Annotated in this window: 56 protein-coding genes and 2 tRNA genes (1 of these 58 running past the window's edge); 42 read left to right on the top strand and 16 right to left on the bottom strand. The window is 69.6% G+C overall.

Going from position 1 to position 56,029, the window contains the following annotated elements; all coding sequences use genetic code 11:
• Positions 1–469, bottom strand: partial view of a DUF1003 domain-containing protein gene (locus tag ACZ6WN_RS07285; protein ID WP_465863702.1) — the 5' portion only. 77 nt of this gene lie to the left of the window's left edge; the window shows 469 of its 546 coding nt (coding positions 1–469); it begins with the start codon at positions 467–469; its stop codon lies beyond the left edge, outside the window.
• The gene (locus ACZ6WN_RS07280; RefSeq protein ID WP_465863700.1) at positions 462–1,790 is read right to left on the bottom strand and encodes a magnesium transporter MgtE N-terminal domain-containing protein; all 1,329 of its coding nucleotides are present in this window, start codon (positions 1,788–1,790) and stop codon (positions 462–464) included. The genes ACZ6WN_RS07285 and ACZ6WN_RS07280 overlap by 8 nt, the downstream gene beginning before the upstream one ends.
• Before the next feature lie 191 nt (positions 1,791–1,981).
• Between ACZ6WN_RS07280 and ACZ6WN_RS07275 the strand changes: the two genes are divergently transcribed.
• Together ACZ6WN_RS07275 and ACZ6WN_RS07270 are read left to right on the top strand one after the other, a co-directional pair.
• Complete coding sequence (locus ACZ6WN_RS07275; protein ID WP_465863698.1) at positions 1,982–3,379, top strand: endonuclease/exonuclease/phosphatase family protein; 1,398 nt, start codon at positions 1,982–1,984, stop codon at positions 3,377–3,379.
• Between the two features lie 122 nt (positions 3,380–3,501).
• On the top strand, positions 3,502–4,695 hold the full coding sequence (locus tag ACZ6WN_RS07270) for an acyl-CoA dehydrogenase family protein (RefSeq protein WP_160027343.1): 1,194 nt from the start codon (positions 3,502–3,504) through the stop codon (positions 4,693–4,695).
• Positions 4,696–4,784: 89 nt separating this feature from the next.
• On the opposite strand, the gene ACZ6WN_RS07265 is transcribed toward ACZ6WN_RS07270, so the two are convergent.
• Positions 4,785–5,162, bottom strand: a complete 378-nt coding sequence (locus ACZ6WN_RS07265) for a MerR family transcriptional regulator (protein ID WP_465863697.1) — start codon at positions 5,160–5,162, stop codon at positions 4,785–4,787.
• 102 nt (positions 5,163–5,264) lie between these two features.
• Here ACZ6WN_RS07265 and ACZ6WN_RS07260 point away from each other — a divergent pair, with 102 nt between their 5' ends.
• The 10 genes from ACZ6WN_RS07260 (at position 5,265) to ACZ6WN_RS07215 (ending at position 13,631) form a co-directional block, all read left to right on the top strand.
• The gene (locus ACZ6WN_RS07260) at positions 5,265–6,359 is read left to right on the top strand and encodes an alkene reductase (RefSeq protein WP_465863696.1); all 1,095 of its coding nucleotides are present in this window, start codon (positions 5,265–5,267) and stop codon (positions 6,357–6,359) included.
• Between the two features lie 180 nt (positions 6,360–6,539).
• Positions 6,540–6,710 (top strand): DUF5302 domain-containing protein, encoded by a 171-nt coding sequence (locus ACZ6WN_RS07255; protein WP_160027349.1) that lies wholly within the window; start codon positions 6,540–6,542, stop codon positions 6,708–6,710.
• 56 nt (positions 6,711–6,766) lie between these two features.
• Positions 6,767–7,918: a hypothetical protein gene (locus ACZ6WN_RS07250; protein ID WP_465863695.1), complete on the top strand. Its 1,152-nt coding sequence runs from the start codon at positions 6,767–6,769 to the stop codon at positions 7,916–7,918.
• 113 nt (positions 7,919–8,031) lie between these two features.
• On the top strand, positions 8,032–8,877 hold the full coding sequence (locus ACZ6WN_RS07245) for a glycosyltransferase family 2 protein (protein ID WP_465863694.1): 846 nt from the start codon (positions 8,032–8,034) through the stop codon (positions 8,875–8,877).
• Positions 8,878–8,934: 57 nt separating this feature from the next.
• Complete coding sequence (locus ACZ6WN_RS07240) at positions 8,935–9,969, top strand: MaoC family dehydratase (protein ID WP_465863692.1); 1,035 nt, start codon at positions 8,935–8,937, stop codon at positions 9,967–9,969.
• Positions 9,970–9,980: 11 nt separating this feature from the next.
• Positions 9,981–10,772 carry an SDR family oxidoreductase gene (locus ACZ6WN_RS07235; protein WP_465863690.1) on the top strand — a complete coding sequence of 264 codons (792 nt, stop codon included), beginning with the start codon at positions 9,981–9,983 and terminating at the stop codon, positions 10,770–10,772.
• 36 nt (positions 10,773–10,808) lie between these two features.
• Entirely contained in the window at positions 10,809–11,363 is a 555-nt protein-coding gene (locus ACZ6WN_RS07230) for a histidine phosphatase family protein (RefSeq protein WP_465863688.1), read from the top strand.
• 107 nt (positions 11,364–11,470) lie between these two features.
• Positions 11,471–12,124 (top strand): DUF6758 family protein, encoded by a 654-nt coding sequence (locus tag ACZ6WN_RS07225; RefSeq protein ID WP_465863687.1) that lies wholly within the window; start codon positions 11,471–11,473, stop codon positions 12,122–12,124.
• 29 nt (positions 12,125–12,153) lie between these two features.
• The gene (locus ACZ6WN_RS07220) at positions 12,154–13,035 is read left to right on the top strand and encodes a PHP domain-containing protein (protein ID WP_465863685.1); all 882 of its coding nucleotides are present in this window, start codon (positions 12,154–12,156) and stop codon (positions 13,033–13,035) included.
• On the top strand, positions 13,032–13,631 hold the full coding sequence (locus ACZ6WN_RS07215) for a MarC family protein (protein WP_465863683.1): 600 nt from the start codon (positions 13,032–13,034) through the stop codon (positions 13,629–13,631). Before ACZ6WN_RS07220 ends, ACZ6WN_RS07215 begins: the two co-directional genes overlap by 4 nt.
• 10 nt (positions 13,632–13,641) lie before the next feature.
• Here ACZ6WN_RS07215 and ACZ6WN_RS07210 read toward each other — a convergent pair whose 3' ends face one another.
• Positions 13,642–14,406: an SDR family NAD(P)-dependent oxidoreductase gene (locus ACZ6WN_RS07210; RefSeq protein WP_465863681.1), complete on the bottom strand. Its 765-nt coding sequence runs from the start codon at positions 14,404–14,406 to the stop codon at positions 13,642–13,644.
• A gap of 195 nt (positions 14,407–14,601) precedes the next feature.
• On the opposite strand from ACZ6WN_RS07210, the gene ACZ6WN_RS07205 reads away from it, so the two are divergent.
• Positions 14,602–15,249, top strand: a complete 648-nt coding sequence (locus ACZ6WN_RS07205; RefSeq protein WP_465863679.1) for a L,D-transpeptidase — start codon at positions 14,602–14,604, stop codon at positions 15,247–15,249.
• Between the two features lie 6 nt (positions 15,250–15,255).
• Here the strand turns inward: ACZ6WN_RS07205 and ACZ6WN_RS07200 are convergent, their stop codons facing one another.
• Positions 15,256–16,734 (bottom strand): DEAD/DEAH box helicase, encoded by a 1,479-nt coding sequence (locus ACZ6WN_RS07200; protein ID WP_465863677.1) that lies wholly within the window; start codon positions 16,732–16,734, stop codon positions 15,256–15,258.
• A 173-nt stretch (positions 16,735–16,907) separates the two neighbouring features.
• On the opposite strand from ACZ6WN_RS07200, the gene ACZ6WN_RS07195 reads away from it, so the two are divergent.
• Both ACZ6WN_RS07195 and ACZ6WN_RS07190 read left to right on the top strand, forming a co-directional pair.
• Positions 16,908–17,609 (top strand): ferritin-like fold-containing protein, encoded by a 702-nt coding sequence (locus ACZ6WN_RS07195; RefSeq protein WP_357334705.1) that lies wholly within the window; start codon positions 16,908–16,910, stop codon positions 17,607–17,609.
• 6 nt (positions 17,610–17,615) lie between these two features.
• Positions 17,616–18,677: a C39 family peptidase gene (locus ACZ6WN_RS07190; protein WP_465863675.1), complete on the top strand. Its 1,062-nt coding sequence runs from the start codon at positions 17,616–17,618 to the stop codon at positions 18,675–18,677.
• 52 nt (positions 18,678–18,729) lie between these two features.
• Here the strand turns inward: ACZ6WN_RS07190 and ACZ6WN_RS07185 are convergent, their stop codons facing one another.
• The 3 genes from ACZ6WN_RS07185 to ACZ6WN_RS07175 all read right to left on the bottom strand — a co-directional run bounded on the left by ACZ6WN_RS07185 (position 18,730) and on the right by ACZ6WN_RS07175 (position 20,146).
• A complete protein-coding gene (locus ACZ6WN_RS07185) occupies positions 18,730–19,041 on the bottom strand; it encodes a hypothetical protein (RefSeq protein WP_465863673.1) in 312 nt (103 codons plus the stop codon).
• Between the two features lie 152 nt (positions 19,042–19,193).
• A complete protein-coding gene (locus ACZ6WN_RS07180; protein ID WP_091052608.1) occupies positions 19,194–19,415 on the bottom strand; it encodes a DUF3107 domain-containing protein in 222 nt (73 codons plus the stop codon).
• Between the two features lie 98 nt (positions 19,416–19,513).
• On the bottom strand, positions 19,514–20,146 hold the full coding sequence (locus tag ACZ6WN_RS07175; protein WP_091052606.1) for a TetR/AcrR family transcriptional regulator: 633 nt from the start codon (positions 20,144–20,146) through the stop codon (positions 19,514–19,516).
• Positions 20,147–20,273: 127 nt separating this feature from the next.
• Between ACZ6WN_RS07175 and moeZ the strand changes: the two genes are divergently transcribed.
• The 11 genes from moeZ (at position 20,274) to ACZ6WN_RS07120 (ending at position 32,615) form a co-directional block, all read left to right on the top strand.
• The gene (moeZ, locus tag ACZ6WN_RS07170) at positions 20,274–21,488 is read left to right on the top strand and encodes an adenylyltransferase/sulfurtransferase MoeZ (RefSeq protein ID WP_406027538.1); all 1,215 of its coding nucleotides are present in this window, start codon (positions 20,274–20,276) and stop codon (positions 21,486–21,488) included.
• Positions 21,489–21,649: 161 nt separating this feature from the next.
• Entirely contained in the window at positions 21,650–21,940 is a 291-nt protein-coding gene (locus ACZ6WN_RS07165; RefSeq protein ID WP_357334713.1) for a hypothetical protein, read from the top strand.
• Positions 21,937–22,569, top strand: coding sequence for a class F sortase (locus ACZ6WN_RS07160; RefSeq protein ID WP_465863670.1), 633 nt, complete (start codon positions 21,937–21,939; stop codon positions 22,567–22,569). Before ACZ6WN_RS07165 ends, ACZ6WN_RS07160 begins: the two co-directional genes overlap by 4 nt.
• 93 nt (positions 22,570–22,662) lie before the next feature.
• Positions 22,663–23,532, top strand: coding sequence for a serine protease family protein (locus tag ACZ6WN_RS07155; protein ID WP_465863668.1), 870 nt, complete (start codon positions 22,663–22,665; stop codon positions 23,530–23,532).
• Positions 23,533–23,553: 21 nt separating this feature from the next.
• Complete coding sequence (locus tag ACZ6WN_RS07150) at positions 23,554–23,874, top strand: MGMT family protein (RefSeq protein WP_465863666.1); 321 nt, start codon at positions 23,554–23,556, stop codon at positions 23,872–23,874.
• Entirely contained in the window at positions 23,874–24,539 is a 666-nt protein-coding gene (locus ACZ6WN_RS07145) for a lysophospholipid acyltransferase family protein (RefSeq protein WP_465864959.1), read from the top strand. Before ACZ6WN_RS07150 ends, ACZ6WN_RS07145 begins: the two co-directional genes overlap by 1 nt.
• Positions 24,540–24,610: 71 nt before the next feature.
• A complete protein-coding gene (locus ACZ6WN_RS07140; RefSeq protein ID WP_465863664.1) occupies positions 24,611–25,318 on the top strand; it encodes a hypothetical protein in 708 nt (235 codons plus the stop codon).
• Positions 25,299–25,748, top strand: coding sequence for a cupin domain-containing protein (locus ACZ6WN_RS07135; RefSeq protein WP_465863662.1), 450 nt, complete (start codon positions 25,299–25,301; stop codon positions 25,746–25,748). Before ACZ6WN_RS07140 ends, ACZ6WN_RS07135 begins: the two co-directional genes overlap by 20 nt.
• Before the next feature lie 4 nt (positions 25,749–25,752).
• Positions 25,753–26,043: a DUF1905 domain-containing protein gene (locus tag ACZ6WN_RS07130; RefSeq protein WP_465863660.1), complete on the top strand. Its 291-nt coding sequence runs from the start codon at positions 25,753–25,755 to the stop codon at positions 26,041–26,043.
• 45 nt (positions 26,044–26,088) lie between these two features.
• Entirely contained in the window at positions 26,089–29,379 is a 3,291-nt protein-coding gene (locus ACZ6WN_RS07125; protein ID WP_465863658.1) for an ATP-dependent helicase, read from the top strand.
• 20 nt (positions 29,380–29,399) lie between these two features.
• A complete protein-coding gene (locus tag ACZ6WN_RS07120) occupies positions 29,400–32,615 on the top strand; it encodes a UvrD-helicase domain-containing protein (RefSeq protein ID WP_465863656.1) in 3,216 nt (1,071 codons plus the stop codon).
• A gap of 730 nt (positions 32,616–33,345) precedes the next feature.
• On the opposite strand, the gene ACZ6WN_RS07115 is transcribed toward ACZ6WN_RS07120, so the two are convergent.
• Positions 33,346–35,139 (bottom strand): hypothetical protein, encoded by a 1,794-nt coding sequence (locus tag ACZ6WN_RS07115; protein ID WP_465863654.1) that lies wholly within the window; start codon positions 35,137–35,139, stop codon positions 33,346–33,348.
• A 37-nt stretch (positions 35,140–35,176) separates the two neighbouring features.
• On the opposite strand from ACZ6WN_RS07115, the gene nudC reads away from it, so the two are divergent.
• Positions 35,177–36,088, top strand: coding sequence for an NAD(+) diphosphatase (nudC, locus tag ACZ6WN_RS07110; RefSeq protein ID WP_465863652.1), 912 nt, complete (start codon positions 35,177–35,179; stop codon positions 36,086–36,088).
• Between the two features lie 6 nt (positions 36,089–36,094).
• Here the strand turns inward: nudC and ACZ6WN_RS07105 are convergent, their stop codons facing one another.
• On the bottom strand, positions 36,095–36,340 hold the full coding sequence (locus ACZ6WN_RS07105; RefSeq protein ID WP_336739777.1) for a mycoredoxin: 246 nt from the start codon (positions 36,338–36,340) through the stop codon (positions 36,095–36,097).
• Positions 36,341–36,429: 89 nt separating this feature from the next.
• Here ACZ6WN_RS07105 and ACZ6WN_RS07100 point away from each other — a divergent pair, with 89 nt between their 5' ends.
• The 4 genes from ACZ6WN_RS07100 (at position 36,430) to ACZ6WN_RS07085 (ending at position 39,538) form a co-directional block, all read left to right on the top strand.
• Positions 36,430–38,481 (top strand): ATP-dependent DNA helicase UvrD2, encoded by a 2,052-nt coding sequence (locus tag ACZ6WN_RS07100; RefSeq protein WP_465863650.1) that lies wholly within the window; start codon positions 36,430–36,432, stop codon positions 38,479–38,481.
• A gap of 139 nt (positions 38,482–38,620) precedes the next feature.
• Entirely contained in the window at positions 38,621–38,821 is a 201-nt protein-coding gene (locus ACZ6WN_RS07095) for a hypothetical protein (RefSeq protein WP_465863648.1), read from the top strand.
• Positions 38,822–38,925: 104 nt separating this feature from the next.
• Positions 38,926–39,225, top strand: a complete 300-nt coding sequence (locus ACZ6WN_RS07090) for a WhiB family transcriptional regulator (RefSeq protein ID WP_355021597.1) — start codon at positions 38,926–38,928, stop codon at positions 39,223–39,225.
• Between the two features lie 148 nt (positions 39,226–39,373).
• A complete protein-coding gene (locus ACZ6WN_RS07085; protein ID WP_231380176.1) occupies positions 39,374–39,538 on the top strand; it encodes a hypothetical protein in 165 nt (54 codons plus the stop codon).
• 111 nt (positions 39,539–39,649) lie between these two features.
• Here ACZ6WN_RS07085 and ACZ6WN_RS07080 read toward each other — a convergent pair whose 3' ends face one another.
• On the bottom strand, positions 39,650–41,209 hold the full coding sequence (locus tag ACZ6WN_RS07080; protein ID WP_465863645.1) for a GMC oxidoreductase: 1,560 nt from the start codon (positions 41,207–41,209) through the stop codon (positions 39,650–39,652).
• A gap of 202 nt (positions 41,210–41,411) precedes the next feature.
• Here ACZ6WN_RS07080 and ACZ6WN_RS07075 point away from each other — a divergent pair, with 202 nt between their 5' ends.
• Positions 41,412–42,512, top strand: a complete 1,101-nt coding sequence (locus ACZ6WN_RS07075; RefSeq protein WP_465863643.1) for an NAD(P)H-dependent amine dehydrogenase family protein — start codon at positions 41,412–41,414, stop codon at positions 42,510–42,512.
• Entirely contained in the window at positions 42,509–42,991 is a 483-nt protein-coding gene (locus ACZ6WN_RS07070; RefSeq protein WP_465863641.1) for a carboxymuconolactone decarboxylase family protein, read from the top strand. The genes ACZ6WN_RS07075 and ACZ6WN_RS07070 overlap by 4 nt, the downstream gene beginning before the upstream one ends.
• A gap of 246 nt (positions 42,992–43,237) precedes the next feature.
• On the opposite strand, the gene argS is transcribed toward ACZ6WN_RS07070, so the two are convergent.
• From argS to ACZ6WN_RS07055, 3 genes are all read right to left on the bottom strand, one after another.
• Positions 43,238–44,911 (bottom strand): arginine--tRNA ligase, encoded by a 1,674-nt coding sequence (argS, locus tag ACZ6WN_RS07065; protein ID WP_465864958.1) that lies wholly within the window; start codon positions 44,909–44,911, stop codon positions 43,238–43,240.
• A gap of 158 nt (positions 44,912–45,069) precedes the next feature.
• Positions 45,070–45,843: a hypothetical protein gene (locus ACZ6WN_RS07060; RefSeq protein WP_465863639.1), complete on the bottom strand. Its 774-nt coding sequence runs from the start codon at positions 45,841–45,843 to the stop codon at positions 45,070–45,072.
• A gap of 247 nt (positions 45,844–46,090) precedes the next feature.
• A complete protein-coding gene (locus ACZ6WN_RS07055; RefSeq protein ID WP_091051197.1) occupies positions 46,091–46,249 on the bottom strand; it encodes a DUF5679 domain-containing protein in 159 nt (52 codons plus the stop codon).
• 556 nt (positions 46,250–46,805) lie between these two features.
• Here ACZ6WN_RS07055 and ACZ6WN_RS07050 point away from each other — a divergent pair.
• Both ACZ6WN_RS07050 and ACZ6WN_RS07045 read left to right on the top strand, forming a co-directional pair.
• On the top strand, positions 46,806–47,831 hold the full coding sequence (locus ACZ6WN_RS07050; protein ID WP_465863637.1) for a PHP domain-containing protein: 1,026 nt from the start codon (positions 46,806–46,808) through the stop codon (positions 47,829–47,831).
• An 11-nt stretch (positions 47,832–47,842) separates the two neighbouring features.
• Entirely contained in the window at positions 47,843–48,385 is a 543-nt protein-coding gene (locus tag ACZ6WN_RS07045; RefSeq protein WP_357334741.1) for a M48 metallopeptidase family protein, read from the top strand.
• Positions 48,386–48,434: 49 nt separating this feature from the next.
• Here the strand turns inward: ACZ6WN_RS07045 and ACZ6WN_RS07040 are convergent, their stop codons facing one another.
• Both ACZ6WN_RS07040 and ACZ6WN_RS07035 read right to left on the bottom strand, forming a co-directional pair.
• Positions 48,435–48,986: an NUDIX hydrolase gene (locus ACZ6WN_RS07040; protein ID WP_465863636.1), complete on the bottom strand. Its 552-nt coding sequence runs from the start codon at positions 48,984–48,986 to the stop codon at positions 48,435–48,437.
• Entirely contained in the window at positions 48,983–50,332 is a 1,350-nt protein-coding gene (locus ACZ6WN_RS07035; RefSeq protein ID WP_465863635.1) for a zinc-dependent metalloprotease, read from the bottom strand. Before ACZ6WN_RS07035 ends, ACZ6WN_RS07040 begins: the two co-directional genes overlap by 4 nt.
• A 56-nt stretch (positions 50,333–50,388) precedes the next feature.
• Between ACZ6WN_RS07035 and ACZ6WN_RS07030 the strand changes: the two genes are divergently transcribed.
• The 7 genes from ACZ6WN_RS07030 (at position 50,389) to ACZ6WN_RS07000 (ending at position 56,015) form a co-directional block, all read left to right on the top strand.
• A complete protein-coding gene (locus tag ACZ6WN_RS07030) occupies positions 50,389–50,826 on the top strand; it encodes a molybdenum cofactor biosynthesis protein MoaE (RefSeq protein WP_465863633.1) in 438 nt (145 codons plus the stop codon).
• A 35-nt stretch (positions 50,827–50,861) separates the two neighbouring features.
• A complete protein-coding gene (locus ACZ6WN_RS07025; RefSeq protein ID WP_465863631.1) occupies positions 50,862–51,098 on the top strand; it encodes a hypothetical protein in 237 nt (78 codons plus the stop codon).
• Between the two features lie 33 nt (positions 51,099–51,131).
• A complete protein-coding gene (locus ACZ6WN_RS07020; RefSeq protein ID WP_465863629.1) occupies positions 51,132–52,178 on the top strand; it encodes a YlbL family protein in 1,047 nt (348 codons plus the stop codon).
• Positions 52,175–52,771 carry a PPA1309 family protein gene (locus ACZ6WN_RS07015; RefSeq protein WP_465863627.1) on the top strand — a complete coding sequence of 199 codons (597 nt, stop codon included), beginning with the start codon at positions 52,175–52,177 and terminating at the stop codon, positions 52,769–52,771. Before ACZ6WN_RS07020 ends, ACZ6WN_RS07015 begins: the two co-directional genes overlap by 4 nt.
• Positions 52,768–55,668, top strand: a complete 2,901-nt coding sequence (locus ACZ6WN_RS07010) for a UPF0182 family membrane protein (protein WP_465863626.1) — start codon at positions 52,768–52,770, stop codon at positions 55,666–55,668. Before ACZ6WN_RS07015 ends, ACZ6WN_RS07010 begins: the two co-directional genes overlap by 4 nt.
• Before the next feature lie 54 nt (positions 55,669–55,722).
• Positions 55,723–55,796: transfer RNA gene (locus ACZ6WN_RS07005), tRNA-Met, on the top strand.
• Positions 55,797–55,941: 145 nt separating this feature from the next.
• Positions 55,942–56,015 (top strand) — tRNA-Met (locus tag ACZ6WN_RS07000).
• Positions 56,016–56,029: the final 14 nt, after the last annotated feature.

Raw genomic sequence — 56,029 nt, 5'->3', positions numbered from 1 at the left:
GCTCCTCCAGGAGCAGCCGAAGCTCGGAGCGGAGGTAGTCGCGGGTGGCGACCTCGCCGAGGGCCATCCGCAGCGACGCGGTCTCGCGGGCGAGGAACTCCATGTCGGCCTTCGACTGGGCGGCGATGCGGCGGTCCTGCTCGGCGAGCGCGCGGTCGCGGTCCTCCTGGCGGTTCTGCGCGAGCAGGATGAGCGGGGCGGCGTAGGAGGCCTGCAGGCTCAGCGCCAGGGTCAGAAAGATGAACGGGAACTCGTCGAAGCGCCACTCGTGAGGGGTGAGCGTGTTCCAGGCGACCCAGATCAGCACGACCATCGTCATCCAGCCGATGAACCGGGCCGTGCCCATGTAGCGGGCGAAGGCTTCGGCGAAGGAGCCGAAGTCAGCCCGGAAGGCGGGGCGCTTGACCAGCGGCCGGCGCAGCTCGCGCGGGGTGTCGAGGCGGCCGCGGGCGGCGCGTGCGTCAGCCACGGCGCACCATGTCGGGGGTGATCACCTTGTTCGGGCGGGTGTCAGGACGGGTGTCGGGACGTGGCTCGCTGGCCGACTCCTGGCGGGCGAGGTTCTCGCGCCAGTTCTCCGGGAGCAGATGGTCGAGCAGGTCGTCGACGGTGACCGCGCCGGCGAGGTGGCCGTTCTCGTCGACGACGGGAGCGGCGACCAGGTTGTACGTCGCCAGGTGGGCCGCGACCTGCTCGGTGCTGTCCTCGGGACGCAGCGGCTCCAGCGACTCGTCGAGCGCACCCGCGACCAGCGTCGACGGTGGCTCGCGCAGCAGCCGCTGGATGTGGGCGATGCCGAGGAACTTGCCGGTCGGGGTCTCCAGCGGCGGGCGGCAGACGTAGACGACGGACGCCTCGGCCGGGGTGAGGTCGGGGTTGCGTACGAGCGCGAGCGCGTCGGCGATGGTCGCGTCGGGGCCGACGATGACCGGCTCGGGGGTCATCATCGAGCCGGCGGTGTCCTCCTCGTAGGACATCAGCCGGAGGACGTCCTTGGCGTCCTCGGGCTGCATCAGCTCGAGCAGCAGGGTGGCGGTCTCCTCGGGCAGCTCGGCGATGAGGTCGGCGGCGTCGTCGGGCGACATCTCCTCGAGCACGTCGGCGGCACGCTCGGAGTCCAGGGCCCGCACGATGGCGACCTGGTCGTCCTCGGGCAGCTCCTCGAGCACCTCGGCGAGGCGCTCGTCGTCGAGGGCGGCGACGACCTGTCGCCGACGCTCGGGCGGGAGCTCGTGGATCATCGTCGCGGCGTCGGCCGGGCGCATGTCGTGGATCGCCTGGACCAGGTGGGTCGCGGCCTGGGTGGGGGAGCGGCGGGCGAGCCCCTCGGCGTCGTTCCACTCCACCACGTGTGTCTGGCCGCGTCGGCGCAGTCCCTTCGCGACCTCCTGCACGGCGACCCGCGAGAGCAGCCAGTCGCGGTTGCGGGCCTGCTCCATGCCGATGTCGTAGACGGTCCCGACGACGCCGGTGGGGCGGATCGTGACCTGCCGGTCGAACATCTGGCCGATCACCAGCGTCTCGGTCGAACGCTGCTGGAAGCGACGCATGTTGAGCAGGCCGGTCGTGTAGATCTGACCGGAGTCGATGCTGGTCACCCGGGTCATCGGCACGAAGATGCGCCGGCGCCCGAAGACCTCGACGACCAGGCCGAGCACGCGCGGCTGCCGGGCGTCGGATCTGACCGTGACCACGAGATCTCGCACCTTGCCGACCTGCTCACCGAGCGGGTCGAAGATCGGAAGGCCGACCAGGCGTGCCGCGTAGACGCGGTTGGGCGAGGTGCTCACGGGCCCACGTTATGACATGTGTCCAGACAGATCGCGTCGGCGCTCGCTCGGTGGCGCGGAACGTCGATTCGATGATCTATCCGAACCCGCGGCCGGAGCGGAGCCGACGATCGGGCTGGGGCTTGTGTTACAAAAGTTGTCTATGTGGCCAGCGTGATCGGTCGCCACTGCTGTGAGGGGGACCAGAACAGATGCGTACACGACCTCATGTCGCGTCTCGCGGGGGCCGGGTGGCCAAGGCGCTGCTCTCCGCGGGGCTTGTCGTCGGGCTCTTCGGTGGCGCGCTCGTCGCCGTTCGCGGCTCGACCGCTCCGGCGCCGACAGACCTGGAGACCGTCGCCTACTCGCCACCGCGCTACCGGATGGTCCAGGCCAACATCAGGGCCAGCATGGGCACGGCGAGGTTCAAGAAGGACGTACGCGAGGTCGTCGGCACCGCGCCCGACTTCATCACCTACAACGAGGTGAACGGCCGCCGCACCGCAGATCTCGAGCCGGGGCGCTACCGCGTGTGGCGCAAGGGCGGCAACTCCTACCGGTCCGCGACGGCGGTGGCCTGGGACAACGACAGGTGGGCCGCGACCTCGAAGGGCATCCACCAGATCAGCAACAAGCGCGGCAAGGCGGCCGACCAGCGGTTGCACTGGGGGATCAGGTACGCCAACTGGGTCACCCTCGAGAACCGGGCGACCGGCCGGAAGGTCTCGGTGGTCGCGGTGCACTTCGCGCCGAAGTCCAAGTACTACGGCGACCTGGTCCGTCCCTCCGCCCGCGCGCTCAACGTGCTCGTCAAGGCGCTGGCCCGGCGGGGGCCGGTGATGGTCGGCGGCGACCTGAACGTGGAGTACGAGGGCTCGCGCTACCCGGGTGAGATCTTCGCTGCGCAGCACCTGGTCCCGAGCTACGACGTCACCCAGCAGGCACCGGTCACGCACGGCCGGGACTCGACCATCGACTACGTGCTGACCCGTGGGGTAGCGCGGTTCGCCACCGGCAACCAGCGCGCCTTCGGGCTCGAGTCCGACCATCACGCGGTCCGTGTCGACTTCTCGCCACTGCCGGTGACCTCGACCGACGGGTCCGCCCGGGTCCGGTTCGGGCCGGGCGTCGTGATCACCGACCCGGGGCTGAGCGCCGCCGACGAGCAGAGCGTGCTGCGTACGGTCCTGAAGTCGATCAACAGCACCCAACGGGGTCAGGTCGTCCACCTGGCCACCCGTGCGCTGACCAACGGGAAGGTGCTCCGGGCGCTGAAGCGGGCCAGATCGCGCGGCGCGCATGTCCAGGTCGTCACCGCGGAGCGGACCACGACCGACGAGATGCGGTCGCTGCAGCGGGTCCTCGGCAAGGACGTCGAGAAGAAGAGCTGGGCGGTGCCGCGCCCGGACGGCTATGACAGCGCCGGGCTTAGGGCGACGGTCCTGCTGATCAGCAGGACGGGGGCCACCCCGACGTTCGCCTTCGGCTCCAGCACGCAGATGTCCACCTCGGCCGGTTCCGGGAAGCGGTCGGGCTACGTGAGCGTCACCAAGGCGTCGTACGACAAGCTCCTCAAGCCGTTCTTCTCGGCAGTCGGACGCCGGGTCTGAGGGACGTAGGATCGCGATGTGGTGGGAGTCACCCTGTCACTGATGGTTACTGATTGGTAACCTGCCGCAGTGACACGTCGTGGTGGTCTCGACAGGCTCGACCACCGAGTTAGGAGTACAGCATGGGTCGCCTTGCCGAGACCGAAGGTCTCACCGACATCCAGGAAGAGATCCTGAAGACCGTCCGCCAGTTCGTGGACGAGAAGGTCATTCCGGTGGCCCAGGAGCTGGAGCACGCCGATGAGTACCCGACCGAGATCGTGGAGGGTCTCAAGGAGCTGGGCATCTTCGGCCTGATGATCCCGGAGGAGTACGGCGGTCTGGGTGAGTCGCTGCTGACGTACGCGCTGTGCGTCGAGGAGATCGCGCGCGGCTGGATGTCGGTCTCGGGTGTGATCAACACCCACTTCATCGTGGCCTACATGCTGATGCAGCACGGCACCGAGGAGCAGAAGCAGAAGTACCTGCCGAAGATGGCGACCGGTGAGGTGCGCGGCGCGTTCTCGATGTCCGAGCCGGGCCTCGGCTCCGACGTGAGCGCGGTCTCGACCAAGGCGACCAAGCTCGAGGACGGGTCCTACAGCATCACCGGCCAGAAGATGTGGCTGACCAACGGTGGCTCCTCCACGCTGGTCGCGGTGCTGACCAAGACCGACGAGGGCGCCGAGAGCGTCTACAAGAACATGACCACCTTCCTGGTGGAGAAGACCCCGGGCTTCGGCGAGACCGCGCAGGGCGTGACCGTGCCCGGCAAGATCGACAAGATGGGCTACAAGGGCATCGACACGACCGAGATGATCTTCGAGGGTCACAAGATCTCGGCCGACCAGATCCTCGGTGGCACCCCGGGCAAGGGCTTCTTCCAGATGATGGACGGCGTCGAGGTCGGCCGCGTCAACGTCGCCGCCCGTGCCTGTGGTCTGGCGATCCGTGGCTTCGAGCTCGGGATCGCCTACTCCCAGCAGCGTCAGACCTTCGGCAAGAAGATCGCCGAGCACCAGGCCATCCTGTTCCGTCTCGCCGAGATGGGCACCAAGGTCGAGGTCTCCCACAACATGATGGTCCGCGCCGCGCGGCTCAAGGACACCGGCAAGCGGATGGACGTCGAGGCCGGGATGGCCAAGATGGTCGCCTCCGAGTACGCCAACGAGGTCGTGGAGGACTCCTTCCGCATCCACGGCGGCTACGGCTACTCCAAGGAGTACGAGATCGAGCGGCTCATGCGCGAGGTCAAGTTCATGCTCATCGGTGAGGGCACCAGCGACATCCAGAAGATGATCATCGGGCGTTCGCTGCTCAAGGACTACAAGTCCTGACCCCTCGGCCGGACCTTCCGCCGAATCTGTAGAGGTGGGCGACGAGACTGTGGTCTCGTCGCCCACTTCTGCTGTCTCGGGCGCCCGGGTCAGCCGGCGGAGCCGGACCTGAGGGTCGCGTTGTGGCGGCGATTCGTGGCGATCAGCTCGTCGAGCATGTCGCGGGTCCGGAGCAGGTCCTCGATGTGCGCGCTGAGCCGGTCGCGCTCGCCGACCATCATCTCGAAGGCCGACTCGGAGGTGTCGGCGCTCGGCCGGTCGACGCAGGGAAGGACCTCGCCGATCGTACGGCTCGAGAGCCCGCCCGCGTAGAGCCGCTGGAGCAGGATCACCCGGTCGACGGCTGCCTCGGGGTAGTGCCGCTGGCCGCTGCTGCTGCGCTCGGACTCGAGCAGCCCCTGCTCTTCGTAGTAGCGCAGCGAGCGGACGCTCACGCCTGCTCGCCTCGCGAGCTCGCCGATCCGCATCGAACTCCTCCTGGGTGATCTCCGGCACAAGACTTGCCTCTGACGTCAGTGTCAGGTTCTAGCGTACGTGGTGAACCACTGCCACTCCCAAGGAGCTCACCTGTGACCAGCCTCTTTGACCGCCACCACCTGGGCCCGCTGACGCTGCCGAACCGGATCGTGATGGCGCCGATGACCCGCGCCCGAGGCACCGCCGACGGCCTGGCGACGCCGTCGATGGCGACGTACTTCGCTCAGCGGGCGACCGCCGGCCTGCTCATCTCCGACGGGATCGCCCCCAACCACGTCGGCACCTCCAACCCCAACACCGCGGGACTGCGTACCGAGGTCGAGGCCGCCTCCTGGCGGCAGGTCACCGACGCCGTCCACATCAACGGTGGCCGGATCTTCGCCCAGCTGATGCACGGCGGCCGGGTCTCGCACGAGTCGATCTCCGGCCTCCGGCCGGTGGCCCCCTCGGCCGTCGCCGTGGCGGCCGACGTCTTCACGCCGACCGGGCCGCAGCCCGCGCCGGTGCCGCGTACGCTGGAGACCGCGGAGGTCTCGGAGCAGGCAGGGTCCTACGCCGAAGCCGCCCGCCGTGCGGTCGGCGCCGGGTTCGACGGGGTCGAGCTGCACGGGGCCAACGGCTACCTGATCAGCCAGTTCCTCTCGACCAACGCCAACCTGCGCACCGACCGCTACGGCGGCACGGTGGCCAACCGCATCCGGTTCGCCGTGGAGGCCGTCGAGGCGACGGTGGACGCCGTCGGCGGCGACCGTACCGGCATCCGGCTCTCGCCCGGCGCCGGGCTCTGGGACGTCACCGAAGCCGATCATGCCGACCTCTATGCGGCACTGGTCACCGAGCTCAACCGGCTCGGGCTGGCGTACGTCCACATCGAGGCCACCACCGACGAGGCGACCATGCTCGACCTGCGCAAGCGGTGGGACGGCACCATGATCGTCAACCCGAGCTCCTGGCTGACCCGCGGTGAGGCGGCGTTCGGAGCCAGGCCGACCGACCTGGCCTCCGCGGACCGCTGGCTGGGTCTGGGCGCCGACCTGGTGAGCTTCGGCCGGGCCTACCTCGCCAACCCGGACCTCGTCGAGCGGCTTCGTCGTCGGCTGCCTCTCGCCGAGGCCGACCCGGCGACCTACTACGCCGGTGGTGACGCCGGCTTCCTGGACGTCCCCGCCCGCCACCAGGTCGCCTGACTCGCCTCGGCGGAGCCCCGCACGAACAGGCACCGGATCCGTGGTCGTGGGCGGCGAAAGCAGGCCTTCGTCGCCCGCGACCACGGTCTCGTCGGTAAAACTCGAGGATTCGTCGTGGCCGTTGTCGTAGGTTGGGGGTTACCCGACCAACGATCCAGCAACGCCGATTCAGGGAGAGCGATGACGAACGACGATCTCAAAGCCAAGATGCGCGAGGCGCTGGAGAAGAAGAACAACCACGACCACGCCCGCGCCGAGAGCGCGGGGGCCAAGGAGAAGGCGCACGGGTCCGAGGTCGTCGGTGGCGCACCGAAGATGCACCGCCGAAAGGCGGGCGGCGGCGGTTCCTGACGCTACGATGCCCCCTCGGGGGTGTCGGGTCGGTCTGGTCGAGAGGTAACGAGAAGTTGGCGCGCCGCGTAGTGCTCCATGTCGGGGCGATGAAGTCGGGGACGACCTATCTGCAGGGGGCCCTGTACAAGAACAAGGCTCTCCTGGCGGAGCGTGGGTTCTTGGTCCCCGGCGCTCGCTGGCGCCACCAGATCGAGGCCGTTCTCGACGTGAAGGGCCGCCGGACGCACCCGCAGGGGGACTCGGTCGCCGGAGCCTGGGACCGCATGGTCGCCGAGGTCGACCAGTGGGACGGCACGGCGCTGATCTCCGTCGAGCTGCTCGCGCCGGTCGGCCCGGAGACGGTCGAGCGGGTGGCGACGAGCTTCCAGGGCGTGACCCCCGAGATCGTGCTCTCGCTGCGTGACATCAACCGGCAGATCCCCTCGATGTGGCAGGAGCTCATCCAGAACGGCATGGACTGGACCTGGGCGGAGTTCCTCACCGCGGTCAACAAGAGCCGTCCCGGCTCTCCCGAGCGCCGCCACTCCAAGCCCGGCAAGCGGTTCTGGGCCGAGCAGGACATGGTCGCCGTCGCCCGGCGCTGGCGCCACGCCGGACCCCTGCACCTGGTCACGGTGCCGCCTCCGGGCAGCCCGGCGACCCTGCTGCTGGAGCGTTTCGGCGCGGCGATGGGCTTCGACCCCGAGGGGATGAAGAGCCCGCCGCCGAAGAACACCTCCCTCGGCGCGGCGACCGTCGAGGTGCTGCGCGGCCTCAACACCGAGCTGGACCGGCGTGGCCTGGCCTACCCGGCGGCGATGGCGCTGCGCAAGCACGTCCTCGGCAAGCGGCTGATGCCGGCGCTGACGGTCGACGACCCGCGCATCGGGCTCCAGGCGCCGCGCTGGACGCCTTCGTTCACCCGCGACCAGGCAGCGGAGCTGCGCGGCCTGGACGCGACCATCCACGGGGATCTCGATGACCTGGCCCCTGTGGACGTACGCGGGATCGACCCGCGCAAGGTCACCGACAAGCAGGTTCGCGACGCCGCGGTGGCTTCCTATGCCGCGCTGCGTACGGACCTCGACAAGAAGCTCGCCGACCCGACCATTCCTGGTGAGGCCATCGACCCGGGGGAGGGCCGCAAGGCCCCGGCGCGCGCCGTCTCCGCCCTGGCCGACCTCGTGGAGTGGTCCGTTCGGCGAGAGGAGCTGGTCCGCACGTAGGGCCTCAACACATTCGGGGGAATTCATTGTCAAGCAGCTGGAGCCTGCGCCGTCGTCGCAGACTCGCCGATGAGGCGCACGGCACGTCGTCTGCCGCGCCGCCTCGGATCGCGGTGCTCACGATCGCCCGCGACGAGGGCGAGATGCTCGCCCGCTGGGTCGACCACTACGGCCGAGCCGCGGGTCACGAGAACCTGATCGTCTTCGACGACGGCTCGACCGACGGTTCGACCGACGACCTCGGGTGCACGGTCCAGCGGCTGCCGGGCTTCCGGAAGGGCAACTTCGAGGCCGGCCGGATGGGCCTGGCCAGCGGGGTCGCCCACGGTCTCCTGGGGATCTACGACGTGGTCATCTTCACCGACGTCGACGAGTTCCTCGTCCCGGACCCGGCGAGGTACGCCAGCCTCTCGGACTACCTGACCCGGCGCCCCGAGCGGGTGATCGCCCCGTTCGCCCTCAACGTGATCCACCACACCGCGGTCGAGGGAGCGCTGGTCAGCGGCAAGCCGATCCTCGGCCAGCGGGCGTACGCCCAGTTCGCGCCGTTGATGTGCAAGCCGTCGGTCAAGCGGGTGCCGGCCGCCTGGACCCTCGCCTCCCACGGGATCAAGGCGCCGTTCGTGCCGGATCCCGGGCTGTTCATGGTCCACATGAAGTTCGCCGACGTGGATCTGCTGCGACGGCAGGCCGACCGCCGCAACGAGCTCGCCAGGTCGGTGGGGCGCGGCAAGGGCAGCTCGTGGGGACGCTCCGGCGACGATCTCGCCGGCCTGCTGACCGCCGCGACCGCCTCGGCGAGCACCGATGTCCAGGAGTTCGACCCGGCCTCGGTCCTGCCGGCCAGGCTCGTCCGGGAGGAGGACGGAGTGCACCGTGCCGTCGGCCCGGGGCACATCGACAACCTCCGCAACCAGCCGCTGTTACGCATCCCGGAACGCCTCCACGGGATCGTCTGAACTAAGTTACCGTCTGGTAATCCACGCACCGCCAGACTCACCGACGAGAGGCCGTAGATGAGCAAGACGAACCCCGGCAACTTCTTCGAGGACTTCCAGGTCGGCCAGGTCATCGAGCACGCCACGCCGCGCACGGTGACCGAGGGCGACCGGGCTGCGTACGGGTCGCTCTACCCGACCCGCTTCGCGGTGCCCTCGAGCGCCGCCTTCGCGGCCTCCGTCGGTCTGGGCGTGCACCCGGTGGAGGAGCTGATCGGCTTCCACATCGCCTTCGGCAAGACCGTCCCGGACGTGTCGCTGAACGCGGTCGCCAACCTCGGCTACGCCGAGTGCCGCTTCCACCAGCCGGTGGTGCCGGGCGACACGCTCTCGACGAGGTCCGAGGTCATCGGCCTCAAGCAGAACTCCAACGGCAGGTCCGGCGTCGTCTACGTCCGCTCGACCGCCACCAACCAGCGCGGCGAGGTCGCCATCGACTGGGCGCGCTGGGTGATGGTCCACAAGCGCGACCAGGCGGCCGCGGCACCCGAGACCGTGATCCCGGAGCTGGCGAAGGCGGTCGACGCCAAGAACCTCGTCGTGCCCCAGGGCCTGGACTTCTCCTCCTACGACTTCACCGCCGCCGGTGAGCCGCACCGGCTGGCCGACTACGAGGTCGGCGAGAAGATCGACCACGTCGACGGGGTCACCCTCACCGAGTCCGAGCACCAGCAGGCCACCCGGCTGTGGCAGAACACCGCGAAGGTGCACTTCAACGTCGAGGCACGGCCCGACGGCCGAAACCTCGTCTACGGTGGCCACATCATCTCGCTGGCCCGGGCGCTGTCGTTCAACGGCCTCGCCAACGCCCAGCTGATCGCCGCGATCAACGCCGGCGCGCACACCTCTCCGGCCTTCGCGGGCGACACCGTCTACGCCTGGTCGGAGGTGCTCGACCGGGTCGAGACCGATGCCCCCGGGGTCGGTGCGCTCCGGCTGCGACTGGTCGCCACCAAGGGGCGCGACGAGTCGATGACCCTGCGCGGCGAGGACGGCAAGTACGCCCCCGGTGTGCTGCTCGACCTCGACTACTGGGCGCTCATCCCGGTGTAAGGACGTAGGACATGTCAGGCAAGAAAGCACTCTTCGTCTCGGGGTCCGCGCAGGGCATCGGCAAGGCGATCGTCGAGAAGTTCGCGGCGCAGGGCTGGTTCGTCGGTGTCTACGACATCGACGCCGAGCTCGCCCGGGATGTCGCGGCGATCCTCGGCAGCGACAACGCCATCGGCGGCGCGCTCGACGTCACCGATCCCGCCTCCTGGAAGGCGGCGCTGGAGGAGTTCGCCACCGCCGCCGGCGGTCGCCTCGACCTGCTGGTCAACAACGCCGGCATCCTGCGCGCCGGCCGGCTGGCCGACGTCGACCTGGCCCAGCACCACCAGACCATCGAGATCAACGTCAACGGCGTGATCAACGGCTGCCACACGGCGTACCCGTATCTGCGGGCGACCCCCGGCTCGGGCGTCATCAACGTCTGCAGCGCGAGCGCGATCTACGGGCAACCGGAGATCGCCTCCTACAGCGCGTCGAAGTACGCCGTGCGCGGGCTCACCGAGGCGCTGGAGCTGGAGTGGCGCAAGGAGGGCATCCGGGTGCAGGCGGTGTGGCCGCTGTGGGTCAAGACCGCGCTGCTCGACGGCAACGTCGCCTCGTCCCACCAGACCCTGGGCATCCGGCTCACCGTCGAGGACGTCGCCGACCAGGTCTGGGAGATGGCGCAGCCCCGCAAGGGCCGGTTCCGGCTGCCGAAGGTGCACACCACCGTCGGGTTCCCCGCCCGGGCCCTGTCGACCGCCGCCGACCTCGCACCCAACGTGTTCGTCCGCGAGGTCAACCGGTTCATCACGCGGGCCTGAGGATTCGGCCGGCCCGATGGCTGGTTGGATGGGGGCATGGCCCTCTACCTCGTCAGGCACGGCACCACCGAGTGGTCCCTCAACGGCCGGCACACCTCCCACACCGACCTTCCCCTCCTGGCCGAGGGCGAGGAGGCCGCCAAGCTGCTCGCGTCCCGGCTCCAGGACCAGAAGTACGCCGCGGTCCTGACCTCCCCGCGACAGCGGGCGGTGCGTACGGCCGAGCTCGCGGGCTTCCCCGACGCGGTCGTCACCGATGACCTGGTCGAGTGGGACTACGGCGACTACGAGGGCATCACCACCGACGAGATCCATCGCACCGACCCCGGCTGGAGCCTGTGGACCTCGGAGACGCCCGGGGGAGAGGCGGCGGCCGCCGTCCAGGAGAGGCTGGGCCGGGTCGTCTCGGCCGCCCGCGAGCGCGACGGCGACACCCTGGTCTTCTCCCACGGACACGCGCTGTGCGCCCTGGCAGCGGTGTGGCTGGGCCTCCCGGTCACCGAGGGACGCCTCTTCCGGCTGGACACCGCGACCCTCTCGATGCTGGACACCTACCACGGGCAGCCGGTCGTCAAGAGCTGGAACACCTAGGCGGCACCATCGGGCCGCTGCGCAACAAGCGGCTCGACCGAACCGCTCGACCGAACGGCTTGACCGAACTGCTTGACCAGACGGATGGCACGGGTCACCGTTGTGGGGTGGCTCTCGCGGTTGGCTGTCCACGCTGCGCGACGCCGGTGGCGAGCATCGGCGCCGGCGGCAGCAGGTCGTGTCCCGAGCACGGTGTCGTGACACCGGTGTGGCGGTCGGACGGGGCCTCCTACGAAGACCTCGTGCAGGTCCTCTCGCTGGCCGGGGACGTGCCCACCTACGTTCCCTGGCCGGTCGAGTCGGGCTGGTCGATCGCCGACCTCGCCGTGGTCGGCGACGAGACCAAGGGCGCGGCGACGCTGCTCACGGTGACGGGGGTGACCCCTGACGACGGACCGGTCGAGATGACCGTCGTCACCGAGGAGGCCGGCGTCGGGCTGGGCGCGCGGTGCGCGCGTACGGAAGGACCGGACCCCGGTATCGACGCCTGCTCCGGCCCGCCCACCACGCGGGTCCGCGTCGCCGGGCAGCTGGTGCCGCTGTGGCCGATCACGCAGTGGACCAACGGCGCCGAGGAGTGGGAACGGTCGGTGGTCGTCGGCGAGGCCGCCGGGCGCTGGCTGTGGCTGATCTTCCGACCGGCCACGGCGATGCTGATGCTCCAGGACGGCTGGCACCTGCGCCAGGTCGGCGAGCTGGGCGTACAGATGGTCGAGCTGCCCTTCGGCGGGCCCGGCGGATCTTGGTGGAGCTCGCCGTAGGATGCCTCTGCTCGAGAAGCCTCTAGGATGTGCGAGTGCGCATCGACCTCCATACTCACTCGCGGGTGAGCGACGGAACCGATTCGCCCGCTGAGCTGGTCCAGGCGGCGAAGGCCGAAGGGCTCGACGTCGTCGCGATCACCGACCACGACACCGCCGACAGTTGGGACGAGGCGGCCGCCGCGGCCACCGAGGCCGGGATCGAGCTGGTGCGTGGCATGGAGATCAGCACCAACCACGCCGGGCACGGTGTCCATCTGCTGGCCTACCTCCCCGACCGGAGCTACCCGCCGCTGGTCGAGGAGCTCGCCCGCGTGCTCGTCGGCCGAGACGGACGGCTGCCGCTGATGCTGGACCGGCTGGCGCGACTCGGCATCGAGGTGTCCCTCGAGGACGTCGCGGCCGTCTCCGGTGACGCGGCCGCCTCGGGGCGCCCCCACCTGGCCGACGCGCTGGTCGCCAAGGGGTACGTGGGCAGTCGCGACGAGGCGTTCAACCGCTACCTCGGCGCCGGCAAGCCTGCGTACGTCAACCGCTACGCGGCCCCGCTCGAGCCGATGATCCGCACCGTCGCCGCCGCCGGGGGAGTCACCGTGATCGCCCATCCCTGGGGCCGCTCCGGCCGCGAGCAGCCCGACGAGGCGACGCTGTCCGCACTGGTCGACGCGGGCCTGTCCGGGCTCGAGGTCGACCACCAGGATCACAGCCCGGAAGTGCGCGAGAAGCTGCGGGTGATCGCCCGCAATCTCGACCTCGTGGTGACCGGATCCAGCGATTACCACGGCACCGGGAAGGTGGGTCACCATCTGGGGGTGAACACCACCGCACCCGCCGAGTACGAACGGCTCCTGGAGCGCGCGGCCACCGCCGCGGCCGCCTCCGGACGAGCCACCCCCGGGGTCGTACGTTGACCGAGATCTTCGTCTCCACGTTCGTGACGCTCTTCGTGATCATGGACCCGGTCGGCACCATCCCGGTCTTCCTCTCGCTGACCGCCGGTCAGTCCCCGGGCAAGCAGCGTCGGGCGGCGGTCCTCGCGGTCGCCGTCTCCTTCCTGGTGATCACGATCTTCGCGCTGTTCGGACAGGCGATCCTGCACTATCTGCACATCTCCCTCGAGGCGCTGCAGTGCGCCGGCGGCCTGCTCCTGCTGCTGGTGGCCCTGGAGCTGCTCACCGACAACTTCGACGACCCGGTGGCCGCGGCGGGCGCCAACGTGGCGATGGTGCCGCTCGGCACCCCGCTCCTGGCCGGCCCGGGTGCCATCGTCGCGACGATGGTCTTCACCCAGGACGTCGACTCCGTCGCGGACGGCTTCGGGCTCGGCCTCGGTCTGATCGTCGTGCACATCACCCTGCTGCTCGGGATGATCTTCTCCGTCCCGATCCTCAAGGTCCTCAAGGAGTCCGGCGTCCTGCTGATCACCAGGATCGCCGGTCTGCTCCTGTCTGCGATCGCGGTCCAGATGGTCGCCGACGCGGTCACGACCTTCATCGCGAACGCCTGAGACCAGCCGGCTACTTGCGGCCGAGCGACTGGAACTTCTGGAGGACCCCGGACGGGACCACGCGCGCTGCCGTGGCGAGCGCCTTGTAGCGCTTGCTCGGGATCGAGAAGGTCTTGTCGGCGTCGTAGTCCTCGAGCGCCTCGCGGACCAGGTCGTCGACGTCGAGCCACATCCAGGAGGGGGCCGAGTCGTAGCCGGAGCCGAGGCGCTCGTGGAACTCGGTCTTGGTGAATCCCGGGAGCAGCGCCATCACCTTGATGCCCTGGCCGGCGTACTCGTTGTGGGCCCACTCGGTGAAGGAGTTGATCCAGGCCTTGGCCGCCGAGTAGGTGCCGCGCGGAAGGTAGGAGGCGACGGAGCCGACGTTGATGATGCCGCCGCGGCCGCGGGCGACCTGGGCCTTCAGCGCGGCGTGGGACAGGCGCAGCGGGGCGATGACGAGCACCTCCGCCATCGCGGTCTCCTCATCGGCGGTGTTGTCGAGGAAGCGGCGCTTGAGGCCGTGGCCGGCGTTGTTGACCAACAGGTCGACCGGGCGGTCGGCGTCGGCCAGGCGGGCCTCGACCCTGGCGAGGTCGGCGCTGTCGGTCAGATCGGCGCGGAGGACCTCGACACCGACGCCGTGCGCGTCCGTCAGGTCCTTCGCGACGCCGTCGAGGCGCTCCTCGTCACGGGCGACGAGGACGAGGTCGTGTCCGCGAGCGGCGAGCTGCTGGGCGAAGGCGAGTCCGATGCCGGCGGTTGCGCCGGTGACCAGGGAGGTGGGGTTCGACATGGGGCAATCCTGCCACCACGGGGCGTAAAGGTGGTCCAAGCGCCGGGCCGTGGGTTCACCCGCGGAATCTCGGTTTCTGTCTGTCGTGTGACAGTTGACTTGCGGTGATGCGAGTTTGGATGATGTCGACGTGGATTTCACAGGCGGGCTCGGGCGCGTGATGGATCAGTGAGCGCCGTCGGGCGGCACCGGACGGTGAGATCGCGACCCTTCCGGCGCACCAAGATGCTCTTCCTCGCATCCTTGCTGACCTCAGCCGGTCTGTACGGCGGGATCGAGGTCATCGCCGAGCCGGAGGCCAACGGCCGACCCAGCGCGGCCGACAGCGGGCTGAAGCTCGGCGCGGACGACGAGGCACGCACCCCGGTCTGGCCGCACGACGGGCAGCGCGAGGCCGCGATCGACCGGCACGTCGATGCGCGGACGGCCGCCGCGGAGAAGGTGCTTCCGGACGACTCCGGCACCGGTCGCCGGGCGGTCTTCTCGATCAGCCGCCAGCGGGTCTGGATCGTGTCCGCGGCCGATCGGACGCGGCGTACCTATCCGGTCTCGGGCAGCATCTACGACAACCTCGAGCCCGGAACCTACAAGGTCTTCTCGCGATCCGTGCACGCGAAGGGGATCGACGACTCGGGCCGGATGAAGTGGTTCGTACGCTTCACCAAGGGCCCCCGCGCCGCGATCGGGTTCCACAACATCCCGGTGGACAAGGGCAAGCGCGTGCAGACCCGCGCCCAGCTGGGCACACCCCTCTCGCACGGGTGCATCCGCCAGGCCGAGCCGGACGCGAAGGCGATGTGGCGCTTCGCGCGGCTCGGCACCAAGGTGGTCGTGATCCCCTAGGCAGGCTCAGGCGTCGGCCTTGGGCGCGGAACCGCCCGAGCCAGAAGACCGGCGGCGACGGCGGCGACGGGGCGCGCCCTCGGACTTGGCCTCGCCCTCGGCGGGCTTCGTGGCCCCGGCGGACTCGGCGGACTCGGCGGCGGCCGGAGCAGCGGACTTGTCGACGACCTGGCCACCGCGGGAACGGGTGCGCTGACGGTCGCGGTTGCGGGGCGCGCGCTCGCGCTTCTCCCCGTCCTTGTCGGAGTCCTTGTCCTTGGGCTTGGCGGGCGCCGCGGCCTTGATCCGGCCCTTGGTGCCCTTCGGGATGCCCATGTCGTGGAGGAAGTGCTTCGAGGAGGAGTAGGTCTCGGCCGGCTCGTCGAAGGGAAGGTCGAGCGCCTTGTTGATCATCTTCCACTTGTGGAGGTCGGCCCAGTCGACGAACGTGACCGCGACACCGGAGGCGCCGGCGCGGCCGGTGCGGCCGATGCGGTGGACGTAGGTCTTCTCGTCGTCGGGGGTCGTGTAGTTGACCACGTGGGAGACGCCGGTGACGTCGATGCCGCGGGCGGCGACGTCGGTGGCCACCAGGACCTCGACCTTGCCCTCACGGAACTTCTGCATCACCCGCTCGCGGGCGGCCTGCTGCATGTCACCGTGCAGGGGAGAGGCCAGGAAGCCGCGCTCGGCGAGGTCGTCGGCCACGCGCTGCGCCTGCCGCTTGGTGCGGGCGAAGACGACGACCTTGTCGTGGTCCTCGCACTGCAGCAGGCGGCCGATCATCTCCGGCTTGTCGAGGTCGTGGGCCTGGTAGACGAACTGCGCGGTCGCGGGCACCGTCTCGCGCTCGCTCGCGGACTCGGCGCGGATGTTCATCGGGTGGCGCATGTAGGAGCGCGCCAGCGCGACGATCGCACCCGGCATGGTGGCCGAGAAGAGCAGCGTCTGACGGGTCTCCGGGGTGAGGGTGACGAGCTTCTCCACGTCGGGCAGGAACCCGAGGTCGAGCATCTCGTCGGCCTCGTCGAGGACGAGGGCGTGCACGTGGGAGAGGTCGAGGACCTTCCGGTTGGCCAGGTCGATCAGGCGGCCGGGGGTGCCGACCACGATGTCGACGCCCTTCTCCAGCGCGTCGATCTGCGGGTCGTAGCCGGCGCCACCGTAGACGGTCAGCACGCGCAGGCCGCGGTCCTCGGAGATCAGCGAGATCTCCGCGGAGACCTGCATGGCCAGCTCGCGGGTCGGGGCCACGATCAGCGCCTGGGGCTTGCCCTGCGGGAGGTCGATGTAGTCGCTGTCCTTGGGGGACACGCTGCGCTGCACGACCGGGATGCCGAAGGCCAGCGTCTTGCCGGAGCCGGTCCGGGCCTGGCCGATCAGGTCGGTGCCCTGCAGGGCGACCGAGAGGGTCATCTCCTGGATGGCGAAGGGGGTGGTGATGCCTTTGCGCTCGAGGGGAGCGCAGATCTCGGGATGAACCCCGAGGTCCTTGAACGTTGTCATGATTCGTCGCTACTCGCTTGTCTCATCGAATGCGGCGAGCGACTCACGGGTGTCTCGAGCTTGCCGAGCGAGTGCCACGCCGCGCACATACGGGATCCGGGCAACCGCGATATGAAGGTGAATATCAGCGGCGCTGGGTCGGTCAGAACGCATTCTATCGGTAGGGTTCTCCCGTGGTTGCATCGTCAGAGTTCACAGGCCCCCAGGATCCGTTCGGTGATCCTGTTTACAAGGCTGCCGTCATCGACCTTCTCGGAGCGGTCGCCTATGGCGAGGTCTCGGCCGTCGAGCGGCTGACCGACGACGCCAAGATGGCGCCCTCGCTGGAGGACAAGACGGCTCTGCTCGCGATGGCGGCCGCCCAGCACGCCAAGATCCAGCCGGTCCTCGACCGGCTGGTGGAGCTCGGCACCGACCCGTACGCGGCGATGGAGCCGCTGCGTGAGGGGTTCGACGAGTTCCACATCCACACCAAGCCCGCGGACTGGTGGGAGTCGCTGGTCAAGGCGTACGTCGGTGACGGGCTCGCCAACGACTTCTACCGTGAGGTCGCCGGGTTCCTCGACGAGGACACCCACAAGCTGGTGGTCACCACCCTCGAGGACGCCGGCCGGGCCGACTTCGTGGTGGACCGGGTGCGGGCCGGCATCGAGGCCGATCACCTCATCGGTGGCCGGCTGGCGCTGTGGGGTCGTCGCCTGATGGGCGAGGCGCTCACCCAGGCCCAGCAGGTCGCGGCCACCCGCGAGGGGCTCAGCGAGCTGATCGCCGGTGGCCACCTCTCGGGTCTCGACCTCGGCACCATCGGCGAGATGCTCACCCGGCTCACCCAGCGCCACGTCGAGCGGATGGGCAAGCTCGGGCTCGAGCACTGAGGTTCGTTGAGCACTGACATCCTCTGGACCGGCTGGTCGGGGGATCAGCTCGCGCCCGAAGCCGGTGTGTGGACGTCTCCCGAGGTCAGCCCCGGGTTCAGCTTCGACGAGCTGGTCGCCTCCTGGAACGTGGTGACCCCGCCCGCGACCTGGATCGAGGTCGCGGTCCAGGTGGTTGCCGAGTCGGGGGAGCGCAGCGGCTGGCTGGTGCTGGCCCGCTGGTCCTCGGACCCGGCCTTCACCTCCACCTCCGTCGCCGGTCAGGACGACCCGGTCGCGGTCGTGGCCGACGACACCGTCCTGGGGCGGGACGGGCACAGGTTCACGGCGTTCGCGTTGCGGCTGGGTCTGCACGGTCCCGCCGGGAGCCTGCCGCGGGCGAGCCTGCTCGGGGCGATGGTCTCGGCCGGCGCCCGGGAGTCGGCGCCGGCACCCGGGGCGGTGGCTAGCGGGACGGTCGTGGGTGGCGTACCCGCCTATTCGCAGCAGCTCCACCGTGACCGCTACCCGCACTGGGACGGCGGCGGGCAGTCCTGGTGCAGCGCCGCCTCGACGGCGATGATCGCCGACTTCTGGGGCGTCGGCCCGACGCCCGCCGAGACGGCCTGGGTGGACTACGAGACCCCTGACCCGCAGGTGCCGTTCACCGTCCGAGAGGTCTATGACGAGTCCTTCGGCGGCGCCGGCAACTGGGCGTTCAACACCGCCTATGCCGGCGCTCGGGGGCTCGTCGCGTACGTCACCAGGCTCCGCTCCTTCGCCGAGGCCGCCCGGTTCGTCGAGGCCGGGATCCCACTCGTGCTGGCCGTCTCCCACCAGGACGGCGAGCTGACCGGCGCCGGGTACGTCACCAACGGCCACCTGCTCGTGCTGATCGGGTTCGACGAGGGTGGCGACCCCGTCGTCCACGACCCGGCCTCCCACCGGATCGTCAGCGACGCGGAGGTGCGGGCGACGTACGACCTCGGCGAGCTCGACCGCGCCTGGGCCCGCTCGGGGCGGGTCGTCTACGTCCTCCGGCCGCCGCACGTGGCGCCGCCCGAGTCGCCGGCTCAGCCGAATTGGTGAAGCGGCCCCACCCCCTGAGGGGCGGGACCGCTTCGAGTGACCTGGGCGAGGCTCAGGCCTTGGACCTTCCGGTGACTCCGGCCGCCACGACGACCGCGATGGCGGCGACGACGACCTGCCAGAGGTGACGCCACCAGTCGATGCCCTTGGACGTGTTCCACATGTCGTAGTTGGGGTTGCCTTCGACGTTGCCGGCCACGCCGAAGATGGCGTAGTAGAGCCAGCCGCCGACGAGCATGCCGACGATTCCGCAGACCACGACGAGCCAGAACGGAATGTTGTCCCGGCTGCCCGGGGCGAGGAACTTGCCGAGGAGCCCGATGATGACGCCACCGACGAGGACGGTGATGATGGTCCCGATCATGCCCAAATCCCTTCAGGTTGTGAGGGCGCCATAAATGCGCCTATCCCTCGATATTGCACCTGTTGAGACGGGAATGCACGGGCAACATGGCCCAAACCGGAACTTCTCCGCCGGAATCAGGGGCATCCCTGAGTAGTGCGGTCCGGAGTGGTTCAGCCGGCGAATCCGACCTTGCCGACCTTCGCCGGTCCGATCTCGATGTAGGCGAGCTTCTCGGTCGGGACGATGACCTTGCGGCCCTTGCTGTCGGTCAATGCGAGCACAGCGCCGCCGCCGAGTGCGTCGGCGATGAGCTTCTCCACCGACTCGCTGGACTCCTCGGTCTCTACGACGAGCTCACGGGCGGCCTGCTGGACGCCGATCTTGACCTCCACGGGTCCTCCTTGCGATGGGTCGATCAATGCTTCGGAATCCTCTCACACAGAAGGTGAGGAACCCCGTCGTTGCGCTACGAGCGGAAACTTCGGGTGGATCAGTCTGTCTTCGGGTAGCCGCCGATGCCGCGCCAGGCGAGGCCGGCGACCAGGCGTGCCGCGTCGGCCTGGGAGAGCTCGCCGTTGTTGTGGAGCCAGTAGCGGGCGCTGACCTGGATCTGGCCGACGAGGCCCACGGCGAGCAGGTGCGAGGCGGTCGGGGCGAAGCCGGTGTCTTCCGCGATGACCTCGGCGATCACCTCGGCGCACTCGTTGGTGACCCGGTCGACCTGCTCGCGCACGGCGGGGTCGTTGGTCAGGTCGGACTCGAAGACGAGCCGGAACGCGCCGGACTCGGAGGCCACGTAGTCGTAGAAGACCTCGACGGTGCGGGCCACGCGCTCCTTGTTCTCGTCGGTCGACGCCAGGGCCTCCCGGCAGCGATCGATGATCTCGTTCGCGGACTTCTCCAGCAGCGCCAGGTAGAGGTCGAGCTTGCCGGGGAAGTGCTGGTAGAGAACGGGCTTCGAGACCCCGGCCCTCTCGGCGATGTCGTCCATCGCGGCGGCGTGGAAGCCGTAGGCGACGAAGACCTCGAGGGCGGATTCGAGAAGCTGGGCTCGTCGCTCCGTTCGGGGCAGGCGGGCCCCTCGCGGTCGAGTGGGGTCGAGCTCGGATTGGTGCGTGGTCACCCCAGCAGCCTACCCGCTGGTACTCGGATCGCGGGACGCGTCGTTGTCTCGTCCACGGATGAGGGAACATGGAGATGTGCCTGCGGTGTTCAAGTAGGCATACGTACGTCCGAACTGAGGAGCAGTTGTGTCCCTAGCCCCGCTCGTGGAGCCCGCTGACGAGCTGACGATCGACGAGGTGCGCCGCTACAGCCGCCACCTCATCATCCCCGACGTCGGCATGGCCGGGCAGAAGCGCCTGAAGAACGCCAAGGTGCTGGTCATCGGTGCCGGCGGTCTCGGCTCGCCCGCCCTGCTCTACCTGGCCGCGGCCGGCGTGGGCACCCTCGGCATCGTCGAGTTCGACGAGGTCGACGAGTCCAACCTGCAGCGCCAGATCATCCACAAGCAGTCGACCGTGGGTCAGCCGAAGGCCGAGTCGGCCGCGGCGGCGATCAAGGAGGTCAACCCGTACGTCAACATCGTGCTGCACGACGTGCGGCTCGACAACGACAACGTGCGCGAGATCTTCACCGGCTACGACCTGATCGTCGACGGCACCGACAACTTCGCGACCCGCTACATGGTCAACGACGCGGCCTACTTCCTGGGCATCCCGTACGTCTGGGGCTCGATCTACCGCTTCGACGGCCAGGCCTCGGTGTTCGCGCCGACCCTGACCGACGACGCGCCCTGCTACCGCTGCCTCTATCCCGAGCCCCCGCCCCCGGGCATGGTCCCCTCCTGCGCCGAGGGCGGCGTGCTGGGCGTGCTCTGCGCCTCGATCGGCTCGATCCAGGTCAACGAGGCCATCAAGATGCTGACCGGCATCGGTGAGCCGCTGGTCGGCAAGCTGATGATCTATGACGCACTCGAGATGGAGTACCGCAAGCTGAAGGTCCGCAAGGACCCCAACTGCGCGCTGTGCGGCGAGAACCCGACGGTCACCGACCTGATCGACTACGACGCCTTCTGCGGTGCGATCTCCACCGAGGCGGCCGACGCCGCGGCCGGCTCGACCATCTCGGTCAACCAGCTCTCCGAGATGATCAAGGAGCGCGAGGAGGGCAGCCGCGACTTCGTCCTCGTCGACGTGCGCGAGCCGAACGAGTACGAGATCAACAAGATCCCCGGGGCCGTCCTGATCCCCAAGGGCGAGTTCCTCAACGGCAACGCGATCCCGCAGGTCGCCGAGCTCACCGGCGACGGTGCCAAGCCGCTCGTGTTCCACTGCAAGAGCGGCGTCCGCAGCGCCGAGGTGCTCGCGATCGCCAAGGGCGCGGGCTACTCCGACGCGGTCCACGTCGGTGGTGGCGTGGTGGCGTGGGTCAACCAGATCGACCCGTCGCAGCCTTCCTACTGATCAGTCACATATCAACGAAGGCGCTTACTGAACTGTTGGCCAGCGGTGGCCCCTCTGGGGCCGCCGCTGGCTTTCTTTGAGCGTGGCGAAACCGATAGTTTTGCGATCGCAGCTGCGGGGGGCGGAGTTGCACAGATGCACGAACCCCGGAGGATTCGACGTTGTCCACACGCGCTCGTCTCAGCGCGACGCTCGCCGGTGCCACCCTGGCCGGCGGACTGCTTCTCGGTACCCCTGCCCACGCGAGCGACCAGGCCCCGGAGCCGGCCTCCGGTGCGGCCGTCGGCTCCGTGATCGACCCGGAGAGACTGGAGTCGAACGTCGCGGACCCGACCCGCGGCGTACCGCCGTCCTACGTCTTCGCCGGCGTCGGCGCACTGCTGATGGGGGCGGGGGCCGCGATGGCCGTACGTCGCAAACGAGCTGAGGCTGTGGCACGCTCGGCCGAGTGAGCAGAGGTCAACCCAGCCTGAGGACGTTCCTCGGCGAGATCTTCGTCGTCGTCCTCGTGGTCGCCGTCGCCGTGCTCGGCTATGCCGCCTACGACTACTACACCAAGATCGACGACGCCCAGAAGGCCAACGCGACCCCGCCGGCGACGACCTCCTCGATCCCGGCCGAGGCCTTGGCCGAGGTGCCGAAGAAGAAGGGCAAGGTGCGTGGCGTCTCCATCCCCTCGCTCAACGTGCACGCCGACGTGGTGCCGCTGGCGATGGAGGACGGCACGCTGACGCCACCGGCCGACGCCGCGCTCATGGGCTGGTGGAAGGCCGGCGCGAAGCCGGGGTCGGACGAGGGCTCCGTGCTGATCGTCGGCCACACCCTGCACAACGGGGGCGGCGTGCTCGACCGGCTCGGCGAGGTGAACGAGGGCGACGAGATCGTCGTGCGGACCAAGAGCGAGGAGTTCAGCTACACCGTGCGGTCGGTCCGCGACCTCTCCAAGGAGCAGGTCGCCAAGCGCAGCGGCAAGCTCTTCGACACCGACGGTGAGGCGAAGCTGGTCGTGGTGACCTGTGACGACTGGGACGGCACCTCGTTCCAGGGCAACACGGTGGTCGTGGCGGTCCCGGAGGGCTGAGCGAAACCCCCGACGGTGTGAACGCGTCGTAACCTCGGGCCCCCACACCTCGTTGTTCTGTGAGTCACATCACCTACGAACAGAGGCCCCCACATGCTCCGCACCCGTAGTTCCGTACGCCGCGCCGCGGCGATCGCCGCCGGCACGCTCGCCGCCGCCCTCGCCCCGGCCCTGGTCGCGTCCCCGGCCCACGCCTGGGCGCCGGCCGACACGGCCACCATCACCCCGGGCGTGCAGATGTACACCGACGGCGCCCAGTGCACCGCCAACTTCGTCTTCGCCGACTCCGCCTCGAACGTCTACGTCGGCTACGCCGCTCACTGCGCGGGCCTCGGTGAGGCCACCGACACCAACGGCTGCGCCGCCGACTCGCTCCCGCTGGGCACCGAGGTCACCTTCAACGAGGGCGGCTCGCTGCTGAGCGAGGGCACCGTTCTGGGCAGGGGGAAGCTGGCGTACTCGTCCTGGCTGACCATGAAGAAGCAGGGCACCACCGACGAGAACACCTGCGCCTACAACGACCTCGCCCTGGTCAAGGTGAACGCCGCCGACGTCGGCAAGGTCAACCCGAGCGTGCCGATCTGGGGCGGTCCGACGGGCATCGACACCGACGGCACCGTGGCCGGCGACAAGGTCTACTCCTACGGCAACTCCTCGGTGCGCGCCGACGTCGACCTGCTCTCGCCGAAGATCGGCCTCTCGCTCGGGGACGACGTCAACGGCACCCGCTGGTCGCACCCGCTCTACAACCTCACCCCCGGGATCCCCGGTGACTCCGGCTCCGGCTTCCTCAACGCCGACGGCAAGGCGGTCGGGACGCTGTCGACCCTGGGCCTGCTCCCGCTCGCGGGCTCCAACAACATCGGTGACATGGACCTCGAGCTGACGTACGCCCAGGCGCACTCGGGCATCTCCGGCCTGCGTCTGGTCAACGGCACGGAGCCGTTCAGCCCCATCCTGTGACCGCGCGCTAGCCTGCCGGACATGAGCGATCGGGAGGCGTACGTCGAAGCCGTTCTGCGTCTTGTCGAGCAGATCCCTCGGGGGAAGGTGACGACGTACGGCGCGATCGCGGACGCCCTCTTCGACGAGTTCGGGGGAGGGCCGCGGCAGGTCGGCTCGGTGATGGCGCGCGAGGGCGCGGGGATGCCGTGGTGGCGGGTGGTGCGGGCCGATGGCTCGCTCCCCGCCTCCCACGGTGAGGAGGCGCGCCAGGCCTATCTCGAGGAGGGCACCCCGCGCCGCGTCTCGGGTGCTGTGGATCTGCGCGCAGCGATGTGGCTGCCGCCTACGATGATCCCGTGATGTATCGCGTCCTCCACGCCGTCGTGCCACCCCTCCTCCGTGCGGTCTGGCGCCCCACGGTGACCGGGGGCGAGAATGTGCCCCGCAGCGGCGGGGTGATCCTGGCCAGCAACCACCTCAGCTTCGCCGACTCGATCGTGATCCCGTCGGTCTCTCCCCGGCCGGTGCACTTCCTGGCCAAGTCCGACTACTTCACCGGCACCGGGCTCAAGGGCGCTGCCCAGAGGGCGTGGTTCGAGGGCATGGGGATGCTGCCGGTGGACCGCGACGACCCGCAGGCCGCGCTGGGCTCGCTGGAGGTGGCCCTGGAGGTCCTCGGCAAGGGCGAGGCGTTCGGGATCTACCCCGAGGGCACCCGGTCGCGCGACGGCCGGCTCTACCGCGGACGCACCGGGGTGGCCCATCTGGCGCTGACTGCCGGGGTGCCGGTGGTGCCGGTGGGCCTGCGGGGGACCGCGGAGCTCCAGCCGGTCGGGTCCAGCCTGCCGCGACTGGCGAAGGTCACCGTCGAGTTCGGGCAGCCGATCCAGGTGGCCGGGCGCTTCGACGGCGTACCTCTCGGCAAGGCCCGCCGCGCCCTCACCGACGAGGTCATGGAGGCGATCGCCAGGCTGAGCGGTCAGGACCTGGCCGGCGTCTACAACGAGCGACCCGCCGACGTCTGATTGCCTGTTGCGCCGCGGCGCGAAGGGGCGCACTCTAAAGGGTGGACCCCCTAGCAGCCGAGGTGAGGCAGATGGCCACCACGACCGTGTTGCAGGACGAGCTGCGACGCAAGCACGACGAGCTCGCTGGGCGCCTGGCCCACGCTCGGAGCATCATCGCCAGGCCGGAGCAGACCCGCCGGGGCTGCCCACCGATCGACCAGTTCAACGCCGGTACGTCCCGCCACCTGCACGCGGTGGACGAGGCGCTGCTGCCGGCGGTCTCCGCTCACTGCGAGGGCGGGGCCGGTCTGGTCCATGACTACCTCCCCACCGCGCGGCGCCTGGAGGTGCTGCTCTTCCACGTCAAGGCGCACGAGTACGGCTCCACCTGGGAGACCACCCACGGCTGGCCGACGCTGTGGAGCGAGGTCGAGGAGGCGCTCATCGACCAGGAGGAGAGGGAGGACGAGCTGGTCTCGCGCCTCGCCGAGGACGCTTCCGACGACGTGCTCCTGCTGGTCGCCGAACGGATCACGGCGGCCGAGCGACGGGCGCCGTCGCGTCCGCACCCCCACCTGCCGCACACCGGCCTGCCCGGCAAGGTCGTACGCCGCGTGGCCCGTCCCGTCGACGCGATCTGGGACGCGGTCGAGGGCCGGTCGGTCGGCGGTCCCAAGCCGTTGCCGCACAAGAAGCCGGGCCTGTTCTGGCAGTACCTGCTCGGCGACCCGCGCTTCCCCGAGGAACCTGCCGACTCTGTCGACGGGACCCGGCACAATGAGCCGGGTGACCGCTGACCCCATCACCTCCGCCCTCGACCTCGCGCCGCACCCCGAAGGCGGTGCGTTCCGGCAGACCTGGGCCGCTGCCGAGACCGTCACCCTGCCCGACGGGCGGGTGCGTCCGACCGCGACCCTGATCTACTTCCGGCTCCTGGCCGGGGATTCCTCCGCGTGGCACCGGGTGCGGTCCGACGAGATCTGGCTGGCGCACACCGGTGTCGTGTCCCTGCAGCTCGGTGGCTCCGGCCCGGCTCCGGTCGAGGACGAGACCGTGCTCGTCGGGGTGGACGTCGCCGCCGGCCAGGTGCCGCAGGCGGTCGTGCCCGCGGGGGCGTGGCAGCGTACGGTCCCCTCGGCCGAGGACGCGCTCGTCTCCTGCGTGGTCTCGCCCGGGTTCGACTTCGACGACTTCGAGCTCGTCTCGGACTCGGCTGCTGCGGAGTAGGGCCGTGGAGTACGCCTTCGAAGGGGCCGTGATCGAGTGGCGCGGGCCGGCTCCGTTCTACTACGTGCCGATGCCCGTCGAGGACGCCGAGGATCTCAAGGAGGACGCCAAGGGTCTGGAGTACTGGGGCCAGGTCGCCGTCACCGCCACCATCGGCGAGACCACCTTCACCACGGCGCTCTTCCCCAAGGACGGCACCTATCTGCTGCCCCTGAAGGTCGTGGTGCGGAAGGCGGAGGGGATCGACCTCGACGACGTCGTCGCCGTGCGGATGCGCCTGGGGCACGAGGTCTGAGGGGACGTCTGAAAACTGTCGGTGTCGTCTGGTTGGGTGGGACCCGTGAGTGTCGCGTACCGCCTTGCCCCGCCGCCGAGTGCCGCCGCAGTGCCCGTGCTCGACGAGCACCAGCGGTCGGTCGTGGAGCATCCCGGCGGACCGCTGCTGGTGCTGGCCGGGCCGGGGACCGGCAAGACGACCACGCTCGTGGAGGCGGTGGTCGACCGGATCGAGAACCGTGGCGTCCGGCCTGACCAGCTGCTGGCGCTGACCTTCTCCCGCAAGGCCGCCGAGCAGCTGCGCGACCGGGTGACGGCGCGGCTGGGGCGCACGCTGTCCGGAGCGGTCTCCTCGACCTTCCACTCCTTCGCCTACGGGCTGGTGCGCCGCTACGCGCCGGCCGACCTCTACGCCGCCCCGCTGACCCTGCTCTCCGCGCCGGAGGCCGATGTGGTGCTGCAGGAGCTGCTGGCCGACCACCCCGAGTCGGTGAGGTGGCCCGAGCGGTTCCGGATGGCGATCGGCACCCGCGGGTTCGCGCGTGAGGTGCAGACCGTGATCGCGCGGGCGCGCGAGCGCGGCCTCGACCCCGACCAGCTGGTGGCGCTCGGCCGGGAGGAGGGCATCGAGGAGTTCATCGCGGCCGGGTGGTTCCTGGAGCAGTATCTCGACGTGCTCGGCGCCCAGTCGGCCATCGACTACCCCGACCTGATCATGCGCGGGATGATCGAGGCCGAGCGGCACGCGGCCGAGCTGCGGGCCGAGTTCGCGTGCGTGTTCGTGGACGAATACCAGGACACCGACCCGAGCCAGGTCGCGCTGCTGCAGGCGCTGGCCGGAGACGGGCGCGACCTGATCGTGGTGGGCGACCCCGACCAGTCGATCTACGGGTTCCGGGGCGCGGACGTCAACGGGATCCTCGACTTCCCCTCGCAGTTCCTGACCCGGGAGCGCCGGCACGCGCCGGTGGTGGCGCTGGGGACGACCCGCCGGTTCGGGTCGCGGCTGCTGCGGGCGTCGCGGTCGATCGCGGCGGGCATCTCGGTGCGCGGCTCGATCCCGGCCGCGGCCTACGACACCTTCCGCAACCCGCACCCGCTGGCGTCCGACCCGGGCCGGGCCGAGGTGCTCACCTTCGACACCGACCGCGCCGAGACCGAGCACATCGCCGACCTGCTTCGTCGCGCGCATCTCGAGGACGGCATCGACTGGTCCGACATGGCCGTCCTGGTGCGCTCGGGCCGCACCTCGATCCCGCAGCTGCGCCGCTCGCTGACCGCCGCCGGCGTGCCGGTCGAGGTCGCCGCCGACGAGACTCCGCTGGTCCGTGAACCCGCCGCCGCGGTCCTCCTCGACGCGCTGGGGGTCGTCGTCGACGCCGATGTCGAGTCGGACCTCGATGAGCGCTACGTACGCCCCGAGCGCTGCGAGGAGCTGCTCACCGGCCCTCTCGGCGGCCTCGACGCCACCGATGTCCGCGCGCTCACCCGCACCCTGCGGGCTCGCTTTCCGGATGTCGCCGCGCATGATCTCGTACGTCGGGCCGTGCTCGATCCTGCGCTGCTCGCCGCCGCTCCCGCAGCCCCCGCTGGTCTCGACACGGATTCGTTCGTACCTCACGAATCCGGCTCGACCAGCGGGGGCGGGTCGACCAGCGGGGGCGAGGAGCGGGTGCTGGGGCGCGTACGTCGGCTCGCGGCGCTCCTCGCCGAGGCCCGGGCCACGCTGAAGGAGGGTGCCGGGGCCGAGCAGGTGCTGTGGACGCTGTGGGACGGCGCCGAGTGGGGGCAGCGGCTGCGGGCGCAGGTGGAGTCGGGTGGTGCCGCGGCGCGGCTGGCCCACCGCGACCTGGACGCGGTCGTGGCCCTCTTCGACACCGCCGCCAAGATCGAGGGCCGTCAGGAGTTCACCTCGGTGGAGACGTTCCTGGCGACGCTGCGCGCCCAGGAGATCCCGGCCGACACCCTGGCCGACAAGGGCGTGCGGGGCTCGGCGGTGCGGCTGCTGACCGCCCACCGCTCCAAGGGCCTGGAGTGGGGTCTCGTCGTAGTCGCCCATGTCCAGGAGGGGGCCTGGCCCGACCTGCGACGACGTGACTCGCTCCTCGGTCCCGACCGGATCGCCCCGGCGCTGCCGGACGGGCGCCACGGCGGGCTGCTGCCGCCGCTGACCCGCTCGGCGATGCTCGCCGAGGAGCGTCGGCTCTTCTACGTCGCCGCCACCCGCGCCCGGTCGCGGCTGGTCGTGACCGCGGTGAAGTCGCCCGACGACGACGGTGACCAGCCGTCGCGGTTCATCAACGAGCTCGGCCTGCGCGAGGACCAGATCCGTCACCGCGTCGGCCGCCCGGCGCGCCCGCTGTCGCTGGCCGGCCTGGTCGCCGAGCTGCGCCGCACCGCCGCGGATCCGGCCCAACCCGACGCGCTGCGCGAGGCCGCCGCGCGAAGGCTGCAGAAGCTGGCCGCCACCGAGGTCCGCGGCAAGCGGATCGCGCTCGCCGCGGACCCGTCGACCTGGTGGGGGCTGCGGTCCCCGACGTACGCCTCGGCCGCGGTGCGCCCCGAGGACCGTCCGATCACGCTGAGCGCCTCGGCGCTGGAGGCGATCCTGACCTGCCCCGCGCAGTGGTTCCTGGCTCGTGAGGCGGGCGGTGCGGTCACCGATTCCTCGAGCCAGGGCTTCGGCAAGGTGGTGCACGCGATCGCCGAGCAGCTCGCCCGCGGTGACCTCGACGCCGCCACCGTCGAGGACCTGATGCCGTTCGTGGACGAGGTCTGGGGCCGCCTCGAGTTCCGCACACCCTGGTCCGCTGCCCGCGAGCGGGAGGCGGTTCGGGACGTGCTGGCCCGATTCCTGACCTGGCACCGGCGTCCCGGGGCGCGGACCGTGATCGGGTTCGAGGAGCAGCTGACCGCGAAGGTCTCGCTGCCCAGCGGGGAGACGGTGCGGCTGAACGGCTACGCCGACCGGCTGGAGCTCGACGAGAGCGGCCGGATCGTCGTCGTCGACCTGAAGACCGGGAAGTATCCGCCCACCGCGCAGGAGGTCAAGGAGCACGGCCAGCTCGGCCTCTACCAGCTGGCCGTCGAGCACGGTGCGGCCTCGTCGCTGGCGCCGGGGGCGACCTCCGGGGGAGCGGAGCTGATCCAGCTGCGCCACCCCGCGGGCTCGGGGAGCGAGCTGCCGAAGGTGCAGGTGCAGGCACCCGAGCCGCCCGAGATCATCACCCAGCTGGAGAAGGCGGTGGCGACGGTTCGAGCCGAGGACTTCGTGGCCAGGCCCGGCAAGCAGTGCGACCGGTGCCAGTTCGTCGCGCTCTGCCCGGCGCAGACCTCGGGGTCGGTGCTGTCGTGAACACAGGAACGAGCGCAGCGATGAAGGTCGAGACCCCCGAAGAGCTCGCCAAGCTGATGGGCCACGACTGGCTCTACAGCGAGGAGCAGTTCCGAGCGATCACGGCTCCGCTGGAGCCGGCCGTGGTGATCGCCGGCGCCGGGTCCGGCAAGACCGCGGTCATGGCCGCCCGGGTCGTCTGGCTGGTCGCCACCGGCCGGGTGCTTCCCGGGGAGGTGCTCGGTCTGACCTTCACCACCAAGGCGACCGCCGAGCTGGCCACCCGGATCCGGGAGTCGCTGCAGAAGGCGGGGCTGTGGCCCGAACGGCGCGAAGGTCCGCCGCGGCCCGGCGAAGAGGATGACGAGCCCACCGAGCCGACAGTGGCGACCTACCACTCCTACGCCTCCGGGCTGCTCTCCGAGCACGGGCTGCGGATCGGTCACGAGCCCGACACCAGGCTGATCGCCGACGCGACCCGCTACCAGCTCGCGGCCCGAGCCGTGGCCCGGCACCCGCACCCGGTGGAGAAGCTGACCGACTACCCGAAGCTGGCCGTCCAGCAGCTGCTCGCGCTCGACTCTGAGCTCTCCGAGCATCTCGTCGACCCCGCCACGCTGAGGGCCTACGACCGCAACGAGCGGTCGCTGTTCGCGCTCGAGGTGGCCGACCTGCAGGCGCAGCTGGCCGACGGGAAACGGGTCAAGACCAAGCTGACCAAGGTCGAGAAGGCGATCGACGCGATCGACAAGCGCTACGAGCTGCTCGACCTGGTCGACGGCTACCGGCGGCTCAAGGACCGGCTCGGACTGATGGACTTCTCCGACCAGATCGCCCTCGCCGCCCGGCTGGCCGTGGAGACGCCCGAGGTCGGTGAGATCGAGCGCGGGAAGTTCAAGGTCGTGCTGCTCGACGAGTATCAGGACACGTCGGTGGCCCAGGCCCAGATGCTCGCCCGCCTCTTCGGCGACGGACACCCGGTCACCGCCGTCGGCGACCCCAACCAGGCGATCTACGGCTGGCGCGGTGCCTCGGTGAGCAACATCCTCGAGTTCGGCCGCGATTTCCCGGCGCGCGGGGGGCGGCGGCCGGCCTACTCGCTCACGGTCAATCGTCGTTCCGACGCCCGCATCCTCGCCACCGCCAACCATCTGGCCGCCCAGCTCTACGAGGGTCGCGAGCAGGAGCGGCTGGTCGCCGCCGAGGGCGCACGGGATGGTGAGGTGCGGGTGCATGTCCACGAGACGTACGACGATGAGCTGACCTGGCTCGCCGACAAGGTGATCGAGGCCCATGAGGCGGTCGGGGAGTGGAAGGAGATCGGCGTCCTGACCAGGGACAACTCCCAGGCGGCCGCGGTCTTCGACGCGCTCACCGCTCGCGAGATCCCGGTCGAGATCGTCGGTCTGAAGGGGCTGCTCCGGCTGCCCGAGGTGGCCGAGGTCGTGGCCACCATGGAGCTGCTGCACGACGTCACCGCCAACGCCGCGCTGCTCACCCTGCTCGCCGGCCCGCGCTGGGCGATCGGGCCGCGCGACCTGGCCATCCTCGGCCGCAGGTCACGTGACCTGGCCGGCGTCGTGGGTGGCGCGGAGGAGTTCGCCGACATCGAACGGCAGCTGGAGGCGGCGGTCGAGGGCACCGACCCCACCGAGATCCCCTCGCTCAACGACGCCTTGGAGGATCCCGGCGACCCCGCAGACTACGACTACTCCTCGCAGGCCAGGGAGCGCTTCAAGATGCTCGCCGACGAGCTCCGCGGGCTGCGCCGAGCGGTCAACGAGCCGCTCCTCGACCTGGTCCGCCGGATCATCGACGTCACCGGCATCGACGTCGAGCTGGCCGCCTCGGTCTCCCCGGCGGCCTCGGCCAGGCGCGACAACCTCGACCTCTTCGTCCAGGCGGTCGCCGACTTCGAGGGCCTCGACGGCCAGGTCACCCTCGCCGCGCTGCTGGCCTACCTGGAGGCGGAGGACGAATACGGCCAGGGCCTCGACGTCGCCACCCCCTCGGAGGCCGACTCGGTCAAGCTGCTCACCGTCCACCGCGCCAAGGGGCTGGAGTGGGATGTCGTCTTCCTGGTCGGTGTCACCCACAAGAAGTTCCCCACCGGCCAGACACGCTCGTCGTGGCTGACCGTCCCCTCGGTCATGCCCGCCGCGCTCCGTGGTGACCGTGATGACCTGCCCCAGCTCCACGGCCACGACGCCGACTCGATCGACGAGCTCCTCGCCGAGCGCAAGGAGCACGAACGCGTCGAGGAGCTCCGGCTGGCGTACGTCGCCTGGACCCGGGCCCGCCACGTCCAGTTCGTCTCGTGCTGGCGCTGGTCCCCCTCGCTGAAGGAGGGGCGGGGTCCGTCGCTCTACGTGGAGAAGACCCGCGAGGCGCTGCTCCAATGGGGGGCCAAGCCCGACCGCTGGGCAGACGTTGTCGTCAAGGGTGAGGAGGAGAGCCCGTACGCCGCCCAGGAGGTCGACCTGCCCTGGCCGATCAACCACCACACCCCCGAGGTGGAGCGTCGTCTGGAGGCGGCCCGGCTCGTCCGGGAGGTGACCCCGGGGCCCGACGATCTCGATGACCTCACCCTGCTCGAGACGGTAAACCAGTGGGACGAGGAGATCGAGCGGCTGCTCACCGAGGCGGAGCGCGAGCGCGCCCCGGAGGTGGTCGTGCCGCTGCCGTCGTCACTGTCGGCCACCGCCATGTCGAAGCTGCGCGACGACCCGCTCGGCTTCGCCGCCGACCTGGTCCGCCCGATGCCCCGCAAGCCGTCCTCCCAGGCCCGCTTCGGCACCCGGTTCCACGCCTGGGTCGAGGCCCGCTTCGGACAGCAGGACCTTTTCGACCCCGATGACCTGCCCGGTCGCGCCGACCACGGCATCGAGGACGAGTCCGGTCTCGAGGAGGTCATCAGCGCCTTCGAGAACGGTCCCTTCGCCGACCGGCCGCCCTACCGTGTCGAGGCAGCGTTCGCCATCGTTCTGGCAGGTCAGGTCGTTCGGGGACGGATCGACGCGGTCTACCAGGAGCCCGACGGAAGCTTCCTGATCGTCGACTGGAAGACCAACCAGAGCCAGAACGCCGACCCGCTCCAGCTCGCGCTCTATCGGGTCGGGTGGGCTGAGCTGATGGGGGTGCCGTTGTCTCGGGTTCGGGCGGCGTTCTACTACGTTCGGTCTGGGAGGCTGGTCGAGCCTTCTTCGCTTCCTGGGCGGGGGGAGTTGGAGGGGCTTTTGGGTGGGGGTGCTGGGTAGCGCCTTCTTTTGGCGCGCTTCGGTTGCTGTTTTTTGGGGTTGGTGTTTGCCGCCGACCCTTGCTTGGAGGGTGTTCTCGGCGGCGTCCGGAGTAAAGGACGGCCTTTGGCCGCCGGCTTCGCCGGTCGCCTTCGGCGATCCTTGACACCGGCCGTCGCCGAGAATTTTGGCTGGTTATCGGGTCGGCGGCAGGGGTTTGGTGCGACGGTTTTGGTTGGGCACGGGCTTGGGGATATCGGTTGGTGTTTCGTCCCGGTTGGTCGGGTGGGGGCGGGAGACGAACGAATGTTCGTTCGCGCCGGGCCCTTCGCTGCGGAGCATGGGGTCGGTGGGTGAAAGAAATGTTTCTTTCACCGGGGTGGGTGGACCTGCGGCAGGGAGGTTGGGTGGGGTGAACGAATGTTCGTTCGCGCGCAGAACTTCGCCGTCAGCCGGGTGGGGTCGGCGGGTGAAAGAAAACTTTCTTTCACCGGGGGTGGGCACCCGGTAGTGAGGCTCGGCGTGGGCGAAGGAATTTCGCTCGCCCCGCAACAGTTACCCGTCGAGGAGTGGATCTTCCGCGGCCACACCGGGGCCGCCGTCTCGATAGCCCGCCAAATCTTTCTCGACGTGGTCCGGTGTCAAGGACCGCGTAAGCGGCCGGCGAAGCCGGCGGCCGCAGGCCGTCCTTTACTCCGGGGCAGGTCGAGAAACACTCGAGATCGGGTCGGCGGCCCAGGCCAACCCCGAACTACTTCACCGTCCTAGCAACCTCCGGCAACTCCCCAGACTCCCGCAGCGAGTCGAGCAGATCACCAGGAAGGATCCAGACGGTCGCAAGCGGGAACGGCCGCTCGCGCAGCATCACCGCGCCGGTGACGAAGGAAGGCTCACCGTTCGGGCACGAGAAGACGATGTCGTCGCCCCACTCCCACTGCCGCTTGACGATGGTGGGAAGCATCCACCACATCAGCCAGTTGCGCTCGGCGTTCTTCGAACCCGGTCGGCGGGGGCAGTTGTTGTCGTAGGCGACGACCGCGTCGGGGTGCTCGGCGAGGATCGTGCGGAGCTCGTCGACGACCGGGGTGGCGTGGTCGAAGTGGTCGTGGAACTTGTCGGAGGCCACGTCGGCGACGGCAGATCCGGCGGTGCCCACGACCAGGATGAGCGCGGTGATGGCCACCGATCGCACCCGGTCGCCCAGTTGCGAGCCCAGCTTCGGCACGACTGCGAGGAGCGTCCAGATCGCCAGCGGCACCAGGGCGCACAGGGTGGCGATCAGCCAGAAGCGGTTGTCGTTGGTGAACGACGGGATCGGGCCCGGTTGCGGGAACTGTCCGTCCGGAAGGGCCCACCACCACGGGATCGCGCCTGGGATGTGCGCCGGGGTGGTGTAGGCCCAGGTGGGGGCGTCGGGGGCGACGACGAGGATGGTCACCAGCGAGATCCCGGCCACGATCACCCAGGTCCAGACGAGGACCGCCCGGGAGCGTACGGCCTGGATCGCCGCGCACACACCGGCCAGCACGAGGACCGCGAAGACCGGGTCGATGTAGCGCCCGTAGATCCAGTAGTCGAAGCGCCGCCACTCCATGGTGAACAGCGAGTACTCGTTGCCCCAGTTGAGGCAGCTCAGGACGTACATCGACCCGGCCGCGATCAGCACGAACCCAGCCGGCCCGACCTGCCGAGAACGGAGCTCCTTCCAGAACGCGGCGGTCACCACGACCAGGCCGACGACCACGACGCCGAAGCTGCCGACCATCTGCGTCCAGGCCTCACCGGCGAAGGTATCGACCCAGAACCGCGGGTTGGCCTGCGAGACCTTCTCGAAGAAGCCCTGCGCCTGGATGAACTTCCACGGCACCAGCTGCGCGTGGAACCAGAGCGCGGCCTTGTTGGCGGCGACGGCGAGCACGCCGGTGGCGACCAGCCCGACGAGGGCGATCTGCCACTTGCGTACCAGAAAGAAGACCAGCCAGAGCGCGACCGCGGCGACGAAGACCTGCATCCGGGCGTGCGAGAAGAGCGCGAGGCCGGTGAGCAGGCTGAGCAGGAGTACGCCGCGGTAGGTCGGCCTCTCCCACAGCCGGAACGCGGCCAGCGTCGCCAGGACGACCAGGAGCGTGACCAGCCGCTCGGAGAGGATGTAGTCGGCCTGGATCGCGCGGGGTGGCAGGGCCATCACGATGGCGCCGGCGACCACGCCCTGCGCCGGGGTGACCCCGCTGAGCCGCACCGCGACCCGGGCCAGCGGCCAGATCGTGAGCATGCTGATCACCAGACCGACGACGATCGCCATCTGGTAGAACGTGAAGACATCCGAGGTGACCAGCCACAACGGCGCCAGCAGCACACCCCAGCCGGGGTAGTAGCCGGGGGTGTTCAGCTGCGGGGAGTCGAGTCCGAGGACGGTCCGGCCATGGATCACGGTGCCGATCTCGTCGTACATGAACGAGAGGCTGGAGCCCCAGGCGATGTAGACGTTGATCGCCAGAGCGACCACGACGGAGACGACAGCGGCGATGCGCCAGAACCGATCCACGCGGCGGAACATATACCCACCTCATAGGCTCTGCCGGGTGGACTCCCCGAAGCTGCCCATCCATCTGAGAATCACTCGAGACCCCCATGACCGCTCCGGTCATCTGCGCGCCGACGACGGCTGGGTCGAGAAGGCCTGGTCGGAGGAGACGACGAAGGTCCTCGTCGTCGCCGGCAACAGGGTCGAGCCGTCGGGGAAGACCGGGGTGAGGTGGCGTACGCCCGCGGATTCACCGGACGGGATCCGGCTGCTCCTCGGCGACACCCCTGACGGAGCGAGGTTCGCGGTGCTCACCGGCCGGGAGGAGGCCGGCGAGACCTGGCGCGACCTGCGCGGCCACTTCCCCGCGATGCTCGCCGACACCACCGAGGCGAGCTTCCTGATGCACGCGATCGGCCTGGCCGAGTGGCATCGGGCGACTCGGTTCTGCTCCCGGTGCGGCGGCGCACTCGAGCCGCGCGCGGCCGGTCACGAGCTGGCCTGCGCGGAGGGACACCTGACCTTCCCGCGCACCGACCCCGCGGTGATCATGCTGGTGACGACGGGCGATCCAGGGACCGACGAGGAGCGTTGCCTGCTCGGCAACCACACCCGCTGGCCGGCACCCAACTTCTCCACGCTCGCCGGCTTCGTCGAGCCGGGGGAGTCGCTCGAGGACGCGGTCCGTCGCGAGGTCGCGGAGGAGGTCGGCGTACGCGTCGGGCAGGTCGACTACTTCGGCAACCAGCCCTGGCCGCTGCCGGCCAGCCTGATGCTCGGTTTCTTCGCGCGAGCGGCGTCGACCGAGATCACGGTCGACCAGGACGAGATCCGCGAGGCGCGCTGGTTCACCCGCGCGGAGCTCGCCGCGGTCGCCGAGAGCGGTGAGGTCAAGCTGCCCAGCGGCATCTCGATCAGCCGCTCGCTGATCGAGGAGTGGTACGGCCAGGAGCTGCCCGGCTCGTGGTGACCGGCGTCAGGCCAGCTCGGCGAGCTTCGCCTTGACCTGGGCGATCGACGGGTTGGTCATCGCGGTGCCGTCGGAGTAGACGAGGGTCGGGACGGTCTGGTTGCCGCCGTTGACCTGCTCGACGATCTGAGCGGCCTCGGGGACCTGCTCGATGTCCACCTCGTCGAAGGTGATGTCTTCACGGCCGAGCTGTCCCTTGAGTCGCTGGCAGTAGCCACACCAGGGTGTGGTGTACATCGTGAAGCTGCTCATCGGGGCTCTCCTCATCAGAACTGTCGGTGCGAGCCAATAGTGTTGGCCCGCAGGCACAACGTTCCCACCCCGAGGAGTTCTTCCCGCCCATGACCCCCGAGTCCCTCCTCGCCGCCCTCGACCCCGAGCAACGCCGGGTGGCGGAGGCACTGCGCGGTCCGGTCCGGGTGCTGGCGGGTGCGGGGACCGGCAAGACCCGGGCGATCACCCACCGGATCGCCTACGGCGTCGCCACCGGGGTCTACGCGCCCCAGGAGGTCCTCGCGGTCACCTTCACCACCCGGGCGGCGGGGGAGATGCGGCAGCGGCTGCGCGCGATGGGCGCCGGTGCGGTCCAGGCGCGCACCTTCCACTCCGCCGCCCTGCGCCAGCTGCGGTTCTTCTGGCCGAAGGTCTACGGCACCGAGCTGCCCAACCTGACCGAGTCGAAGATCCCGCTGATCCGCGCGGCCGCGCAGCGCCAGCGGATCAACGTCGACCAGGCCCAGGCGCGCGACCTGGCCTCGGAGATCGAGTGGTCGAAGGTCTCCAACGTCCACCCCGACGACTACCCGAAGTCGGCCGAGGCGCGGGGCCGCGAGGTCGGTGGGCTGACGCCGTCGATGGTCGGCCACATCTATGCGGCCTACGAGGACGTCAAGCGCACCCAGGCGCGGATGGACATGGAGGACGTGCTGCTCCTGACCGCCGGCCTCCTGGAGCACGACGAGCGGGTCGCGGCGCAGGTCCGGCGGCAGTACAAGTGGTTCACCGTCGACGAGTTCCAGGACGTGTCGCCGCTGCAGTCGGCGCTGCTCGACCTCTGGCTCGGCGGGCGCAGCGAGCTCTGCGTCGTCGGCGACCCGGCGCAGACGATCTACACCTTCGCCGGCGCGGACGCCGCCTACCTGCGCGACTTCCCGAAGAAGCACCCCGAAGCCACCTCGGTCGAGCTGGTCCGCAACTACCGCTCCTCACCGCAGATCGTGAAGGCTGCCAACAAGGTCTTGGAAGGTACGCCGAGCGCCGGTGTCCAGCTGCAGGCGCAACGCGACTCCGGGCCGGCCGTCGAGCATGTCGAGCAGCCCGACGAGGTCGCCGAGGCCGAGGGTGTCGCCGCCGAGATCCTGCGCCTGCACCAGTCCGGCAAGCCTTACCACGAGATGGCGATCCTGTTCCGGATCAATGCTCAGTCGGAGGCCTACGAGGACGCGCTCACCGCGCGCCGGATCCCCTACGTCCTGCGCGGCGCCGCCAGGTTCTTCGACCGCCCCGAGGTCCGTGAGGCGGTGACCCGGATCCGCGGTGCGGCGCGAGGCGGCCAGGGCGCCGTGATCGGTGACGAGCTGCTGGAGTCGGTCCACGGGATCCTGGCCGGGATGGGCTGGACCTCCGAGCCGCCCGAGGGCCGCGGCCAGACCCGCGACCGCTGGGAGTCGTGGCAGGCGCTGATCGACCAGGCACGCACCTTCTCCGCGGCCGGCGGCGACCTGGCCGGTCTCGTCGCCGAGCTCGACCGCCGTGCGGCCGAGCAGCACGCGCCGGTGCCGTCGGGCGTGACCCTGGCGACCTTCCACGCCGCCAAGGGTCTGGAGTGGGACTCGGTCTTCCTGGTCGGCCTCCAGGACGGCACGATGCCGTTCATCCTCCGCGGCGAGGAGCCGACGCCGGCCGAGATCGAGGAGGAGCGGCGGCTGCTCTACGTCGGTCTCACCCGGGCGCGGGTCGACCTGACCCTGTCCTGGGCGCTGGCGCGACAGCCGGGCCAGGCCGCGCGGCGCAGGCCGTCGCGGTTCCTCGACCCGCTGCGGCCGGCCCGCTCGGCGGCGCCGACGCGGCGCCCCGGCTCCGGCAAGGCGCGGATGTGCAAGGCGTGCGGCGGGCCGCTCGGCTCGGCGGCCGAGAAGCGGATGGGCCGTCACGAGGGCTGCGACGCGCCTTACGACGAGGAGCTCTACGGCCGGCTGAAGCAGTGGCGCAAGGAGACCGCCGAGGCCATCCGCAAGCCCGCGTTCGTGGTCTTCACCGACGCGACGCTGGAGCAGATCGCCGAGCAGAAGCCGGGCACCCTCCAGGATCTGCAGCGCATCGCCGGCATCGGCCGCAGCAAGGTGGAGACGTACGGATCGGAAGTCCTTCAGGTGATCACCGCGGAGGCGTAAAAGTCCTCCACGGAAATTCCTCGAAATCAACCGGTTTAATCGTTTGCCGCCGACCTGCCCGGCCGGTTACTGTTCTTTCATCAAGTAAAGCCCGCGCGCCTGTTGAGCGCGCCCGACAGCCCCGAAGGAGGTGGCCCCGATGAAGATCAACACGATCCAGACGCCGATCAATGGCATCGCCATGTCCGCGTGCGGCCACCCCGAGCTGTCCACCCCGGCTACTGGTGCCTTTACGGGCGCCGGTTACGGCATGCGCGTCGAGGGACTCGTGTCCCCGCAGGCGGATGCCATCAAGGTCAAGTCCCACGGGATTCGAGCCTGGAGCTGTCCGACTACGTAGAACCACGTAGTCACAGCAGCCTCCAGGCCGCGGAACCCGAAACCCGGGATCCGCGGCTTTTCTGTTTCTCAAAACCCGCGATCAGTCACAAAGGAGGTGTACATATGACCAGCATTCTCGAGCCCGAGGTCACTCTCGGCGTTCTCCACGACCGCGCCAACCGCTACGACGAGGACCAGCTGCCCTGCCGGGTCAACAACCCCGAGCTGTGGTTCGCCGAGTCTCCTGCCGACGTCGAGTTCGCCAAGACGCTCTGCGCGACCTGCCCCGTGCAGCCGCTCTGCCTCGCCAGCGCCCTCGACCGGCGTGAGCCCTGGGGCGTCTGGGGCGGCCAGCTGCTCCTGCAGGGGAAGGTGATCCCCCGCAAGCGGCCCCGTGGCCGGCCCCGTAAGGACGCCGCCTGAGCACTCGAACACCAGCACCACCAGCAGCCGTTTCAACGACGAAAGGCAACAGCCATGAACACGATTGTGATGACCATGGGCGCCGGAGCCCGCTGACCAGCAGGAGAACCAGACAGACATGAACACCAACCGAGTACGGAGCACTCAGATGAACTTGCTTTACGAAGACCTGGCGCGCGCGCAAATGGCCGCGCGCCTGGGAGAGGCGCGTGAACTGCGGCGAGGCCATGCCCTCGTCAAGGCCGCTCGCCTGGGCCGCAAGGCCGAGCGAGCCGCCGTCCAGGCGAAGCTGGCTCTTGCCCGCGCGCTGTAAGTCCCTCACGGGACACCAGACCTCACCCCTCTGATCGCGGGTGTGGAAGATGACCGGCCAGTCCGAGAAACCCTCGGACTGGCCGGTCCTGTTTTCAGCGCGCCGCCCCGATCAGAGATCGGTGGCGATGATCCTCTCGATGTTCCGCTCCGCGAGGGCGGTGATCGTGACGAACGGGTTGACGCTCGTGTTGCCGGGGATGAGCGAGCCGTCGATGACGTACAGGCCGTTGTAACCGTGGAGCCGCCCGTAGTTGTCCGTCGCCCGGTTCAGGACGGCGCCGCCCAGCGGGTGGTAGGTCAGGTGGTCACCCCAGATCTTGTTCGTGCCGAACAGGTCGGTCCGGTAGATCGTCCCCTCGGTCTTGTTGATCTTGTCGAAGATGGTCTTCGCCATCGTGATCGAGTCCTGCTTCCACGCGGTCTGCCAGGACAGGTCGACCTTTCCGCTCGTCGAGTTGTAGCTGAACGCCGCCCGGCGCTGGGTCTTGGTGATCGCGAGGTAGAAGGACGCGAACGTCTCGAGACCGGCAGGCAGCGGCGCGACCTCGGCGAAGGCGCCGCCGGCGTCCCAGTTGTCGATGCCCGAGCACGGGATCGTCGACTGCACGTCACCGGTCGGGTCCCACATGTGGTTGGCCCGCCCGACCATCACGTTGCCGTTGTCGCCCCATCCCTGGCCGACCTCGCCGTTCAGCGCGGGCAGCGCACCGGTCGCCTTCAGCTTCACCAGCAGCTTGCTCGTGCCGACGCTGCCGGCCGCGAAGAACACCTTGCCCGCGTTGACCGTCTTGGTGGCCACCACGTCGCCGGCGGTGTTGATCTGTTCGAGGACGACGTCGTACCCACCGGTCGCAGCCGGCTGGACCGACGTGGCCCGGTGCAGGGAGGAGATCGTCACCTTCCCGGTCGCGGCAGCCTGGGCGAGGTACGTCTTCGGCAGCGTCCTCTTGCCGTAGTTGTTCCCGTAGATGACCTCCTGGGCCAGCGCCGACTTCGGGACGCTGCCGTTGTCCTCGGCGATCATGTAGTTCCAGTCGTAGACGTCCGGGACGAACGTCCACGCGAAGCCCGAGCGCTGAGCGTGCTTCCGGCCCACCCGTGAGTACTGGTAGTAGGAGGTCCGTTCGAACCAGTCCGGGTCGACGGATCCGACGCCGAGGGCGGCATTGGCCCGCGGGTAGTAGGTGGAGTACATCTCGGCGGCATCCACCGAGGGGAGGATGGCGCCGAAGTTCTCCCGCTTCGGCGTGACGGCCATGCCTCCGTTGACGAGCGAGCCGCCGCCGACGCCGCGTCCCTGGTAGACGGAGATGCCGGCGAAGTCCTCGGCGTCCAGGATGCCGGCGTACTTCGGGACGTCCTTGTCGATCGGGAACCCCAGGAAGTTGCTGAGCGGCTGTTTGGTCCGCGTACGCATCCAGAAGGACCGATAGTCCGGAGCGCTCACCTTCGGGTGGATCTTGCCGTCGTTCCCTGGTGCGACGGTGGCCCAGTCCTGCCCCATCTCGACCATGTGGACGTTGACGCCGGCCTGGGCCAGCCGCAGGGCCGCGACCGAGCCGCCGTAGCCGGTGCCGATGACCAGCACCGGCACCTGCGCGCCGTTGCCGATCGAGGACGGTGCCGCGGTGGCCCACGTCGGGCTGGTTCCGAATGCTCCTCCCAGCATTCCGACCCCAGCCAGTGAGCCTGCGCCGAGCACGAACCCTCGGCGTGACAGGCCCCGCGACCTGTCCTCTCGTGGTGTGTTGCTCAAGATGACCTCCCTTTTCATCACTGATTGCTAGAACATGTTCTAGTATGCCGGTGGGGGTGTCAGAGGTTTCGCAACATTCATGAAGACCGGCAAGACACATCGACAGGGAGGTCGCATGGTCACCGCATGCGTTTGGGGCACGGGAAACATCGGTCGGCTCGCCATCCAGGCGGTCGAGGCACACCCACGGCTCGAGCTGACCAGCGTGCTCGTCCACGACCCTGAGAAGGTCGGCCGGGACGCGGGCGACCTCGCGGAGATCGGCCGTGATCTCGGCGTCGCCGCCACCGACGACATCGACGCGGTGCTCGCGACGCGTCCGCAGGCGATCGTGTACGCCGCATCCGGCGACATCCGTCCCGACGAGGCCCTCGCCGACATCGTGCGAGCGATCGGCACCGGCGCCGTGGTGGTCACGCCCGCCCTCTACGCGCTCTACGACCAGCGCAACGCTCCGCCGGAGATGCGCGAACCGGTGCTGGCCGCCATCGCCGAGGGCGGCGGGTCGCTCTTCGTCTCCGGGGTCGACCCCGGGTGGGGGAACGACGTGCTGCCCCTCCTGGTCAGCGGCCTGGGCAGCACCGTGGACGTCGTCCGGTGCCAGGAGATCTTCGACTACTCCACCTACGACCAGCCCGACTCCGTCCGCTATCTCGTCGGGATGGGGCAGCCGATGGACTACGACGCCCCGATGCTCATGGAGACGGTGCCGACCATGGTGTGGGGCGGTCAGGTCCGGTTGATCGCCCGCGGGCTCGAGGTCGAGCTCGACGAGATCCGGGAGACCGTCGAACGGCTGCCGCTCGACGAGACCGTGACCACCACCTCGATGGGCGACTTCGAGAAGGGCACCCAGGGTGCGGTGCGCTTCGAGGTCCAGGGGATCGTCGGCGGCGAGCCACTCATCGTCGTCGAGCACGTCACTCGCATCCACCCCTCCTGCGCCCCGGAATGGCCGTCGCCACCCGACGGCGACGGTGCCCACCGGGTGATCATCGAGGGCGACCCGCGGATCGAGGTGACGGTCGAGGCGACCGACAAGGCGGGCAACCGTGCGGCGGGTGGCAACGCCACCGCGGTCGGCCGGCTCGTCGGCGCGATCGAGTGGCTCATCGACGCAGGCCCCGGCCTCTATGACGCGCTCGACGTCCCGTTGCGTCCGGCGACCGGCAAGCTCGGTGCGGCCAAGGTCGCCCAGGAAGGTGTGACCGCATGATCATCGACGTCCCCGAGGGGCAGGACCCGATCACGTACGTCTGGGGGTCGATGGTCCCCGGGATCGGCCCGGCTGCCGCCGGTCTCTCCCTGGCTGTCTACGAGCACACCACGCTCGGGCTCCGCGAGTTCGAGGCCGCGCGGCTGCGGATCGCCCAGATCAACGGGTGCGTCTTCTGCCTCGACTGGCGCACCGAACGAGACGGGGAGAAGGTCGAGGACACGTTCGCGGCGGCGGTCGAGGAGTGGCGTACGACGGACGCTTTCGACGACCGCACCCGGCTCGCCGCCGAGTACGCGGAGCGCTACGCGATCGACCACCACGGCATCGACCAGGACTTCTGGGACCGGATGTCGGCCCACTACACCGATGCCGAGATCGTCGAGCTGAGCATGTGCCTCGGATCGTGGCTGGCGTTCGGTCGCCTCAACCATGTTCTGGGCCTCGATGCCACCTGTGTCCTACCCGCCCAGCGGTAACACGGATCTGACATCCAGGTGATCCAGAATTTCGGTGTTGCGCCCTCGGAACCGCAGGATTTCGACCTATCGTTGAGGCATGAAGACCTGCGATTTCTGCGGATGCTATGAGGCCGATCCCAACCGCCTCCTCGCATGGACCACCGCGGTTGAGCGAGGGCGCTCGAAGTCGTTCTGCGAGGCCTGTTCGCGACGTCACGTGCGCTCCATGGAAGCCAAGCTCGACTCCGACTGGTGGGCCTGAGCTCACATCCTTCGAGGCGCCTCGATGCCGAGGAGCCCGAGTCCCGCTGACAGCACTCGCCGGGTCGCCTCGCACAGTGCGAGCCGGGTCTGCCTGACCTCACCCTCCGCCTTGAGCACCGGACAGTTCTCGTAGAACGCCGTCAGGGCGGTCGCCAGACCATAGAGGTACGCGGTCAGGTGATGAGGCTCCAAGGTGTCGGTGACCTTGGCGACCACCGCCGCGAAGCCGGCCAGCTCCAGCGCCAGCCGCTGCTCGGCCGGGTGGGACAGGGTGCCGATGACGTGGGTCGACCCAGGAGCCTGCGCGAGGATGCTGCACACCCGGGCATGGGCGTACTGCAGATACGGGCCGGTCTCGCCGGTGGTGGCCGACATCCGGGCGACGTCGAAGACGTAGTCGCGGGCGAGGTTGTTGGAGAGGTCGGCGTACTTCACCGCGGCATTGGCCACGGCGCGTACGACCTCACGGCCGGCATAGCTGGCAGCGGCTGCCTCCTCGGCGGCGTCCAGGAGCGCGGTCAAGGTGACCGTCTCGCCCGAGCGGGTCTTGAACGGCCGCCCGTCGGGGCCGAGCACGGTGCCGAAGCCGATGTGCCGAACCTCCACCGAGCCGGGCAGCCAGCCGGCGGCCCGGGCGACGGCGAAGACCATCTCGAAGTGCTGGCTCTGCCGGTGGTCGACGATGTAGACGACCCGATCCACGGCCAGGTCGTCGACGCGGTGGCGGATCGTGGCGAGGTCGGTGGCTGCGTACCCGAACCCGCCGTCGGCCTTCCGCACGATCAGCGGCAGCGGTGTGCCGTCGCGGCCGGTGAAGCCGTCGGGGTAGACGACCTGGGCGCCGGCCGACTCGCTCAGCAGACCCGCTGCCCGAAGATCCTCCACCACGCCCGGAAGCTGCGGGTTGTAGCGGCTCTCGCCGTCGAAGTCGTCCTCGGTCAGGAGTACGCCGAGCCGGCTGTAGGTGGCGTCGAACTCTGCCATCGAGGCGTCCACGAGCGCCTGCCAGAGCGCGCGGGTCGTCGGCTCGCCGGACTGGAGCGCGACCACCCGCCGCCGGGCCGAGCCGGCGAAGCCCGGGTCGTCGTCGAAGCGTGCCTTGGCCCGCCGGTAGAGCGCGAGCAGCTCGGCCATGTCCAGGCCGGCGACCTTCGCCGGATCGCTGATGCCCTCTCCGAGCAGCTCCTCGACCAGCATGCCGAACTGGGTGCCCCAGTCGCCGAGGTGGTTCTGCCGCACGACGTCGTGGCCGGCGTAGGCCAGCACCCTGGCCAGGGAGTCGCCGATGACCGTGGAGCGCAGGTGGCCCACGTGCATCGGCTTGGCGACGTTGGGGGAGGAGTAGTCGACGACGACCCGCATCGGGCTCTCGGGTTCGGGTACGCCCAGGTGTGGGTCGGTCAGCAGGTCGGCGACGACCGCGCCGAGGACGTCGGGTGACCAGGTGAAGTTGAGGAAGCCGGCGCCGGCCAGCTCGAGGGTGCCGGTGTCGCCAAGATCGACGGCGTCGATGAGGCGGGCGCCGATCTCCCGCGGCGCCAGGCCGAGCGGACCGGCCAACCGCAGCGGGAGGTTGGACTGGAGGTGGCCGAACTCGGGCCGGGTGGCCGGGCGCAGCTCGGGATCGATGCCGGCGTAGGCGTCGCCGAAGCAGGCGACGACGGCGTCCTGCAGACAGGCGGACAGGGCAAGGGTGTGCTCGTGCACGAGAGTGGTCCTAGGAGGTGAAGAGGGCAGGCTGACGCGAGGGCGGGGTCAGAGACCCATGCCTCGTCGTCGCAGCGCGCTCTTCGTGACCATGTCCGCAAGGGTGCCCGAGGCGTCTGCGCAGGTCAAGCCGGTTCGCCCGTGCCGGGTCCGGCCGAGGCGATCAGGTCCCACGCACAGCCGCAGTAGGGATGCCGCAGCCAGGCTCGGACGGTGGGCGCGTCCGCACGCGTCAGGATCACCGACGTCGACCACGACGCCGGGGTGCGCCCGGCGAGATAGCTGCGGGCGTCGCGTACGGCCCAGGAGAGCGCGAGGGACTGCAGCAGCGCGTCGCTGGGCACCTCGTTGCCGACGAGCTGGCTCACGACCACGGCACGCCGATCGTCGTCCTCGGCGCGGGTCGCGTCGACGCAGCGTAGGCAGGCGGTGACCCCGGGGGCGACCAGCGGGCCGACCGTCCAGGTGTCGGGGCCGCTCTCGACGACGAGGTGTGCCCGGCCCTCGCGCACCATCTCGTCTGCTCGTTCGCGGTCCAGCGGCCCCTCGGAGAGGAGCACGACGATGTCCGGGGCGCTCAGCATCGCCGGGGCGGGCCCGAGGAGCGCCCGTGCCGCGGCGAGCAGGGCGGGCGGACCCTCGAGGCCGACCCGTGGTGGCGGCTCGCCGCCATCGGCATCCATCAGCAGGCCGGCGTTGCCCAGCTGCTGCATCGCGTGCCGACCGGGCAGGTGGTCGGGCTCGACCGCCCGGCCGGCGGCGAGGTCGGTCAGCAGGCGGCGTACCTCCACGCCGTCCTGCACGATCGCCCGCCGGGGCGGGTCGATGCCGATCTGGAGTCGGTTCTCATCACGTCGTACGGCCACGTACCCCGGCCGAATCCGGTAGCGCATGCTCATGCCGGGAGTCTCACACCGGCCGAGATTTCCCGCACCGACAATCCACAGGGCCTGTGGATAACCCGTCGAGGCGTCACGCGCGTCGGCCGAGTTGGCACGCGGATGACGCTTCGGCCGACGCGCGTGACGCTTCGGCCGACGGGGGTGACGCCTCGGCCGACGGGGGTGACGCCTCGGCAAAACGTGGCAGCGGCGCCGCCGGACATGCCGGGGACGCCGCCGCGTGGGCTCAGGATGAACTGAGTGGTCAGGCCTTACCGAGGATGCGGTTGAGGTTGGTGCTGCAGACGGGGCAGACGGCCTTGGCCATCTTGGTGCCCTTGTCGTTCACCCGAATCTCACCGGTTGCCTCGCGCTTCTCCTTGCACTTCACGCAGTAGAACTCGCCGCTCCAGGTCTCCGCCATGACGGCCTCCTTGCCTATATGTAACTGGTCGTCGCGACGGGGTTGTCAGGGAAGCCCGTCGGAAGCTCGTCATGACGAGCCAACTCGACCCTACGACACGCGGCGCTTTCGGCGGCAACACGGGCTATCAAGCGAGTGTCGGCGTGTTGGCGTCATACCGGGGGATACGGGGCTTTCGAGGACGTATCGAAGGTCCATCGAGGCGGTCGCGAAGGTCGTGGAGACGGTGTTGGAAATGGAGGGACCCCCGGTGCCTGGATCGTCCTTCGCCTTCCCCTTGCGAAGGCCGTCCGGCGGCGCCGGGGGTCCCACTGACATCGAACTTAAAGAGGATGAGGGAGTGCGTCAACGTCCCACTCCGTGTTGCTTGTGGACAAGATGTGGACAACCCCGCTTTGCTTGGGGACAGCCAGTGGAAGACCTGCGCTTTCCTGTGAGTAACGAAGGTGACGGGACGGAGAATTTTCGGTTGAATCCAGACCTTGACCTGGGAAAAGCATTCTCCACCGGCTGTGGAGGACAAAAATAGTTGGAGGAAGATGTGGTAGGCGAGCCGTTGTCCCCCGTCGCAGCCCTGCGTCGGATCGCATTCCTGCTCGAGCGCGGTCGCGAGGACACCTACAAGGTGAGGGCGTTCCGCGCCGCGGCAGCCGCGATCCTTCCCCTCTCCGAGGAGGACGTACGCCGCCGGGCGGCCGAGGGCACGCTGACCGAGCTGAGCGGGGTCGGCGCCAGCACGGCCAAGGTCATCACCGAGGCCGCGCGCGGCGAGGTTCCGCAGCGGCTGCAGGACACCGAGCGCGACCACGGCGGTCCGTTGACCGCTGCCGGAGCGGGGGAGGGGCTGCGGAGCAGGCTCCGCGGCGACCTGCACAGCCACTCCGACTGGTCCGACGGCGGCTCGCCGATCGAGGAGATGGCCTTCACCGCGATCGAGCTGGGCCATGAGTATCTGGTGCTCACCGACCACAGTCCGCGTCTGACCGTCGCCAACGGTCTCAGCGCCGCCCGCCTGGAGCGCCAGCTCGGCGTCGTCGACGCCGTCAACGACCACCTCGCCGGGCACGGTTTCACCCTGCTGAAGGGCATCGAGGTCGACATCCTCGACGACGGCAGCCTCGACCAGACCGACGAGATGCTCGCCAAGCTCCAGCTGCGGGTCGCCAGCGTCCACTCCAAGCTCAAGATGGACAAGGAGCAGATGACGAGACGGATGGTCAACGCGGTCTCCACGACGAGGATGAACGTGCTCGGCCACTGCACCGGCCGGCTGGTCACCGGAAACCGCGGCACCCGGCCCGGCAGCCAGTTCGACGCCCGCAAGGTCTTCGAGGCGTGCGCCGAGCACGGGGTCGCGGTCGAGATCAACTCCCGGCCCGAGCGCAGAGACCCGCCGACCAAGCTCCTCGAGCTCGCTCGCGACGCCGGTTGCCTCTTCTCGATCGACTCGGACGCGCACGCCCCGGGGCAGCTCGACTTCCTCGTCCTGGGGTGCGAACGAGCCGAAATGGCGGGTATCGAAGAGGAACGGATCATCAACACCTGGCCGCGGGATCGCCTGCTGGCCTGGGCGAACAGGTAGTTTCTTGACCTATGGACGGCCCGGAGATCGAGGTGCGACGCAGCAAGCGGCGTCGGCGTACGGTCTCCGCCTACCGTGACGGCGACCGGATCATCGTGATGATCCCGGCCGCCATGTCCCAGCGCGAGGAGGCCGAGTGGGTCGAGCAGATGGTCGCCCGCCTGGAGAAGGCGGAGCGGCGTCGCAAGCCCAGCGACGATGATCTGATGCGGCGCTCGGCCGCGCTGAGCGACCAGTACTTCGGCGGCCTGGCCAAGCCCGACTCCGTGCGCTGGGTCGACAACCAGAACAGCCGCTGGGGCTCGTGCACCCCGGGTGACCGCTCGATCCGGCTCAGCGACCGGCTGCGAGGGATGCCGAGCTGGGTCGTCGACTACGTGCTCGTCCACGAGCTCGCCCACCTCTTCGAGGCCAAGCACAACGAGGCCTTCTGGGCGTGGGTCGACCGCTATCCCCAGGCAGAGCGTGCCAAGGGCTACCTGGCCGGCTGGTCCGCCGCCGCCAAGCTCCCCGCCCCTCCGGGCGAGGACGACGACGTCGAAGAGATCGACTGACCCCGCCGAGTCGGCGCGTCATGACGCGCCGACTCGGCGGGGGATCGCGTCAAGATGCGCCGACTCGGCGGGACTGGGCGAGCTTGATGAGCTCGATCATGTCCGGATCGGGGTCGGGGATGGCGTCGACCGGCCACCAACGTACGTCCAGCGACTCCTCGCTCACCGCCGGCACCGCACCGGCGGGAGCGACGGCCAGGAAGCGTACGTCGAGGTGGTGGACGTCTCCCGAGGGAGCGCAGAAAGGCACCGGGTGCTCGGAGAGCTGCACCGGCCCGGGCAGCGGCACCAGGTCCGGCACGCCGGACTCCTCGCGCAGTTCGCGGGCGGCGGCCGCCCACAGGGTCGCGTCGTCCTGCTCGAGGTGACCCCCGAACTGGAACCAGCGTCGCGCCTTGCGGTGGTGGGTGAGCAGCACCGAGGAGCCGTCGTCGGAGAGCACCACGCACGAGGCGGTCAGGTGGTCGGGGACGCACGACTTGAAGATCCCGGTGGACTCGGCCTCGAGATGGGAGACGTAGCGCTGCCGCAAGGACTCCTGGGGAGCCGACGGAGCGTCCCACGCCCGCAGGGTCGCGAGCGCGTCAGCGTGCAGGCTCACTCGTCGTCGGGGCCGTCGGAGTCAGTTCCGCCGAGCAGCTTCTTGAGCTCCGCGTCGAAGTCGATCGAGTCGACATCGGGGGCCTCGGCGCCCTCACGGAAGCCGAGCGGGTCGTCGAGGTCGGCCGAGGTGGGCAGCAGCGCCGGCGACATCCAGACGCCGTCGCGGGCCTCGATGCCCTGCCGGGTGCGCAGCGAGCCCCACAGCGCGGCCGCGTCCCGCAGCCGCCTCGGCCGCAGCTCGAGGCCCACCAGGGTCGCGAAGGTCTGCTCGGCCGGACCGCCGGCAGCCCGCCGGCGGCGTACGGCCTCCTGCAGCTGCGCCGCGACCGGCATCCTCTCGGCGGTGGCCAGGGCGACGACCTCGTCGACCCAGCCCTCCACGAGCGCCAGCACGATCTCGAGCCGCTCCAGGGCCGCCTTCTGCGCGGGCGAGTCCGGCACCTCGAACATGCCTTCCTCGAACATGTTCTGCAGCTGGGACGGGTCCTGCATGGCGGAGAGGTCCAGGCCGCGCATCTGCTCCTCGATGCGCTGCTGCATGGCCTCCATGTTGAGCTCGACGCCGCGCGCGTAGTCGGTCACGGCCGAGACGACGTGGTCACGCAGCCACGGCACGCCGGCGAAGAGCCGCTGGTGGGCGGCCTCGCGCAGGGCCAGGAAGAGCAGCACGTCGTCGGTGCTGACGCCCAGACCCTCGGCGAAGGGCTCGACGTTGACCGGCAGCAGCGCGGCCTGACCGGGCTCGGTCAGCGGGATGCCGATGTCGGAGACGGAGATGACCTCGCCGGCGAGATGGCCGAGACCGGTGCCGGCCTGGTTCGCGTACAACGCGCCCATCGCCTTGCCGACGAACCCGATCATCGGGCCCATCTGGGCCTTCATGTCCTCGGGGAGCTGGCCGCTCATCGCGGCCGCGGTCGAGGCCGCGACCGGCTCGATCAGCGGTTTCCACGCGTCCAGGGTGTTGACCAGCCACTCGGCCTTCGACCAGGCGGTGGCGGACTTCACCCCGGAGGGGAACGACGTGGTGTCCTCCAGCCAGTGGTCGGCCAGCTGGATGGCGTCGGCGACCGCGTCCTTCTGCTTCTGCGAAGGCGTCGGGTCGGGCGAGGACGCGGCGACCTTGCGGGCGAGGTCCATGGCGACGTCCCAGTTGAGCGGGCCGTCATAGGGCTGAAGCAGCGACTGGATCTGACCGAAGATCTGGCTCAGGTCAGGCATGCCGCCGGGGCCTCCACCGACGCCGCCGATGGGAAAACCACCGAAGAACGCCTCGAAGGGCGTGCCCTTGAACGGGTTCTCCGGCTCCTCCGGCTCGTCGGGGCCACCTGGGGTCTGACTCATGTGTCCAGCCTACGCGGTGACGGAAGCCCGCTGTCAGCAAGCACTACGCTGTTCCCATGGCTGAACCGAAGACTGGCGCCGTCAAGCTCCTCGACATCCGGGAGACCCCTCTCGATGTCACCGAGGTGCTGGACGCACTCGACGACGACGCTTCCGGCGGGGTGACGCTCTTCGTCGGCCGCGTACGTGACCACGACGGTGGCAAGGGCGTGACCGGCCTCGACTACCAGGCCCACCCGAGCGCCCTGGACCGTCTGGCGGAGGTCGCCGAGAAGGTGGCCGCCGACCACGGCGTCGCGGGTGTCGCTGCCGTCCACCGCACCGGCCACCTCGACATCGGCGACATCGCCGTCATCGTGGCCACCGCCTCCGGCCACCGCGGCGAGGCCTTCGCCGCCTCGCGCGACCTCATCGACACCCTCAAGGCCGAGGTGCCGATCTGGAAGCACCAGGTCTTCACCGACGGCACCGACGAGTGGGTCGGCGCGCCCTGATGCGCGCCGCCACCCCCACCAAATAGGCTCTGAGCGTGGACATCCTGCTCTGGCTCGTACCCTCTGCGGTCATCACCGTGCTGGCGATGGCCTGGGTCGCGTTCCTCGGACGTGAGGGGCGCGAGCAGGACCGCGAAGAGGTCGTACGCCGCCTCGGGATCGCGCTGGAGAACACCAAGACCCGCGAGCGCTCGAGAAGGTACGCAGCGCCCCAGCCGCCGCCCGACAGGTCGACCGGAGTCGCGGTGCGTGTCAACCGCGATGCCTCTTAGGGTCCACTTGGTCTTGAATGAGAAGGTGACGCTATGACACAGCGCACCCTGGCCGGCCTCGTCGCCCTGCCGCTCGTGGTTGCCCTGATCGTGATCGCCTGGGTCGTTCCGCTGCCTTACACGATCTACAGCCCCGGGCCGACGGTGAACGTCCTGGGCGAGTTCGACGGCAAGGACATCGTCCAGGTCGAGGGTCACAAGAGCTACCGCGACAAGGGACAGCTGCGGATGACCACGGTCTCCGAGACCACCCGCGAGGCCAGGCTCGGGCTCTGGACCCTGCTCGGCGCCTGGATGAGCGACACCGAGGCCGTCTACCCGCGCGAGGTCGCCTACCCCGACCAGGGCACCGTCGAGGACGACCGCGAGGCCGGGCAGGTCCAGATGGCCAGCGCCCAGGACGCGGCGATCGCGGCGGCGCTCACCAAGCTCGGCGAGGACGTCGACGAGGTCTCGGTCGCCGAGGTCAGCGACGACGCGCCGGCCGCCGGCAAGCTGAAGGCCGACGACGTGATCACCAAGGTCGGCGACACGGCGGTCGACACGCCCGAAGAGGTCGTCGCCGAGGTGCAGAAGGTCGAGCCCGGCGACCCGGTCGAGCTGACCGTCGAGCGCAAGGGCAAGACGCTCACCCAGACCATCAAGACCGGCGAGAAGGACGGCAAGGCCTTCATCGGCGTCTCGCTGGGGGCGACCTACGAGTTCCCCTACGACGTCAAGATCACCCTCGACCCGGCCATCGGCGGACCGAGCGCCGGGCTGATGATGGCGCTCTCGGTCTACGACACCCTCACCGAGGGGCCGTTGACCGGCGAGAAGAAGATCGCCGGCACCGGCACCATCGACGGTGACGGCAACGTCGGCCCGATCGGCGGGATCCAGCAGAAGATCCCGGGCGCGGCCTCGGACGGAGCCGAGCTCTTCCTGGTACCCGCCGGCAACTGCCAAGACGTCGAGGGAGCCGAGAACGGTGACATGCGCCTGACCCGTGTGGAGACCCTCGATGACGCCATCAAGGCGATCGAAACCTGGACCGAGGACCCGAATGCCAAGCTGCCGACCTGTGGGAGCGCGAAATGAACGACACCCCTGAGCCCACCCCCGAGCTCAGCCGTGGTCTCGACCTGGAGACCGACCCCGCCCTGGCGGCGGCGGTCCTCGAGATCGAGGCCCACGTCGCCGGCGAGGGCTGGGACGGGCCGGCGCGGCTCTTCGCGCTGGTCGACACCGCCGCGCTGGTCGAGGCCGAACCGGCGTTGGCCACGATGATGGGTCTGGACGCTCCCGACCAGGACGGGTCGCTGACCCCGATCGAGCAGGACCAGGTGCCGGTGACGACCCAGCTGGAGGAGGTCCTCCAGACGACCGCCTGGCCCCAAGGGGTCACCGGCTGCGCCGCGGTCGTCGAGCGCCTGGTGCTGCCCCCCGACGCCGACGGCAAGATCCCCGAGGACGCCGAGGCGGCCGCGGAGTTCGCCAAGGCGCACCCCGACCGGCAGGAGGTACGCATCGTGGCCGGCGCGACACGTGCTGGTGCTACGTACTGTGCTCTGCGGTTGAAGGCGCACGACGACGACCAGTCGGTCATCGGCGGCGTCGACCTGGTCCCCGAGCTCCTCGAGCTGCTGCGTGGCACTCTTGAGGAGAACCCAGACAGCGAGGCTGGCGAATGAGCCTGTTCGACGACGACGACCCGGCGCAGGCGCCGGCGCGCACCCAGAGCACCGGCCGCAACCGATGGCTGGCGATCTCGGCCGTCTCGGTCATCGTGCTCTTCTTCGGCATCAGTGCCTTCGCGGCGATCTACACCGACGCGCTGTGGTACGACGCGATCGACTTCAGCAGCGTCTTCGGCACGGTCTTCTGGACGCGTACGGCCCTCTTCGTCATCTTCTTCGTGCTGATGGCGATCATGATCGGGCTGCCCGCGGCGCTCGCCTACCGCACCCGTCCCTACTTCCACCCCGCCGACGACATCGGTGGGCTGGACCGCTACCGCGACGCGATCGCCCCGATCCGCACCTGGCTCCTGATCGGCGTCGCCGGGGTCTCGGGGATCTTCGCCGGCTTCTCGGGCGCCGGCCACTGGCGTACGTACCTGATGTGGCGCCACGGACGCGACTTCGACAAGACCGATGAGTTCTTCGGCAAGGACATCGGCTTCTACATCTTCGACCTGCCGTGGTGGCACTACCTGGTCAACTTCGCCCTGACCGGGCTGATCCTCGGCACCATCGGCGCGATGATCGTGCACTACGTCTACGGCGGGATCCGGCTGACCGCGCAGCGCGACCGGTTCACCCGCTCGGCGCAGATCCAGCTCAGCGCGATGCTCGGGCTGATCCTGCTGGTCAAGGGGCTCGACTACTGGGTCGACCGCTACGACCTGGTCAACGGCTCCGGGCCCCGCCTGGACGGGATGACCTACACCGACGAGCACGCGGTGCTCCCCGCCAACCAGATCCTGCTCGGGATCGCGGTGATCTGTGGCGTGCTGTTCATCCTCAACATGTGGCGTCGCAGCTGGCAGCTGCCCTCGATCGCGATCTCGCTGTTCGCGATCTCGGTGCTGCTGATCGGGATGATCTGGCCCGCGGTCGTGCAGGGCTTCCAGGTCCGGCCGAGCGAGCAGGACAAGGAGAAGCCCTACCTGGCGGCCAACATCAAGGCCACCCAGGACGCCTACGGCATCTCCAAGGACAAGCTCGAGGTGACCGAGTACACCTCGCAGGCCGAGGCCGACGGCGCCTCGCCCGAGCAGCTCGACGAGACCGCCTCCTCGCTGCCGATCGTCGACCCCGCGGTCGTCCACCGTGAGTTCGAGCAGGTCCAGCAGGGTCGCTCCTACTACTCGGTGCACGAGCCGCTGGACATCTCCACCTACGACGTCGGCGGCAAGGAGCGGGCGGTCGTGCTCGGCGTACGCGAGCTCAACCAGGCCGGCATCTCCGACTCCGACCGCACCTGGACCAACCTGCACACGGTCTACACCCACTCCAACGGCGTGATCGCCTCCTACGCCAACATGCGCGGGGCCGACGACAAGTCGGAGTCGAGCCAGATGCAGTGGGCCGAGGGCGACCGCACCGGCCAGCACGACCTGACCTCGGGCCAGGGCAAGTTCCAGGACAAGGTCTACTTCGGTGAGGACTCACCGGAGTACTCGATCGTCGGGAAGTCCGCCAAGGGCAACGCGGTCGAGCTCGACTACAACTCCGAGGACGGCGAGACCCGGACGACGTACGAAGGTGCCGGCGGTGTCCCGATCGGTTCCAACTTCCGCCAGCTGATGTACGCCATCCAGTTCGGCTCCACGAACTTCCTGCTCTCCTCGCGCGTCAACGAGAACTCCGAGATCCTCTACGACCGCTCCCCGAAGGAGCGGGTGCAGAAGGTCGCGCCGTGGTTGACCCTCGACGACGACGTCTACCCGGTCGTCGTCGGCGGGCGGATCCAGTGGGTGGTCGACGGCTACACGACTACCGACCGCTACCCGCAGGCCGCGCGCGACTCGTTCGCCTCGATGACCGACGACGCCACCCAGACCTCGGCCGGGGTGCAGACGCTGCCGACCGACGAGATCAACTACATGCGCAACGCGGTGAAGGCGACCGTGGATGCCTACGACGGCACGGTCACCCTCTACGAGTGGGACGAGGCGGACCCGATCCTGCAGACGTGGGAGGCGGCCTTCCCCGGCACCGTGATGCCGAAGTCGTCGATCCCGAAGGAGCTCATGGAGCACCTTCGCTACCCCGAGGACCTCTACAAGGTGCAGCGCTACCAGCTGGCGCGCTACCACGTCTCCGACCCGGACGTCTTCTTCTCCGGCAACGAGCGCTGGGCCGTACCCGAGGACCCGAACGACGACAACCACCAGCAGACGCCCTACCGGATGTTCCTCGACGACGGCTCGGGCACCGCACGCTGGTCGCTGACCTCCGCCTTCGTGCCCTACAACCGTCCCAACCTGGCGGCGATGATGTCGGTGGACTCGGATGCCACCTCGGAGAACTACGGGAAGATCCGGATCACCACCGGCTTCCCCGACGACACCCAGGGTCCGGGCATGGTCTCCAACGAGTTCCGTACGGACAAGGCGATCGCCGACGAGGTCGCCTCGTTCAACCGCTCCGGCTCGGCGCCGGTGTGGGGCCAGGTCATCACCTATCCGACCGCGAAGAACGGCATCCTGTACGTCGAGCCGATCTATGCCCGCCGGGCGACCGCCTCGACCTCGGGCTATGCCCAGCTGGCCTTCGTGCTGGTCTCCTACGACGGACGGGTCGGCTACGGATCGACGCTGAGCGAGGCCCTCGAGGTCGCGCTGACCGGCGCCGCCCCGACGCCTCCGACGGCCTCCGATCCCGACGAGCAACCGGCCGAGACCAACCCACCCTCCTCCGGCGACTCGCCGGGTGAGGTCGGCCAGCTCCTCGAGGACGCCCGCGCCCTGTTCGCCCAGGCCGACGAGGCCGGCAAGTCCGGCGACTACGCCGAGCGCGAGCGCCTCATCGCCGAGGCTCAGGACAAGGTCGACCAGGCCGCCGACCTCATCTCGGGAGGCTGAGGACACCTCCGATTAGGGGTCCGTTTCCCTCCGCGTGTAATGTTCTTCTTGCGACGCGGGGTGGAGCAGCTCGGTAGCTCGCTGGGCTCATAACCCAGAGGTCACAGGTTCAAATCCTGTCCCCGCTACTCCAAGACGAAGGCCCGGACCACACGGTCCGGGCCTTCGTGATTTCACGTTCGAGATGCGGTCCTGTTCATCCGCCGCGTCGGCGCCGGCCGTCGCCCCTCGAATTTGGGTTCGGCCGGCTTCGCGGTAGAGTTGTTCTTGCGACGCGGGGTGGAGCAGCTCGGTAGCTCGCTGGGCTCATAACCCAGAGGTCACAGGTTCAAATCCTGTCCCCGCTACTCCAAGACGAAGG

It is taken from the genome of Nocardioides sp. NPDC054178, assembly GCF_055585005.1.
Note: the sequence above shows the minus strand (reverse complement) of the source record. Positions and strands in the feature narration are given on the sequence as shown.

What these genes read in the sequence shown, in the direction of transcription:
- ACZ6WN_RS07275 (WP_465863698.1), top strand. Translation starts at nt 1,982, where the DNA reads ATGCGTACACGACCTCATGTCGCGTCTCGCGGGGGCCGGGTGGCCAAG.
- ACZ6WN_RS07270 (WP_160027343.1), top strand. Translation starts at nt 3,502, where the DNA reads ATGGGTCGCCTTGCCGAGACCGAAGGTCTCACCGACATCCAGGAAGAG.
- ACZ6WN_RS07265 (WP_465863697.1), bottom strand. Translation starts at nt 5,162, where the DNA reads ATGCGGATCGGCGAGCTCGCGAGGCGAGCAGGCGTGAGCGTCCGCTCG.
- ACZ6WN_RS07255 (WP_160027349.1), top strand. Translation starts at nt 6,540, where the DNA reads ATGACGAACGACGATCTCAAAGCCAAGATGCGCGAGGCGCTGGAGAAG.
- ACZ6WN_RS07240 (WP_465863692.1), top strand. Translation starts at nt 8,935, where the DNA reads ATGAGCAAGACGAACCCCGGCAACTTCTTCGAGGACTTCCAGGTCGGC.
- ACZ6WN_RS07235 (WP_465863690.1), top strand. Translation starts at nt 9,981, where the DNA reads ATGTCAGGCAAGAAAGCACTCTTCGTCTCGGGGTCCGCGCAGGGCATC.
- ACZ6WN_RS07230 (WP_465863688.1), top strand. Translation starts at nt 10,809, where the DNA reads ATGGCCCTCTACCTCGTCAGGCACGGCACCACCGAGTGGTCCCTCAAC.
- ACZ6WN_RS07210 (WP_465863681.1), bottom strand. Translation starts at nt 14,406, where the DNA reads ATGTCGAACCCCACCTCCCTGGTCACCGGCGCAACCGCCGGCATCGGA.
- ACZ6WN_RS07200 (WP_465863677.1), bottom strand. Translation starts at nt 16,734, where the DNA reads ATGACAACGTTCAAGGACCTCGGGGTTCATCCCGAGATCTGCGCTCCC.
- ACZ6WN_RS07185 (WP_465863673.1), bottom strand. Translation starts at nt 19,041, where the DNA reads ATGATCGGGACCATCATCACCGTCCTCGTCGGTGGCGTCATCATCGGG.
- ACZ6WN_RS07155 (WP_465863668.1), top strand. Translation starts at nt 22,663, where the DNA reads ATGCTCCGCACCCGTAGTTCCGTACGCCGCGCCGCGGCGATCGCCGCC.
- ACZ6WN_RS07150 (WP_465863666.1), top strand. Translation starts at nt 23,554, where the DNA reads ATGAGCGATCGGGAGGCGTACGTCGAAGCCGTTCTGCGTCTTGTCGAG.
- ACZ6WN_RS07145 (WP_465864959.1), top strand. Translation starts at nt 23,874, where the DNA reads ATGTATCGCGTCCTCCACGCCGTCGTGCCACCCCTCCTCCGTGCGGTC.
- ACZ6WN_RS07140 (WP_465863664.1), top strand. Translation starts at nt 24,611, where the DNA reads ATGGCCACCACGACCGTGTTGCAGGACGAGCTGCGACGCAAGCACGAC.
- ACZ6WN_RS07135 (WP_465863662.1), top strand. Translation starts at nt 25,299, where the DNA reads ATGAGCCGGGTGACCGCTGACCCCATCACCTCCGCCCTCGACCTCGCG.
- ACZ6WN_RS07120 (WP_465863656.1), top strand. Translation starts at nt 29,400, where the DNA reads ATGAAGGTCGAGACCCCCGAAGAGCTCGCCAAGCTGATGGGCCACGAC.
- ACZ6WN_RS07105 (WP_336739777.1), bottom strand. Translation starts at nt 36,340, where the DNA reads ATGAGCAGCTTCACGATGTACACCACACCCTGGTGTGGCTACTGCCAG.
- ACZ6WN_RS07100 (WP_465863650.1), top strand. Translation starts at nt 36,430, where the DNA reads ATGACCCCCGAGTCCCTCCTCGCCGCCCTCGACCCCGAGCAACGCCGG.
- ACZ6WN_RS07095 (WP_465863648.1), top strand. Translation starts at nt 38,621, where the DNA reads ATGAAGATCAACACGATCCAGACGCCGATCAATGGCATCGCCATGTCC.
- ACZ6WN_RS07090 (WP_355021597.1), top strand. Translation starts at nt 38,926, where the DNA reads ATGACCAGCATTCTCGAGCCCGAGGTCACTCTCGGCGTTCTCCACGAC.
- ACZ6WN_RS07085 (WP_231380176.1), top strand. Translation starts at nt 39,374, where the DNA reads ATGAACTTGCTTTACGAAGACCTGGCGCGCGCGCAAATGGCCGCGCGC.
- ACZ6WN_RS07080 (WP_465863645.1), bottom strand. Translation starts at nt 41,209, where the DNA reads ATGCTGGGAGGAGCATTCGGAACCAGCCCGACGTGGGCCACCGCGGCA.
- ACZ6WN_RS07075 (WP_465863643.1), top strand. Translation starts at nt 41,412, where the DNA reads ATGGTCACCGCATGCGTTTGGGGCACGGGAAACATCGGTCGGCTCGCC.
- ACZ6WN_RS07070 (WP_465863641.1), top strand. Translation starts at nt 42,509, where the DNA reads ATGATCATCGACGTCCCCGAGGGGCAGGACCCGATCACGTACGTCTGG.
- ACZ6WN_RS07060 (WP_465863639.1), bottom strand. Translation starts at nt 45,843, where the DNA reads ATGAGCATGCGCTACCGGATTCGGCCGGGGTACGTGGCCGTACGACGT.
- ACZ6WN_RS07055 (WP_091051197.1), bottom strand. Translation starts at nt 46,249, where the DNA reads ATGGCGGAGACCTGGAGCGGCGAGTTCTACTGCGTGAAGTGCAAGGAG.
- ACZ6WN_RS07045 (WP_357334741.1), top strand. Translation starts at nt 47,843, where the DNA reads ATGGACGGCCCGGAGATCGAGGTGCGACGCAGCAAGCGGCGTCGGCGT.
- ACZ6WN_RS07035 (WP_465863635.1), bottom strand. Translation starts at nt 50,332, where the DNA reads ATGAGTCAGACCCCAGGTGGCCCCGACGAGCCGGAGGAGCCGGAGAAC.
- ACZ6WN_RS07030 (WP_465863633.1), top strand. Translation starts at nt 50,389, where the DNA reads ATGGCTGAACCGAAGACTGGCGCCGTCAAGCTCCTCGACATCCGGGAG.
- ACZ6WN_RS07020 (WP_465863629.1), top strand. Translation starts at nt 51,132, where the DNA reads ATGACACAGCGCACCCTGGCCGGCCTCGTCGCCCTGCCGCTCGTGGTT.
- ACZ6WN_RS07015 (WP_465863627.1), top strand. Translation starts at nt 52,175, where the DNA reads ATGAACGACACCCCTGAGCCCACCCCCGAGCTCAGCCGTGGTCTCGAC.
- ACZ6WN_RS07010 (WP_465863626.1), top strand. Translation starts at nt 52,768, where the DNA reads ATGAGCCTGTTCGACGACGACGACCCGGCGCAGGCGCCGGCGCGCACC.